The sequence below is a fragment of the Paraburkholderia monticola genome, from assembly GCF_001580545.1.
Taxonomy (GTDB): domain Bacteria; phylum Pseudomonadota; class Gammaproteobacteria; order Burkholderiales; family Burkholderiaceae; genus Paraburkholderia; species Paraburkholderia monticola.
Genome location: NZ_LRBG01000038.1, coordinates 57,672 through 115,342 on the forward strand (window position 1 = coordinate 57,672; position 57,671 = coordinate 115,342).

Consider the following 57,671-nt stretch of genomic DNA (forward strand, 5'->3'; position numbering starts at 1 on the left):
CAGCCCGACCGCGGTGCTGCAATACGGCGACGAGGGCGGCGCGATGGGCGAGCTGATCGGCGAGGAAAATCGTGGGCTCGAATACATGTTCGTCATGATGGTGTCGGCGCGCTACGCGGTGGGCATGCAGGGCATTGCAGTAGCCGAGCGCGCGTACCAGAAGGCGCGTGACTATGCGAAGGAACGTGTGCAAAGCCGGCCGGTGGACGGCTCCGTGCAGCAGTCGGTGACGATCGTCCATCATCCGGACGTGCGCCGCATGCTCGGCACCATGCGCGCGCTGATCGAGGCGTCGCGCGCGGTGGCCTACGTCGCGGCGGCGCACGCCGACCATGCGCGTCATCATCCCGACGCGTCCGCGCGTGCCGAACATCACGCGCTCTATGAGTTCATGGTGCCGATCGTGAAGGGCTGGAGCACGGAGATGTCGGTGGAGGTCGCGAGCCTCGGGGTGCAGGTTCACGGCGGCATGGGCTTCATCGAGGAGACCGGCGCCGCGCAGTTCTATCGTGATGCGCGCATCCTGCCGATCTACGAGGGCACGACGGCGATCCAGGGCAACGACCTGATCGGCCGCAAGACCGTGCGCGACGGCGGCGCGGTCGCGAAGCGGCTCGTCGGCGAGATCGGCCAGATCGTGCAGGCGCTGGCGGCACATCCAGCGTTCGTGGACAGCCCGGCATTCATGGCGATGCACCGGCATCTGGCGGCGGCGAATCAGTCGTTCGCCAATGCCGTGGCGTTCATGCTCGAGAACGCCAAACAGGATCCGAATGCCGCGTATATGGGCGGCGTGCCGTATCTGAAGCTCGTCGGCATCGTGCTGGGCGGCTGGCAGATGGCGCGGGCGCTGCTCGCTTCGCAGCGTTTGATGCAGGAGGATCCGGCGTTCCACGGCGCGAAGATTGCCACGGCGCATCATTACGCGACGCATCTGCTGCCGCAGGCCGGCGCGCTCGAAGCCACGATCCTCGGTGCGCGCGACGGCGAAGGCGTGCTCGCGTTGAGCGAGGACCAGTTCTGATCCGCAAGTGAGCGACTGTGCCAACGAAAACGGGGCCGCGCGGCCCCGTTTTTTTCGTCAGTCGTTCGCGCGGTGAGTACACCTGTGCGCGAGCAAACGGTCAAAGCACCTCGAAGAGCGCCGCCGCCCCCTGTCCGCCACCGATGCACATCGTCACCACCACGTGTCTGACTCCGCGCCGCTTGCCTTCGATCAGCGCGTGCCCGACGAGTCGCGCGCCCGACACGCCGAACGGATGCCCGACCGCAATCGCGCCGCCGTCCACGTTCAGACGGTCCAGCGGAATGCCGAGCTTGTCCGCGCAATAAAGCACCTGAACCGCGAAGGCCTCGTTCAATTCCCACAAGCCGATGTCCTCGACCGTGAGTCCCGCCTTCTTCAGCAGTTTCGGGATCGCGAAGACGGGGCCGATGCCCATTTCGTCGGGCTCGCAACCGGTGACGCTGAAGCCGATGAATCTGCCGAGCGGCTCGAGCCCCTTTGCGGCGGCCACGCGCGCGCTCATCACGACCGAGGCCGAGGCGCCATCCGAAAACTGCGAGGCGTTGCCCGCCGTGATGACACCGCCCGGCAGCGCCGTGCGAATCTTCGCGACGCCTTCGAGCGTGGTGTCGCCGCGGATGCCTTCGTCGGCGGTGACGGTGACGCGCTTCGTCACGATCTGTCCGCTCGCGCTATCGGTCAAGCCCGCGAGCACGGTGATCGGCACGATCTCCTTGTCGAAGCGTCCCGCCGCCTGTGCGGCCGCCGCGCGTTGCTGACTGCGAGCGCCATACTCGTCCTGGCGCTCGCGTGAAATGTCGTAGCGCCGTGCGACGTTCTCGGCGGTCTGCAGCATGCTCCAGTAGATCTCGGGCTTGTGCTCGACGAGCCACGGGTCGTTTGCGAACTGCTGGTTCATCTGCCGCTGCGTCCACGAGATGCTCTCGACACCGCCCGCCACGAAGATGTCGCCCTCACCGGCGATCACCCGCTGAGCCGCCATCGCAATCGTCTGGAGTCCGGAAGAGCAGAACCGGTTGACGGTGGCGCCGGGCACCGTGACCGGGCAGCCCGCGCGCAGCGCGATCTGGCGCGCGATGTTGCCGCCGGTGGCGCCTTCGGGATTCGCGCAGCCGATCAGCACGTCCTCGACTTCGCCGGGTTCGATACCCGCGCGCGCGATGGCGTGCTCGACCACGTGGCCGCCGAGCGTCGCGCCGTGGGTCATGTTGAAGGCGCCTTTCCAGCTCTTCGCGAGACCGGTGCGCGCCGTGGAGACGATGACTGCTTCATTCATGATGTGTCGTTCCTTCGTTGTTGTACCGTGCGGCGCGCGCTCAGTCGTTGAAACCGTTGCCTTCTTCGGCGAGCTGGGCGAGGCGCGGCGCGATCTGCCATGCGTGACCCTGATAGCTGTGCGCGTAGCGGCGCATCGCGCGTGCGACGTTGTAGAGGCCTAGCTGGTCCGCATAGAGCATCGGGCCGCCGCGAAAACGCGGAAAGCCGTAGCCGCTCAGATAGACCATGTCGATGTCCGACGCCTTCGACGCGATGCCCTCGTCGAGAATCAACGCGCCTTCGTTGACGAGCGCGAATACGAGCCGCTCGACGATCTCCTCGTCGGAGATCTTGCGGCGCGTGATGCCGAGATCCTTCGAGTGCTGCACGATCATCTCGTTGACCCACGGGCTCGGGTAAGCGTTGCGGTCGCCCGGCTTGTAGTCGTACCAGCCCGCGCCGCTTTTCTGTCCGAAGCGGCCGTTCTCGCAGAGCAGGTCGCCGGTCTTCGAGTAGTTGAACTCCGGTCGCTCGACGGCGCGGCGCTTGCGGATCGCCCAGGCGATGTCGTTGCCCGCCATGTCGATCATGCGGAACGGCCCCATCGCGAAGCCGAACTTCTCGATGGCGCGGTCGACCTGTCCCGGCAGCGCGCCTTCGTCGAGCAGGAACCCCGCCTGGCGGCTGTACTGTTCGATCATGCGGTTGCCGATGAAGCCGTCGCACACGCCCGAGACCACCGCCGTCTTGCGGATCTTTTTCGCGAGCAGCATCACCGTGGCGAGCACGTCCTTGCCGGTCTTCGCGCCTCGTACCACTTCGAGCAGCTTCATGACGTTGGCCGGGCTGAAGAAGTGCATGCCGATCACATCTTCGGGGCGCCGCGTGAAAGCGGCGATGCGGTCGACATCGAGCGTCGAGGTGTTGGAGGCGAGGATCGCACCGGGCTTCATCACCTCGTCGAGCGTGCGGAACACGGTTTCCTTGACGCCGAGGTCTTCGAATACGGCCTCGACGACGAGGTCGGCGTCTCTGATCTCGTGATAAGAGAGCGTGGCCGAAAGCAGCGTCATGCGTTGCTCGACGTCTGCCTGCGTGAGCTTGCCCTTCTTCGCGCTGTTCTCGTAGTTGCGGCAGATCGTGGCGACGCCGCGATCCAGCGCCTGCGCTCCCGTTTCCAGCAGCGTGACGGCAATTCCGGCGGACAGGAAATTCATCGCGATGCCGCAGCCCATCGTGCCCGCGCCGATGACCGCGACGCGCTCGATCTTGCGCGTCGCGGTGTCGGCCGGGACGTCGGGGATGCGGCTTGCCGCGCGCTCGCCGAGGAACGCGTGACGCAGCGCGCGGGCTTCCGGCGTGCCGAGCAGATACACGAAGTGATCGCGTTCGACGACTGCGCCCCGATCGAATGATTCCAGCGAGGCGGCCACGGCCTCGACGCAGCGCAGCGGCGCGGGGAACGGACCGGCCCCCGCCGCGACCGTCTGGCGCGCGACGCCGAGAAAGCCTTCGGCATTCTCGTGGCGCACCTTCAGGTCGCGCAGACGCGGGTGCGGGCAGGGCGCCGTGGCGGCCACCCTGGCGAAGTCGATCGCCTTGCGCAGCACGTCCTGATCGACGATTTCGTCGACCAGCCGGGTGCCCGCGAACTTGCCGGCGAGCACCGGCGTGCCGGAGAGGATCAGGTTCAGCGCGGGTTCGAGGCCGATCGCACGGGGCAGACGTTGTGTGCCGCCCGCGCCCGGCAGCAGGCCGAGGTTGACTTCGGGCAGCGCGATCTGCGCCGTGGACGAAGCGAGGCGATAGTGGCAGCCGAGCGCCAGTTCGAGTCCGCCGCCCATCGCCGTGGCGTGAAGCGCCGCGACCACGGGTTTGGCCGATGCCTCGATCGTCGCGATCACCGTGTGCAGGCTCGGCTCCTGCAAGGCCCTCGGCGTGCCGAATTCGCGAATGTCCGCGCCACCCGAGAACGCGTTGCCCGCGCCGGTGATGACGATTGCCTTCACGGCATCGTCCGCGAGGGCGCGCGTCAAGCCTTCGATCACGCCGATGCGCGTGGCGAGGCCGAGGCCGTTCACGGGGGGATTGTCGAGGGTGATGACGGCGACGCCGTCATGGTCCTGATACTGCGCCGTCATTGCTGGTTTCCTTTGAGTCTTGAAGCCATCCGCCCGTGCTGCCGGCAAAGGCGCGCCTACGCGCGGAGGGTCGCTTTCCGGCGTGCCCGAGCGGTTGAGCGCGCAAGGCGCCGGCCTGTTTCGAGGATGAGTGCCGGCCATCATGGCGCGCGCGACTTGCGTTCGCCCCTCTCTTTATAGGGAGGCGACCCGACCTGCCTGGTTACCCCAACAACGTTTACCCCTCCCCTCTTTTTTACAGGGGAGGGAGGGGCGGCAGTGCTGGCAACTTACGCCATGGCTAACCGGTGTGAGCCACGCGGCGCAGTGCGTGCCGGTGTCCGTGAGATTGCGCGCGGGCGCGGCGGTGGAGGCTGGCGTTCAGGTAAATCGCAGATGAAGAAGTCGAAGACAAAAGGAGACCCATCGATGTACCGCAAGAGTCACAAAGACCGCAGGGCCATGACCCTGCCGCGCCTCACCCTGCTGGCCAGCCTGATCGCGGCCGTGATGCCGCTGCATGCTTACGCGTTCAAGATCGACACCGGCTCGACCGACTGGGACGTGAGCTGGGACAACACCTTCAGCTACAACCTCGGCATGCGCACTCAGGGCGTCGACCCGCTGATCGGCAACAACCCGAACTTCGACGACGGCGACTACAAGTTCGGGCACGCCGGCGATACCGTCACCAACCGCGTCTCGATCCTCTCGGAGTTCACGGCGGCCTACCAGGGCTACGTGGGCTTCCGGCTCTCCGGCTCCGCGTGGAAAGACTTCGCGTATGGCAGCGGCGACAACACGAATCCGGGCATCTACGCGCCGGGCATTACCTACCAATCGATTCGCGCCTATCCGAACGGCGTGTACGGCTCCTTTACGAACCGCTACTACGTGCAGGGCGCGCAACTGCTCGACGGCTTCGCGTTCTACAACTCGCAGGTCGGGGGGCACGCCATCTATCTGAAGGGCGGTCAGTTCACCGAGTATTGGGGCAACTCGCTGCTGTCGCCGACGCAGGGCATCTCGTATGCGCAGGGCGCCACCGACGGCATCAAGGCGTACAACTCGCCCGGCACGCAGACGAAGGAACTGTTGCTGCCACGGCCGCAGATCAGCATGACGGCCCAGGTTACGCCCGAGGTGTCCGTATCCGGCCAGTATCAACTCGGCTGGACCTATAACCGTCTGCCGACTGGCGGCACCTATATCCAGGCAGCCGACTTCATCGCCCAGGGGCCGTCCGGGCTGTTCCTGACGGCGCTGCCGGGCGCGGTGCGTCCGCTTTTCGGGCTGCCCCCCAGCAGCGCGCCGTTCGCCTACCAGGTGCCACAGGGCAATGCCATCACACCGCCGCAGGTCGACAACAACTTCGGCCTCAAGCTCGGGTGGACGCCGCAATTCATCGATGGCGCGATGGGCTTCTATTTCCGGCGCCTCGACGAGACCCAGCCCTGGATACTTGCCAACTGGAAGGCGGTTCCCGCACTCAAGACCTCGTTGCCGACCGACTATCACCTCGCCTATAACCGCGGTGCGCAACTGTTGGGCTACAGCTTCGACACGACGATCGGCAGCGTGGCCACGGGTTTCGAAGCTTCGTATCGTCACAACACCGCGCTGAATACCGCGCTCAGCCCGGCCGTCATGAACCAGACCGAGGGCGCGAAGGGCAACATCATCAACCTCGTCGCTAACGCGATCGTGCCGCTGTCGCGCTCGCCGATCTGGGACACGGGCAGCCTCACGGCGGAAATCGGCTATACGCACCTGCTCTCCGTCACGCAGAACGCACAGCTATTCAATGGTGTGGGCTATCCCGGATGCCCGAGCAACAACAAGTGGAACGGCTGCTCGACGAAAGACTATGTGGGCTTCGGCGTCGTGTTTCAGCCGCAATGGCTGCAGGTATTTCCCGGCGTCGACCTGAGCATGCCGACCTCGGTAACGGGCGGCATCTGGGGCACCAATCCGATCAATCCTGGTCCGGCAGCCGGCGCTCAAGGCGCCTTCACGTACTCGATCGGCGTGCAGGCGCTGATCCGGCAGCGCGCCACCCTCACGCTTTCCTATATCGGCTATCACGCGCACGTGAATGCGACGTCGACGACGCCGAGCGGCCTGCCCTTTGCAAGCGCCGGCAACGGCCTATACGACCTGAACGACCGTCCGTGGGTCTCGCTGACCTTGCAGTCATCGTTCTGAAACACCCAAGACATACAGGAGACAAGCGTATGAAAACCCTGATTCATCTGGCCGCCGCAGGCCTCGTGACGCTGCACGCCGCCGGCGCATGGGCAGCCGTGTCGGCGGACGAGGCCAAACAGCTCGGCACGACGTTGACGGCCTTCGGTGCCGAAAAAGCCGGCAGTGCCGATGGCGCCATTCCGGCCTACACGGGCGGGCTCACCACGCCGCCGGCGGACTACGTGCCCAATAGCGGCAAGTGGCCCGACCCGTTCAAGGACGAAAAGCCGCTCTTCAGCGTGACGGCCGCCAACATGGGCCAGTACGCGGATCAGCTGACGCCCGGCGTGCAGGCGCTGCTCAAGCGCTTTCCTGACTATCGCGTGGACGTCTATCCGACCCACCGTTCGGTGTCGTACCCGCAGTGGGTGCTCGACAACACGGTGAAGAATGCGACCAGCGCGCAGCTCGTCGGGAAGATCGAAGGCGACGGCGTGGGCGGGGCGTTCGGAGGCATTCCATTCCCGATCCCGAAGAACGGCTACGAGGTGATGTGGAACGCGCTGCTGAATTACCAGCGCACGGAGTACTCGGCGACGAACGTCGGCGCTTATCTCGTCGACACATCGGGCGGACGCACGGCGCTGCCGGTGCTGAACTTCGTCGAATACCGGCCGTTCTACGACCCGAAGAACGCGGGCACGAAAGCGGACTGGCCCTATGACCGTCTGTGGGTGCAGATCCAGACGCCGCCGACTGCGGCGGGCCAGAGCGTGCTGGTCGACTACTCGATCAACTACTCGGAAGCCGATCAGGCGAGCTGGGCGTACTTCCCGGCTCAACGGCGCACCCGCATGGCGCCCGACTACAAGTACGACACGCCCGCCGCGAGCTATGGCGGCGTGACGTTCTGGGACGAGGCCTCCATCTTCCGCGGACGCATGGACCGGTTCGACTTCAAGCTCATCGGCAAGAAGGAGATGCTGGTCCCGTACAACAACTATCGTCTCTCGCAACTGCCAGTGGACGACGTGTTCGGGCCGAAGCATGTCAAGTCGGATGCGGTGCGCTGGGAGCGCCATCGCGTGTGGGTTGTCGAGGCGACGGTCAAGGCGGATGCGCGTCATGCGTATTCGAAGCGCACGTTCTACATCGACGAGGATAGCTGGAACTTCGTCGAGACCGATGGCTTTGGCCACGATGGCAAGTTGTGGCGTGTGGGTCTCGACTACCACTTCCCGCTCTATGACGGCGGCGGCGTGTATGCGGTGACGCTCGGCTTCTACGACCTCGAGAAAGGCAACTACTTCCTCTCCTATACGACCGGAGAAAACGGTGCGCCGCTGCTGCGCGTGTCCGACAAGCTCGACAAGCCCAATCTCTTCACGCCGGCGGGCATTGCGGGCACCGGCTTGCGCTGAGGGCGAGCCGCACGAGTAGAGCAGAGCGCGGGTCGGTCGTTGCGACCCGCGTGTATGGAACTGGTGCGGGGCCGCATTGGCGGCCTGGCACCGGACGTTCGACGAAGAAGAGGTTGCAAATGAATCATGCAAGCACCGCGCGCGTGGGGCTCATGCTGGCGGCGCTGCTCGCCGCCGGCTGGTCAGTGCACGCAGTCGCGCAACCGGATGTGCCCGCCGCGGCCGTGGTGAGCAAAGATCCTTTCGTCGATCCGCTGGACGCGCCCGCCATCATGCACACGCAGGTGGCGGGGCGCCCGATGATGACGGTCGCGCGTGCCGGAACCCGTCTCGTCGCGGTCGGCATGCGAGGCTTGATCGCCGTTTCGGATGACCAGGGGAAAAGCTGGTCGCAGGTGGCCGCGCCGGTTCGCAGCGACCTCGTCGCGCTGAGCTTTCCGACCTCGCGCGACGGCTGGGCGGTCGGACACGACGGCGTGGTTTTGCATACCGCCGACGGCGGCCGGAACTGGGTCCACCAGTTCGACGGCCGGATGGCCGCGGCATCGCTCGTCAATACCTACAAGGCAAGAATCGCGGCCGGCGATACGGCATTGCAGCCGTACGCCGACCAGTTGCTGCTCAACTACAAGGCCGGGCCGTCCTTGCCGCTGCTGAGCGTATGGTTCGCCGACGCCCAGCATGGCATGGCAGTCGGCCCGTTCGGCACCGCCATCGCGACGGACGACGGCGGCAAGTCCTGGCAGCCGATCCTCGAACGCATCGACAATCCGCAATTCCTGCATCTGAATGCGGTGTGCGGCGTGGCGGGCGACGTGTTCATCGCGGGCGAGAAAGGTACGGTGTTCCGCCTCGACAAGGTGAGCGGGAAGTTTGCGCCGGTCGAAACCGGCTATGCCGGCAGCTTCTTCGGCATGACCGGCGACGCGCGCGCGTTGTTCGCCTATGGTCTACGCGGCACGATCTATCGCAGCACGGATCGGGGCGCGAGCTGGGTTCCTTTGAAGAGTCCGCTGCACGGCGCGGTCACGAGCGCGGCGCCGATCGAATCGCGTCATCTCGTGATGTTCGTCACGTCGAGCGGCGAGGCGACGCTTTACGACGAAACGACCGACACCTTCCGCCCATTGAAGACCAGCCGTCCCGCTGCGTTCACAGGTGTTCTTGCGCCGAACGACGACGCACTGGTGTTGACCTCGCTGGAAGGCGCGAGCCTCGTGTCCGCGCGATAACGATTGCTGGATCTGCCAAAAGAGTATCGATATGAATCCCCATACTGAACGTGGCGAAGCGGCGCCAGTCGTGCGAGCGAAAGCGGAGTTCGACGCGAACTCCGGATCGCGGCTGGAGCGTTTGATCTTCAACAACCGGCTGTGGATCGTGGCCGTGTGTGTCTTGTTGACCGCGCTGCTCGGCATGCAGGCGGTGAAGTCGAACGTGAGCGCATCGTACGAGCGCATGATGCCGCAGTCGAGTCCCTTCATCCGCAATTACCTCGACAATGTCGACTCGCTGCGCTCGCTCGGCAATTCGCTGCGCGTGGTCGTCGAGAACCGCAATGGCAACATCTACGACCCGAAGTACCTCAAGGTGCTGCGCGAGATCAACGACCGGATCTTCCTGTTACCAGGCGTCGACCGCGCCTTCGTCAAGTCGTTGTGGATGCCGGTGGTGCGCTGGACCGAGGTCACGGAGGCAGGTTTCCAGGGCGGCCCTGTCATGCCCGACGACTACGACGGTTCGGCCGCGAGCATAGCGAAGCTGCGCCAGAACGTGGCACGCGCCGGTATCGTGGGATCGCTCGTCGGCGACGATCTGCGTTCGAGCACGATCTTCGTGCCGCTGCTCGATCGCTATGCGGACACGGGCAAGCCACTCGACGCGCGCGCGCTGCACGATTCGCTCGAGCAGATTCGCCTCGACTACGCGCGCGACGGCATCGACATTCACGTGATCGGCTTCGCCGAGCTGGTCGGCGAACTGATCCATGGACTGCTACAGGTCGCGTTGTATTTCGCCGCGGCGAGCGCGATCGCGACCGCCGTGATCTACGGCTACACCCGTTGCGTGCGCAGCACCGCGCTGGTGATCGGCTGCTCGCTCGCCGCCGTCGTCTGGCAACTCGGCATCGTTCATTTGCTGGGCGTCGATCTCGATCCGTACTCGATCCTCGTGCCATTCCTGATCTTCGCGATCGGTGTCTCGCACGGCGCGCAAAAGATGAACGGCATCATGCAGGACATCGGTCGCGGCACCGACCGCTACGTCGCGGCGCGCTATACGTTCCGCCGTCTTTTTCTCGCCGGATTGACGGCGCTGCTGGCGGATGCCGTCGGCTTCGCGGTGCTGATGCTGATCGACATTCCGGTGATTCGCGGGTTGGCCGTGGCGGCGAGCGTCGGCGTAGCGGTGCTGATCTTCACGAACCTCGTGTTCCTGCCGGTCATGCTTTCGTATACGGGCGTGAGCGCGGCAGCGGCGGCGCGCAGCCTGCGGGCGGCCGAGCGGCATCCGCTTGCCACGCTGCTCGTGCCGTTCACGCGGCGCGTGCCCGCGACTATCGCCGTACTGGTGGCGGGAGCGTTGGCGGCGGGCGGCCTGCTGGTCGGTCAGCATCTCAAGATCGGCGATCTCGATCCGGGCGCACCCGAGCTGCGTGCCAACTCGCGATACAACCGCGATAACGCGTACGTCACGGGGCACTACCGCTTGTCGACGGATCAGTTCGCCGTGATCGTGAAAACCCCGCCGGGAGGGTTGAACGACTACAGGACGTTGATGGAGATGGACAACCTCGAGCAGCTCTTGCGCGACGTGAAGGGCGTGCAGACCACGATGTCGATCAGCGGTGTGAGCCGTCGCAACACGGCGGCCGGTTTCGAAGGCGATCCGCGCTGGATGACGATCAGCCGCGACCCGTTCGTCTCCACGGACGCGGTGAACAACACGTACGTCGCGAATCCGGAACTCGTGAATGGCGCGCGCTCGGTGGCACCGGTGATCGCGTTCCTCGCCGACCACAAGGCGAAGACGCTCGAGCAGGTGGTGAACGCGGTCGAAGGCTTCGCCGCGCAGCACGACACCGCGAAGCTGCAATTCCTGCCTGCGGCGGGCAGCGCGGGCATCGAGGCGGCGACGAACATCGCGGTCGAACAGGCCAACCGGACGATGCTGTTGCTCGTCTACGCCGCCGTGGTGGCGCTTTGCTTCGTGACGTTCCGCAACTGGCGGGCGGTTGTCGTGGCGGTGGTGCCGCTCGTCATCACGTCGATTCTCTGCGAAGCGCTGATGGTGGCGCTCGGCATCGGCGTGAAGGTGGCGACGCTGCCGGTGACGGCGCTCGGTGTGGGCATCGGCGTGGATTACGCGCTCTATCTGGTGAGCGTGCAACTCACGCTGCAAAGGCAAGGCGCGACGCTCGAAGCCGCCTATCGCGAGGCGCTGGGATTCACCGGCAAGGTGATCGCGCTGATCGGCGTGACGCTCGCCGCCGCCGTCGTGACCTGGGCCTGGTCGCCGATCAAGTTCCAGGCCGACATGGGCATCCTGCTGACCTTCATGTTCGTCTGGAACATGGTGGGAGCGCTCGTGCTCATTCCCGCGCTTTCGCACTTCCTCCTGCAACCTGGGAGAGCCAAACGGACCTGTGCTCACGCCATGGCGAAATGAGGCATGCCGCGCGCTGCGCGGCTTCCCAACCCGGCGCCGGCCACTGCCTCGCGAGGTGTGTCCGGCGCCGTTTCTTTTGCTCACACGGGTGCCAACATCCATCCGCCACCCCCCAATTTGGGCGGGGCGGATTCCTTGCCGATTCCCCTATTCTGGATCCATGCCACTCCCTGGCGATGTCGTGCACAGCGGATCTGGGAATGTCCCGATGAATGCTGTTCCCGCGCCGCATCGACAGGGCTGATGGGTTCGCGGCGCTCGTGCAGCACGCGATCGGCAATGCGTATCTGAACGTGCCCACACTCGATATCGATTGCGGTACGCGCCAGGCGCTCAACAACATGAAGCGGGCAAGGAGGTAGCGGTGAAGATTCTGGTGGCAGTCAAGCGCGTCGTGGATGCGAATGTGAAGGTTGGCGTCAAGTCCGACGGGACGGGCGCCGATATCGCCAACGTGAAGATGTCGATGAATCCGTTCGATGAGATCGCGGTGGAAGAGGCCGTGCGTCTGAGGGAAGCGGGCGTCGCGACCGAAGTGATCGCCGTGTCGGCGGGTGTGGCGCAGGCGCAGGAAACGCTGCGCACCGCGCTGGCAATTGGTGCGGATCGCGCGATCCTGATCGAATCGGGTGAAGACCTGCAGCCACTGGCGGTCGCGAAGCTGTTGAAAGCGCTGGTCGACAAGGAGCAGCCGCAACTGGTGATCCTCGGCAAGCAGGCCATCGACGACGACTCCAATCAGACCGGCCAGATGCTCGCTGCGCTCGCGAATCTGCCGCAGGCGACGTTTGCGTCGAAGGTCGTTGTTGCTGACGGCAAGGCAACGGTATCGCGTGAAGTGGATGGCGGCGCGGAAACGCTGTCGTTGACGCTGCCGGCTGTGGTTACGACCGATCTGCGTCTGAACGAGCCGCGCTACGTGACGCTGCCGAACATCATGAAGGCGAAGAAAAAGCCGCTGGAAACGATCAAGCCTGAAGACCTCGGCGTCGATGTCACGCCGCGTCTGAAGACGCTGAAAGTGGTCGAGCCGCCGAAGCGCTCCGCCGGTGTGAAGGTGCCGGACGTGAAGACGCTGGTCGAGAAGCTGAAGACCGAAGCCAAGGTGCTGTGAGGAGACACAACAAATGACGAACCTGGTTAATCTGGTATTGGCAGAACACGATAGCGCCTCGATCAAGGCCGCGACGCTGAATACGATCGCAGCGGCGCAGAAGATCGGCGGTGACATTCACGTGCTGGTCGCGGGTCACAACGCGCAAGCCGCGGCCGATGCGGCAGCGAAGATTGCTGGCGTTTCGAAGGTCCTGCTGGCCGACGCGCCGCAACTCGAAGCGGGCCTCGCGGAAAACGTCGAAGCAACCGTACTTAACATCGCGAAGGATTACACGCACATCCTTGCGCCCTCGACGGCGGCGGGCAAGAACATCGCGCCGCGTATCGCCGCGAAGCTCGATGTCGCGCAGATCAGCGATATCACCGCCGTGCAGAGCGCGGACACGTTCGAGCGTCCGATCTATGCGGGCAACGTGATCGCGACCGTGCAATCGGCCGATCCGATCAAGGTCATCACGGTACGTTCGACCGGTTTCGACGCGGTTGCAGCCGTTGGCGGTAGCGCAACAGTCGAAAAGATCGAAGCGGCAGCCGATACGGGCCTCTCCCAGTTCGTGAGCCGTGAAGTAACGAAGCTCGACCGCCCGGAGCTGACGTCGGCGAAGATCATCGTCTCGGGAGGCCGTGGCCTTGGCAGCGGCGAGAACTACACGAAAGTGCTGGAACCACTCGCGGACAAGCTGAACGCCGCACTCGGCGCCTCGCGCGCGGCGGTCGATGCGGGCTATGTGCCGAACGACTATCAGGTCGGCCAGACCGGCAAGATCGTCGCACCGCAACTATATGTCGCGGTCGGTATCTCGGGCGCGATCCAGCACCTTGCCGGCATGAAGGACTCGAAGGTCATCGTCGCGATCAATAAAGACGAGGAAGCACCGATTTTCAGCGTGGCCGACTACGGCCTCGTCGGCGATCTGTTCACGGTCGTGCCGGAGCTCGCGGGCTCCGTTTGAGGGAATGCCGGTGCGCCGGCAATGAGAGTGCAGATTGGCAGGAGAGGTCGATGAGTGTCCGGGAAAGATCGCTGCGCAAGGTCGTCGAATCGTGGCTCGGTGCGGAGGCCGGGAACGGTTTTCGGATCACACGTGTGAGCCGCTCGCGCCGCAAGTTGTGGCGCTATGTCTGCGTCGAGTCGGTTCGTCAGGATGGCGCGATGGCGCTCGTCTTCTTTCGCCACGACGACGGATCGTGGTGTGTCTTTCCGCCGGCACCAAGGCGTCCGGTGATGGGCGCGCTTTACGATCCCGCTGGGTCGCAGCGGCGCGCATCGGTGCCGGCCTGAGAACAGCAAGGCGTCGCTTCGGACGGCGCTCGATTGGAAGGATGGAGACGCAGGGTAATGTGCATTTCGACTGTGACTGAAGATGACTTCGCGCCCGTGCGCGAGTCGATGGAATACGACGTGGTGATCGTGGGCGGCGGCCCGGCAGGGCTGTCCGCCGCGATCCGTCTGAAGCAGCTAGCGGCTGACAAAGGCGTCGAGCTTGGCGTATGCGTACTGGAGAAAGGCTCGGAAATCGGCGCGCATATTCTCTCGGGCGCGGTCATGGATCCGCGCGCGCTCGGCGAACTGATCCCCGACTGGAAGGAAGCGGGCGCGCCGCTGAACGTGCCCGTCACCGAAGACCGCTTTCTCTTTCTTTCGGAAACGGGCGCGAAAGCAGTGCCAAACTGGGCGCTGCCCAACAACTTCAAGAACCACGGCAACTACGTCATCAGTCTCGCCAACGTTACGCGGTGGCTTGGGGCGAGGGCCGAGGCGCTGGGCGTCGAAATTTTTCCCGGCTTCGCGGCCGCGGAAATTCTCTACAACGAAGACGGCTCGGTCAAGGGCGTCGCCACCGGCAACATGGGTGTCGGCAAGGATGGCGAGCCGACTGGGAACTTCCAGCTCGGCATGGAGCTGCGCGCGAAGTACACGCTGTTTTGCGAGGGTGCGCGTGGGCATCTGGGCCGGCAACTGAACGAGAGGTTCGAGCTCGACAAGGATTCGAACCCGCAGGTCTATGGCATTGGCATCAAGGAACTCTGGGAGATCGATCCGGCGAAGCATCAGAGCGGTCTCGTGATCCATACCGCGGGATGGCCGCTCGATTCGCAGACCTACGGCGGCTCGTATCTTTACCACACCGACAACAACCAGGTGATGGTGGGCTTCGTCGTGGGGCTCGGCTACACGAATCCGTATCTGTCGCCGTTCGAGGAGTTCCAGCGTTACAAGACGCACCCGGAAATCCGCAAGTTTCTCGAAGGCGGCAAGCGCATTTCCTATGGCGCACGCGCGATCACGGCGGGCGGTCTGACGTCGCTGCCGAAGCTGACGTTCCCCGGCGGCGCGCTCGTTGGTGACAATGCTGGCTTTCTGAACGCCTCGCGCATCAAGGGCAGCCACGCGGCGATCAAGACCGGCATGCTTGCCGCCGAGGCGGCGTTCGACGCGGTGCAGGAAGGCCGCCAGCACGACGAACTGACGGCCTACCCGGAAGCGTTCAGGAAGTCGTGGCTCTACGAGGAACTGTACAAGGCGCGCAACTTCAAGCAGTGGATGAGCAAGGGCCTGTACCTGGGCACGCTGATGGTAGGCATCGAGCAGAAACTGCTGGGCGGCAGGGTGCCCTGGACACTGCGTCACCAGCATCGCGATCACGAGATGCTGAAGCCGGCGGCGCAGTGTGAGTCGATCGAGTATCCGAAGCCCGACGGCAAGCTCACGTTCGACCGCCTCTCGTCGGTGTTCATTTCGAATACGAATCACGAGGAAAACCAGCCCGTGCATCTGACGTTGAAGGACGCGAGCGTGCCGGTCGGCATCAACCTCGAGAGGTACGCGGGGCCTGAAGCGCGGTTTTGCCCGGCGGCCGTCTATGAATTCGTGAAGGACGAGCACGACGAGGATCGTCTGCAAATCAACGCGCAGAATTGTCTGCACTGCAAGACCTGCGACATCAAGGACCCGACGCAGAACATCGTGTGGGTTGCACCCGAAGGCGGCGGCGGCCCGAACTATCCGAACATGTAGCCGGTGATCGCCGGCGTTTCCGTCGATTCGAAAAAAAGACCATGTCTACATTCCAGTTCGCGACCGTGCCGGCTGTTCTCGTCGAGTATGGTGCGGCTCGTCGCTTGGGAGCGGTGCTGCGCGAGCGCTATCCGGGCCTCGAGCGTCTGTGCGTGGTGACCGACCGCTTTCTCCATCAAGGCGGCCTGCTCGATCCGGCGCTGGATGACCTGCACCGGCACGGATGGAACGTAACGGTCATCGACGACGTCGTGGCCGATCCGCCCGAACAGGTCGTTCTCGCAGCGACGGAGCGCGCGAAGGCGAGCGGCGTGCAGGTCGTGCTCGGGCTCGGCGGCGGCTCGTCGATGGACGTCGCCAAGCTGATCGCCGTGCTCGCCACGGGCCAGCAGGCGCTCACCGATATTTACGGCGTGCGCAAAGTGACCGGCCACAGGCTGCCGCTCGTCCAGATCCCGACGACGGCCGGCACCGGCTCGGAGGTAACCGCCGTGTCGATCGTCACCACCGGCGAGACGACCAAGACCGGAGTCGTGGCGCCCCAGTTGTTCGCCGACATGGCGATCCTCGATGCCGAACTGACGCTCGGCCTGCCGCCTCATGCGACGGCCGCAACCGGCATCGACGCAATGGTTCATGCGATCGAGGCTTATACGTCGATTCACGCGAAGAACCCGCTCTCGGACATGCTCGCCGAGCACGCCCTGGCGTTGCTGTCACGTCATCTGCTGCGCGCCTGCGACGACGGCAACGACCGCGCCGCGCGCGAGGCGATGCTGCTCGGCGCGATGCTGGCGGGACAGGCGTTCGCGAATGCGCCCGTTGCAGCGGTGCATGCGCTGGCCTATCCCGTCGGAGGGATCTTTCATGTTCCGCATGGATTGTCGAACGCGCTCGTGCTGCCGCATGTCCTGCGCTTCAACAGTCTCGCCGCCTCGCACTGGTATGCGCGGCTCGCGTCCATCGTGGCGCCGGATGCGCATGGCAGCGACGTCGAAAAGACCGATGCGCTGATCGAGCGGATCGAACGGATGATCGAGGCGACCGGCATTGCACGGACTCTGCGCGCGGTTGGCGTGCGCGAGGAGGATCTTCCCCGCATGGCGAGCGATGCGATGCTGCAGACACGTCTACTCGTCAACAACCCGCGCCGGGTCACCGAGGAAGACGCGCTTGCAATCTACAGCGCCGCGTATTGACGCGGCGCTGTACGCACTGTGCGCTTGGCCGTTCAGCCCTGCACGCGGTTGAGGAAGTCCATCGCTTCGCGGTGCGAGCTTTCGGAGGCCGCACAGGTGATCTTGTCGTCGCCGCCGTGTTTTTCGCTGTAGCGCTGGATCGGTCCCACGACATACGCGCCCGGTTGACCACAAGGACAGGGCTCATCCCAGTGCACGGTGATCTCGTCGCCCGTGATGAAGCCGCCCCAGCGCGAGTCGGCGCCGAGATCGAAGAACGCCGCGCGGCCTGTGACGCGCCCGGTGCGCGGCAGCGGACGGCTCGTTTGCGGATCGAGCACGAACGGGATGGCGGTGGGACTGAAGTGGTAGTGGCCGTGTTCGCAGCGCGGGTGGGAGGCGATCACCTCGGACATCGAGTAGGTCTCGTTCAGGCGCGTCGCCCCCGTGAAGCGCAGGACGTCATCACGCCAGCCTTCGGGCTGCACGATGCCCTTGGCGCCGCCGGACGTGTTGAGGAAGGAGCCCGAGTCGAACACGCCTTCGAGACCCTTCGAGAGCCCGGCTTTCGCCATGTTGTGCAGCAGGTTCCAGGTCGCGGACATGTACACGCGCTTGCCTTTGAGTTCGCTTGCGATGCGCTCGAAGAAAGCGGCCAGGTGGCGCGGCATCTCCGCTTGCAACTGGTCGAAGGCCATCTTCCTGGCGGCCATCTCCGGGCGGATTTCGAAGCGGTCCAGCGTGCCTTTGGCGTGCGCGACGCGCGCCTTGGCGGCGAGGTGCACCACGTCGGAGCTGAGCGTCTCCGGGTAAGCCGCATGGAAATGGTTTGCGTCAGGCAGCAGTGTGTTGATGAGGTACCGGTTGGAGCGCAGATAGCTGTAGAAGCCAGCGCGGAAATACGGGTACACCGCATGCAGTTCGGGCTGAGGTGTGTCGGGGCCGTTCGTGTTCCAGACGGCCATGCGGCGGATTTGCAGCAGCTTTTCCCACTCGCGCGTGCCTTGCGGCAGGAACGAGAACGTGCCGGACGTACCCGAGGTGTGGCTGATGCAAAGGTGCGGGACAGCCGCGTCCATCGTGGCGAGCCAATCATCGATACCCCGGCACTGACTGACGTCGGCGGCGAGGATGGCATCGGCGACTTCGGGGGTGACGAGTTTCGCGATCCATCGGTTGATCTGCGTGAAGTTGCACTTGTCGAGCAGCGACGGCGGATACGACTTGTACACGGTGTGTTCGAACAGGAGCGGCACGACGTCGTCCAGTTCGTCGATGTGGTCGATGCCTTCTGCGTCCGCGAGTTTCTTGAGCACGGGGATGCGCTCGCGCAACGCGGCGAAGCGCGCTTTCAGGCCCACCAGTTGCATCGCCTCGACATCGGCGCGCGGCAGATGTTGCCACCGGTGCCACGAATGGTTTGCCAGCGTGGCGGGATCGTCGAGCAGAAGTCCGGTTTGTTCGTCAATGGACAGCGGTATCGTTGACATAAGGGATCCTGAAATGAATGGGAACGAACGCGCACGTTTCGCCGTTTGGTGGGTGGCTTTGCGTCTGGCGCGAATGCGCGTTTGAAGGAGGAATCAGTATATGAACGGCCCCCCGGCTTTGCGCTCCGCGTTCCGCCTTCTCGTGTCGAAGCGCAAGTCGTTGATTGGAAGAAAAAATCCGCTGATGAGGCAAGCGTCTCACGGGCAAATTCTCCATACCTGCACGGTCGTTGCAGCGGAGCGGCGGGCATAGATTGGGGCGCAACGCCGCCCGACGTTTGGCAGGAGCGTAAAGAGATGAGCAAACAGGACGACGCCCGCGCGGCAGACCCGTCAGTGATCCGGCTGGCCATACCGTCGGGACTGCGCAAGCATCCGACCCAGGCGCGCTCGGTCAAGCTATTGGGAACGCTCAAGCGCGCAGCTCGCGAGATACTGGAGCAGGAAGGCCGTGCGGCGCTCTCCGTGAGTGCGCTCGCGCAACGCGCGGGCATTGCGCCGAGTTCGATCTACAAATACTTCCCGACGATGGATGACCTGATCGCCGCCATCTTCGACGACCATCGCACGGAGTACCGGCAGCGCTTGCTGCACAGCATCGCCGCATTACCGCCCGAGAGTACGCTTCATGACGGGTTCGTACTCGTGCTTGAAATCGGCATCGAGCTGTTGCGGAAATGGTCTTGCATCGACCCCGTCTTCAACGTGAAGGCCGCGCATTACGACGAGCTGGTGCGCCTGAACCTCGTCAAGCCCGACGCGTTCTGGACGCTCGAAGTCACGCCTGCGCTGCTCGCGCGCTTCGCACCTGAAATTCGCGTGCAGGACCCGAATAAGGCGCAGTTTCTCGTCTATCAGACGTTGATGGCCCTGCCACGGGCAATGGTGCTCGACAGGCCGGAAAGTCTCGCCGATCCGCAGACACCCCATCGGGTGGCGCGAATGCTGTGCGCACTCCTGGGCGGCGGCGCGCAGGATGGCGAGCCCCGTTGAATCAGTCGATCAGCTTCTGGGTGCGGGCCCAGACCATCGCGTCGTAGCGGCGCGAAACCCCGAGCTTGGCGAAGACGTTGCGCAAGTTCCACTTCACTGTTTCGACGGTGATGCTGAGCGCGAGCGCGATGCGCTTGTTCGGCATCGCCTGCGCGACGAGGCTGAGGATTTCGATTTCGCGCTGGGTGAGCGCGGTCTTTGCGCTGCGCGCGCCGCTGTCCTGGCGCGGGAGCGCCGCGCTTTCCGCTTCCGCCACGCGCGGCCATGTCGAGAGCAGGTCTTGTGCGAACGCGAGCGCGGGGCCTTGCAGCGGCTGCGCCTGCACTAGCAGGGCGAGTTCATCGCGAGCCAGGGTGCCTTCGTCGAGAAACGTTCGCACGAGCCCATAGCGGCATCCGTACTGAACGGCGCGACTGCGCGATGCCATCGCGTCCTCGGCGCGTCCGAGACTCGCGAGCGCGCGAGCGGCGAGCAGATCGACGAGCGTCAGCAGCCGGCCACGTCCGATCGCGAGTGCGCGCCGGCGCGCCTCCTCCAATGCCAGCAGCGCGCGGGCAGGATCGCTTCCGAGTGCCACGCGGGCGTGGGCGAGTGCAGCCGCAATCGGGATCTCGGCCAGAAAGCCCCGGCTGTCGGCGTGAGATTTCGCTAACGCGTCGAGCGATTGCAGCAGGGCCTCTGCCGCCGCGCTATGACCGTTGCGTACGTGGATGCGTACCTGCTCCGCGAGCATGAGCGCGAGAGGCCGTTCATAGCCGAGACTGCGAAAACGTGCTGCCTGCTGGCGCAGGAACGCGAGCGCGGTTTCCGCGTCTTCCTGCAACAGATCGAGCCGCGCGCGGCACAGCGACGCGAGCACGGTGACCTCCATCCCCGACGATTCCAGCAGCCCGTGACGGTTCGCCAGCGTTTCGCGCGCGTCGTCGATCCGGTTCAGTTCATAGTGCGCGTCCGCGAGAAAGGCCGAGCAGACATTGGCGCACGCCGAATGCTGGCCGAACGTGTGCAGCGCACGAGCGTACAGGCTCGAGGCGAGCGCCGCCGCTTCGCGCGCATCGCCTTCGAGCAGTAGCGAGAGTGCGACCGTGCTTTGTGCCATGAGCATCATGTCGTTGTTGCGGTCCGCCTCCGGGATGGGCTCGGTTTCCAGCAGCTTGCGCGCATCGGCATGGCGTCCGGCGCCCGCATACGCCATCGTGAGCGCGGAGAGCCTCAGATAGCGCAGAAAAGGGTTGCCGGCGATGTCCGCATCATGCGATTCGAGCAGATCGATCGTCCGTTGGGTATCGTCGCGCTGCAACGCGATGACCGCGCGAACGAGCGGCAGACTGCGCACGAGCGAGGCACGGGCGGTTCCCTCGACGACGCCCAATTGGGCAAGCCCGGCCTCGGCGCGCGCCGGCCGAAGCCTGAGGGCGATCGCGAGACAGGCGAGTTGCGCGAGGCGCGGCCGCTCGAATAGCGTCTCGCGGGGCAGCCGCTCCAGCAGGTTCAGCGCGGGCGCAAGATAGGAGAGCGTCCACGTGGCCGGTGCCGCGCGTTCGATGAACTGCGCCGCCAGCGTCACGTCTCCAGCGAGGTTCGCGTGGCGCACAGCCTCGGCCAGCAGATCGTTCTGGGCGAACCAATGGCTCGCGCGCCGGTGCAGCTCGGCGAGCGCGGCAGCGCCGCGCCGCTCGACCCGCGTGATGAGGAATTCCGCAAAGAGACGATGAAAGCGGAACCACGAGACGTGCTCGTCGAGCTCGACGTGTTGAAGCGGCAGATTCTCGCGCTCCATGCGCGCGAGCAGCGCTGGCGCAGCCGGGTTGCCGCTCACGAATGCGGCGAGCGGCGCGTTGAAGCGCCGGAAGATCGACAGGGTCTCGGCCAGTGCGACGAGATCGGGCGGCAGCGTGGCGATCACCTCCTCGCTCAGCCAGGTCTGCAAATCGTTCGAGCGGCAGACGAGGTCGCGCAGGCGCGTGCGCGCGCCCGGCCGGTTGCGCAACATGATGACGATCAGTTGCAGGCAGGACGGCCAGCCGCCCGTCAGTTCGTGGACGAGGCTGGTATCGTCGGCGCTGACGTTGCCGATGCCGAGATTGCCTTCGAGAAAGCTGCGTGTTTCGGGGGATAGGAACGGCAGCTGCGCGCTGCCGATTTCGACGAGCCGGTCCATCACGCGCAGACGGCCGAGGCTCAGCGGTGGCGTGACGCGCGAGGCGATCAGCAGGTGCAGATTCGGCGTGCAGCGTTCGACGAGACGCTGCACGAGTCGATGTGCGCCGGGGTCCTCGACATGGTGATAGTCGTCGAGGATCAGATACAGCTCGCCGGTCTGTCGGGCAAGCGCGGCGAGGAGTGCCGAGGCCGCTTCGTCAACCGACGCGGCGCTGGCCTGCTCCACCGGCACATCCAGATCGACGGCAACACCGAGCTTTTGCAGCGCGGCGAACAGGACCAGACAAAAGTCCCCGAAGCCCTTGTCATCGCTGGTGAGCGAGAGCCACGCCACTTTCGCGTGATCCTGAAGGCAGCGTTGACGCCACTGGGCAAGCAGCGTCGTCTTGCCATAGCCTGCGCCTCCGGTGATCAGCGCGAGCGCACGCTGGCGCACCTGCGCCAGCGCATCGAGCAGGTCGGTGCGCGCGACGTGGTGTGCGCCGATGCGCGGCGGCGCGAACCGGGTCTCGATCAGCAGTTTCGTGAATTGCATCGTTGCAGCATCGCCCCAAACAGATGGCACCAGGCACGGGCGAGGATCGCCGTGCGTTGGCGCACGCGTATCCGGCCTTGGGCGACTATAGGGCGAACGGGCTGGCGGAATCTCCCCTCGTTTGGAGGGGGATGGGCGGTGGGCCCCCTCCATTGTGGAGGCGCGGGCGCGCCTCGCCATTCCTATACTGCGTAGGCCAATTCGGATGTCGCCTCCTCGCGCGACGAATCATTCGCTGAAACAGTATGAAAAACCCTCTCGCCCGGGGGCGCGACGCGTACCCCTATTTGCTGCCTATCCAGACGCGCTGGATGGACAACGACGTGTACGGACACGTGAACAACGTCGTCTATTACAGCTACTTCGATACGGTGGTGAACGAGTATCTGCTGCGCGAGCGCGTGCTGGATTTCGAATCCAGTGATGCGATCGGGCTCGTGGTGCAGACGCAGTGTGAATACTTTTCCTCGGTGGCGTTTCCCGACCGTCTGACCGTGGGGCTGTGCGCGGTGCGGATCGGCACGTCGAGTGTGCGCTACGAGATCGGTTTGTTCCGCGAGTGCGACGCGATCCCCGCCGCGCAGGGGCATTTCGTGCATGTCTACGTGGATCGCGTCACGCGTAAGCCCAAGCCGTTGAGCGATGCGCTGCGCGCCGCGCTCATGCCGCTTCTCCTGATCGAACAACCCGACTGAAGCGGCTGGCGAGGTCCGCGCGCCGCGCCCCGTCGTCGTCCTGCGCACCTCGACGCGCTTCAGCGCGCCGTCGGTTCCCGCAGCGTCGCCATGTCGATGACAAAGCGATACTTGACGTCGTTCTTCTTCATCCGGCTGAAGGCCTCGTTGATGTCGCCCATTTCGATCAGCTCGCACTCGGGCAGCACCTGATGTTCGGCGCAAAAGTCGAGCAGCGCCTGTGTGGCGCGAACGCCGCCGATCAGCGAGCCCGCCAGCGTGCGGTTGTTGCGGATCAGGAGGCCGCCGTGGACCGGTTCGAGCAGGTCGATCGCGCCCACCACGACGAGCTTGCCGTCGCGACCCAGCAGCATCAGATACGGATTCGTGTCGTGACGCTGTGGAATCGTGTCGAGAATGAAGTCGAACGAGTTGGCGGCGCCCTGCATGGCCTGCGCACCGCTCGACAGCAACACCCGGTGCGCGCCGAGCTTGAGCGCGTCGTCGACCTTGCCCGGCGAACTCGTGATGACGGTCACCTCCGCGCCGAGCGCGACACCTAGCTTCACGGCAAGATGGCCGAGCCCACCCAGGCCGACCACCGCCATTTTCGTGCCGGCGCCCACGCCGTACTTGCGCAGTGGATTCCAAACCGTAATTCCCGCGCAGAGCAGCGGCGCGGCGAGGAACGGGTCAAGCGTGTCCGGCACGCGCAGCACGAAGTGTTCGCGCACGACGATGTGATCCGCGTAGCCGCCGAACGTGAGTGTGCCTGTCTGACGATCGCGGCCGTTGTAGGTTGCTGTCGGCCCTTGCACGCAGAGCTGCTCTTCGTCAGCCGCGCAGGAGTCGCATTGCAGGCAGCTATCGACGAGGCAGCCTACCGCCACGCGGTCGCCGACCTTGAAACGCGTGACTTCCGGACCGACCGCCGTCACGTGGCCGACGATTTCATGACCGGGGACGCAAGGGTAGACCGTGTTCTTCCAGTCGTTGTTGATCTGGTGGGCGTCCGAGTGGCACACCCCGCAAAAGGCGATATCGATCGCCACGTCGTCGGCGCGCAGTGCGCGCCGCTCCAGGTGCATGGGAGCGAGCGCGCCATAGGCCTCGCGGGCGCCATAGCCCAAACAGCTTGTCATGTCGTGTTCTCGTGGAAGGAGGAAAGGGGATCAGGCGAGCGGCGGCCGTTGCCACGGCCCCGGCGTGAGGTGCGGCGTGTTGATCTGATTGGAGATCCACTTGCCCATGCGGCGCAGCGGCTCGATCGCGTCCTGCGGCGCGGCCCATTTCATCGCCACCGCGTAGCCGAGCGAGACGATGCGCTGCGCGCCGTGCAGCGGCAGGCGGTTCTTGAGCTCGTCCTTGAGCGCTTCGGGGTAGATGCCGACGGTTTGCGTGTAAGCGTCGACGGCGTCCATCACCTCGTCGAGCGAATCGACGGGGACCAGGTTGACGGTGCGGTCGTCGAGCTGCGTCGAGAACGACACCGGCTCGGAGATCTTCGACACGATCACTGCGCCCTCGCCATCCTTGCCGCCTATCACCTCGTACCATTCGTCGTCGAGGCGCAATGCGTCGACGTGTGCCTTCAGACCCGCGTCGTAACGTTTGGCCGGCGTGCTCAAGCTATTGGGCAGGTTTTGCAGTGCTTCGTAGACCGCGCGTCCGAAGCCGTCCAGTTGTTTCAGGCCTGCCGCGTCGGTGCCGCACTGGACGTAGACGACCCGCGCGTTCACGCAACCCTTCTGGTTGAGCGCGCCGATATCGCTCGCCAGACGCGTGGCCGCCTCGCTCACGTTTGATTCGCTAGCGAAGGTGTCCGCGCCGATGATGCTTGCGCTGCGCTTGGGGTCGAGCGAAATCAGTTCGAGCCCGGGTTGGATATACCGGCTCACGTGTTTCATCGAAGCGAAGCCGCCCCATGCGACGATCTTCTCGAGATTGTGCGGCTGATACAGGCGTTCTTCGAAGGCCTCGTCGCCACCTTTCCAGTAGGCGACGCTCAGGTGTCGCGTGAGCGGATGGTCCGGCGCCATATCGACCATCGTGCGTGCGATGGCGAGCGCCGTGAACGGATCGTTCGACGGCGCCTTGATGATCGCGTCACTGCGCAGCACCATGTTGCGCAGGATGGTCAGGAGCGAAACCGCTGGTGAGTTGCCGGCGACGATATGCAGCGCGCGCGAACCGAAGCAGCGGATTTCGAGCTCCGTGCCATCGATGAGACGCTGGCTGACCCATCCCTCCAGATACTTGATGCCGACCGTGCTGTCCACTGCCTCGACGATGGCTTCGCGCGTGAGCATGTGACGCAGACCGAGATAGCTCGACTTGACGAGACTGGGCGTGGTCGGCGCGGTCCGGTACGACAGTTCGCAGGCCTGTTGCAGGTGTGCATTCGTCGTCAGATCGAGCCTCGCGCCGAGCGCGACGGCGAAGTCGAGGATGTCGTCGAACGATAGCTCGTAAAGATCGGCCAGCTTCGCGGGATTGCCAAGCGGCAGCGCATCGAGATAGCGATGGGCGTCGGGCGTGAGGAAGGCGAGATCGCCGCCTCGGCCACCCACTTCGATCAGGTTGTCCGTGATGACCTCGCCGCGAATGATCATCGGTGCAATGGGCTTGTTCATGAAGTTGAGATGTCCTGTTAGAGAGCGTGCTGTCGATCGAACGAGGCCAGTATAGGTCTGCGAAACGCGCTGTCCGCTCCGGATTCGCGCTCTCCCGGGATGCACTGAATGCCCTGAAAACAAAGGGAAAATCGTTCGATGCGCGCGACCCTGGTCCGCGTAGTTTGCGTTTTGTTCGTCGACGGCCGGGGAGTTGCACTGCTCACAGGCTGCTATCCGCAAGAGGGGGGACACGCGCGGCAACGGCGGTTAGATTGCAGGAGGGCCAGACGTGCCGACAGCCTGACAATCATCGACTCATACGCCTTCGGAAAGCATGTCGCCATGCGGTGGAGGCGACGGAGAACGGACATGGACAGCCGCAGATCGCCGACATCGGCGCCCCCCGTGCAAAGGCTCTGGGGCGCGCATGGCGCGTTGGACCAGCATGATCCGGCCGACCTCCTCATCGAACTGGAAATGCCCTTGGCGCCGCGCAAGTCGCCGCGACAAGCCCGGTCGGTCGCGCTGGTCGACGCGCTGATGCAGGCGGCGCGGCAGATTCTCGATGAAGAAGGGCGCGAAGCCTTGACCGTACTGCATCTCGCCGACGTATCGGGCGTGGCGTCCAGTTCGATCTTCGAGTACTACCCGACGATGGACGCGCTGGTCGCGGCGATCTTCGACGCGTTTCGCGCCGACGTCTACGCGACGCTGCGCGCACGCATCGCGGCGTTGCCCGCGCAGGCCTCGCTGTTGGACGGCATTCTGCTGATCGTCAGGGCAGGGCTTGGCATCTATGCAGAGCGGATCCGGCTGGACCCGGATGTGTGCCTACGCATGACCCGTTATGACGAACTGGTTCGCCTTGACTTCGTGAAGTCCGAGGAGATCACGCACGCCCTTGTCGTTCCAGCGCTATTCGTGCGTTTTGCCGACGAAATCAGCGAGGACGACGTCGAGCAAGTCCAGTTCCTCGTCGTGCAAACGCTGATCGCGCTGGCACGCGCCATGTTGCTCGTGCGACCGGCTTACCTTGCCGAGCCCGATACGCCGGTTCTGATCGCGAGGATGATTCACGCGCTACTGGTGCCACGGTAGTTCTCTGGCTACTGTGCGCCAGTGGTCGCTCACGTGAGGCGCTCCTTCACATAGCGGCCGGGTGCCGGCTCGATGGCGCAATGCGCATCGTTGCCGGCACGTTTCGGCGCAGCGATATTTTTCCCCGCGTACTGCCGCAGCCAGTTGCTCCAGTGCGGCCACCAACTGCCGTCGTGTGGCGTGGCGTGGGCGAACCAGTCGTCGGCATCGGAGGCCTCATGCTCGCCGCCGGTCCAGTAGTTGCGCTTGTTCGCGGACGGCGCATTGATGACGCCAGCGATATGACCACTCGCGGCGAGCACGAACTGCGTCTCGCCGCCGAGCAGTTGCGTCGTCCGCCAGGCCGGGCGCCACGGTACGAGATGATCGCGTTCGGTGGCGAGCACGTAGGCGGGTGTGTTCGTCTTGCCCAGATCGAACGGCGCGCCGCAAACGCTCAGCTTGCCCGGCATGCACAGCTCGTTCTGGAGGTAGCCGTGACGCAGCAGCCACGTGTACATCGGGCCGGGCAGATTGGTCGCGTCGCTGTTCCAGTAGAGCAGGTCGAACGCAGGCGGCGTTTGCCCTTGCAGATAGTTGCCTGCGACGTAAGGCCAGATCAGTTCGTTCGCGCGCAGCGACTGGAAGACGAACGCCAGCGCCCTGCCGTCGAGGAGGCCGCCGCCGCCATGTATTTGCTCGACCTGCGCGACGACGCGTTCGTCGACGAACGTGCCGAGATCGCCGGGCTCCGCGAAGTCGAGCAACGTGGTGAGCAGCGTCATGCTCGCAGCGGGCCGTTGGTCGCGTGCAGCGAGCACCGCCAGCGCGGAGGCCAGCATCGTACCGCCGACGCACCAGCCGAGCGTATTGACCTGATCCGCGCCCGTGATCGCAAGCGTGACGCGGATCGCTTGCATCACGCCCTGCTCCAGGTAGTCGTCCCAGGTGGTGTGCCGCGACTCGTCGCGCGGATTGCGCCAGGAGATCAGGAAAACGCTATAGCCCTCTTCGAGGGCGAATCGTACGAACGAATTGCGTGGCTGCAGATCGAGGATATAGAACTTGTTCACGCACGGCGGCACGATCAGCAGCGGCCGACGCGCGACCTTCGCAGTGAGTGGCGCGTACTGGATCAATTGCATCAGTTCGTTTTCGAAGACCACCGTGCCGACGGACGTGGCCACGTTGCGGCCCACTTCGAAGGCGTCCTCGTCGGTGATGTGCATCTGGCCGCGCTGCGTGTCGGTGAGCCAGTTCGCGAGACCGGTGCACAGCGTAGCGCCGGCCGATTCGAGCGCGAGGCGCGCGGCCTCCGGATTCGTGAGCGCGAAGTTGGCGGGGCTCGCTGCGTCGATCAGCTGGCGGGTCATGAAGCGCAGGCGTTGCCGTGTTTTCGCATCGGCTTCCACGCTGCCGACCATGCCCGCGAGCAGGTCCGCGTTGGCCAGATACGACTGCATCAGTGCGGCGTACCACGGATGCGAGCGCCATTCCGGCGCATCGAAGCGGCGGTCGGCCGCGGCGGGCTCGATGTGCTTCGACGAATTCTCCGCGCCAGGGCTAGCGCCGGCGAGCGTTTGCCACACCCTCCATTGCTGATCCCAGTACTGCCGCGCGAGTGCGGCGAGAGGATCGGGTGCAGCCGGGCCGTCATTTCCGGCCGCGGAGAGAGCGTTGTCCGGGGCGTTTCGATTCACGTCGTTTCCTCTCAAGCGATGAACTGATCAGGCGGTGGTGAAGCGTCTTACTGCTCAGGTGATTTGCCGTGTATGCAGGGGCTGACACCGGATGTAGGGCTCTTTCATGTGAGGCTGCCGGTGACGTTGGACTCATGCGGGAAGGCGCGTGACGCACCTCGCGGCCCGGAAGCGAAGGTCACAGGATGAGAGGGATGGTGAGGCAGCGTCCCCTCTCCGATCGAGGGGGAGCCGGGCCGCCGTAGCAGGTGTACCCGAAACGACATGAAGCGCGAAGGCCGCGTTGTCGAACCTCCCAAAAAAGGAGGGGGCGTATGCGTTCAGGCCGCTCATATCATGCAACGTAACCAGTTCGCCATGACGGCGTACACAACGGAAAAAGGAGCAAGTATGACGCGCAAAGTAGTGGTGGCCGGCGTGGGCATGGTCCCGTTCACCAAGCCCGGTGCCAGCGAGACGTACGATCTGATGGGCGCGCAAGCGGCGCGTCTCGCGCTCGCTGACGCGCGGGTCGAGTATCAGGCGATTCAGCAAGCCTACGCGGGCTTCGTCTACGGCGATTCCACGGCGGGCCAGCGCGCGCTGTATCACGTCGGCATGACGGGGCTGCCGATCATCAACGTCAACAACAACTGTTCGACGGGTTCGAGCGCGCTTTACCTTGCGCGTCAGGCGATCGAAGCGGGCGCGCTCGACGTCGCGCTGGTGGTCGGTTTCGAACAGATGAACGCGGGCGCGCTCGGCAGCTACTTCACCGACCGGCCGTTGCCGCTCGATCTGTTCTTCGCGCAATGCGACCGCCTTGGCGTGCCACCCGAAGTAGCGCCGGCGCTGCGCATCTTCGGCGGCGCGGGTCTCGAACACATGAAGCGTTTCGGCACGACGATCGAGTCGTTCGCGAAGGTCCGCGCAAAGGCGAGCCGTCACGCGGCGAACAACCCGCTCGCTGTGTTCCGCCAGGTCGTCACTCCCGAAGAAGTTCTTGCCGACAAGGTGATGTGGCCTGGCGTGATGACGCGCCTGATGGCTTGCCCGCCGACTTGCGGCGCGGCCGCCGCCGTGCTGTGCAGCGAAGACTACGCGAAGAAGCATGGGCTGGACTCGCGTGTGTGGATCGCCGCGCAGGCGCTGACGACCGACCGTCCGGCCGCCCTCGAAGGCGACGACCTGCGCTACACGGCCGGCTTCGGCCTGGCGCAGGAAGCGGTGAGCAAGGTGTACGAACAGGCGGGCGTGGGTGCGGACGATGTGGATGTGGTCGAGTTGCACGACTGCTTCGCGCATAACGAACTGATCATGTACGAGGCGCTTGGCCTCTGCCCGGAAGGCGAAGCGGCGAAGTTTATCGACGACGGCGACAACACGTACGGCGGCCGCTACGTCGTCAACCCGTCGGGCGGGCTGCTTTCGAAGGGGCACCCGATTGGCGCGACGGGTCTCGCGCAATGCACGGAGCTGGTTCAGCAGTTGCGCGGCAACGCCGACAAGCGTCAGGTCGAAGGCGCGCGCGTGGCGTTGCAGCACAACGTGGGCCTCGGCGGTGCGTGCGTCGTGACGATGTACCGCATCTGAGGCGGAGCGCCAGATGGACTTCCAATCCGATCCGGGGCTGGACTCATTTCGCGAGGAAGTGCGCGCGTTCCTGCGCGAGTGCTTCCCCGCCGATCTGCCCGGCAATCCCGTGGGCAGCGTGCGCTCGGCGCGCGAGGATCTCGTGCGCTGGCAGCGCATCCTCAACGAGCGGGGCTGGGGGGCGCCGTACTGGGCGAAGGAGCACGGCGGCACCGGTTGGACGGTGCTGCAACGGCTCGCCTTCGATGAGGAATGTGTGGCCGCTGGCGCGCCGACGCAGGATTTCCTCGGGCAGAAGCTGCTGGCGCCCGTGGTCAATGAATTTGGCACGCCTGAGCAAAAGGCCGAGCACATCCCGCGTATCCTGAATGGCGAGCGGCTGTGGTGCCAGGGTTTCTCGGAGCCCGGCTCCGGTTCCGATCTTGCCTCGTTGCGCACGCGCGCTGAGCTGGAGGGCGACCACTACGTCGTGAACGGTCAGAAGATCTGGACGAGTTACGCGCACGAAGCCGACTGGATCTTCCTGCTCGTTCGCACGAACGCCGAGGTGAAGAAGCAGGCGGGCATCACATTCCTGCTCGTGGACATGAAGACGCCGGGTATCACGGTACGTCCGATTCGCAGCATCGACGATTGCCATCATCTGAACGAGACGTTCTTCGACAACGTGCGCGTGCCGGTGAGTCATCGGATCGGTGCCGACGGCGATGGCTGGACGATCACCAAATTCCTGCTCAACAACGAGCATGCCGGCGCCGCCGATCTGCCGTTCCTGCGCAGATGCCTCGGCAGGCTCAAGCAGATTGCGTCGAGCGAACAGGTGGAAGGCGCGCCGCTCGTCGAGGAGCACGGCTTCATGTCGAGGCTCGCGCGTCTGGAGGCCGAGATCGACGCGATGGCGATGATGGTCAAGCGCGTGGCGGCGCTGGAGCAGGATCACAGCCTCGCCGCGCACGCGATGGGCTCGATTCTCAAGGTACGCGGCACCGAATTGCAGCAGAAGCTCACCGAGTGCATGGTCGAGGCTTTAGGCGACTACGGCGCCGTGGCCTATCCCGAGCCTCACGACGCCATGCGCGAAGAGGCGTTGCCTCGCGAGCAAGTGGGTCGCGGCGTCGCCACCGAAATGTTCTTCCGTCGTGCTTCGACCATTTATGGCGGCACGAGCGAAGTCCAGCGCGGCATCATCGCGAAGATGCTGTTTCAACTCTGAGTCGCCGAACCCATCATGAATTTCAATCTGAACTCAGAGCAGCAGATGCTGCAGGATAGCGTGCAGCGCTTCGTCGAACGGGACTACGGTTTCGAGGCACGTCGGGCGTTGATTGCATCGGGCTCGAAGTGCGGCACGCCACACTGGAACACGTTCGCGGAGAACGGCTGGCTTGCCGCCGCGCTGCCTGAAGCGTATGGCGGCCTCGGCGGCACGGTGATCGAGACGGCGCTGATTGCGCAGGTGTTGGGGCGCGCGCTCGTGATCGAGCCGTATATGGGTTGCGCCGTGCTCGGCGCGCAGACCATCGCGGCGGCGGGTACGTCCGAACAATGCGAACGCCTTTTGCCGGCGCTCGCGGAAGGCACGCGACGTATTGCGCTGGCCTATAGCGAGGCGCACTCGCGCGGTTTGCCGGAGCATCTTCGCACCCGTGCGGAGAGCACGGGCAATGGCTACCGGTTGAGCGGGCGCAAGACACTCGTCGCGGGCGGCGCGCACGCCGATGCGTTCGTCGTGTCGGCCATGACGCAGGATGGCGGCCTGACGCTCTTCGTTGTCGACGCCGACGCGCCGGGACTCACACGCCGGGCGTTGCCGTTGCATGACGGCAGTTGGGCGGCGGAGTTGACGCTGGACGGCGTGACGCTACCTGTCGGTGCGCTGCTCGGCGAGCCTGGACGCGGGCTGCCCGCGTTGCAGCAGGCGCTCGCGCATGCCACGGCCACGCTGTGCGCGGAACTGGTCGGTGGCATGGAGCGGGCCATCGAGTTGACGGCGGACTACCTGAAAGTGCGCAAGCAGTTCGGCGTGCCGCTTGGCAGCTTCCAGGCGTTGCAGCACCGTCTCGCCGACATGGCGGCGGAGCTGGAAATCGCGCGTTCGATGCTGTATGCACTGCTCGCGTCGATCATGAACGACGAGGCCGCACGGCGCGACTATGTCGTCTCGCAGACGAAATCGCTGGTCGTCCGTGCTGCGAAGTTCGTCTGCGGGCAGGCGATCCAGTTGCATGGCGGGATCGGCGTGACCGACGAATATCAGATTGGCCACTACTTCAAGCGCGCGATCGTCGCGGACGCCATGCTCGGCGGCAGCGATCGTCACGACGCCCGTTGCGTCGACTACTTGCGGCGCGCACTAACTCAAGGAGACGTATCACAATGAGAGAGTTCGACAAGATCGCCGATCTCGCGCCGCTGGTCGGCGAGCAGATCGGCACGAGCGACTGGCTGCTGATCGACCAGGCCCGTGTGAACCAGTTCGCGGATGCCACGGGCGATCATCAATGGATTCACGTCGACGTGGAGCGCGCAAAGGACGGTCCGTTCGGCGGCACGATCGCGCATGGCTTTCTGACGCTTAGTCTGTTGCCCGCGTTCTTCGCCACCGCGTTCAAGGTCAACGACGTGCGCAGCGGCCTGAACTACGGCCTCGACAAAGTGCGCTTCATCGCCCCTGTGCCGGTGGGTCGTCGCCTTCGTGCGCATTTCCGTCTCGCCGGCTTCGATGCGCTCGACAACAGCGGCGCTCAGGTCAAGTTCGAGATGACGGTCGAGTGCGAGGGCGCGGGCAAGCCGGCCTGCATCGCCGAATCGATCATGCGTCTCTTTCCTTGATGCCGCTGCTGTCCGTGTATTGACGCGCGTGTGGCGGACGGGCGTGGCGCGATGGCCGCGTTCGTTCGCTGCTTTGCAGGGCTGCCCCCGCGATCGTCTATTCGATCAGCCCGTTCTTGCGGGCCCAAAGCATGGCGTCGTAGCGACTCGACACGCCGAGCTTCGCGAATACGTTGCGCAGATTCCACTTCACTGTTTCGAGCGTGATGTTCAGCGCGAGTGCGATGCGCTTGTTCGACATGGCTTGCGCGACCAGTGCGAGAATTTCCAGCTCGCGTGGGGTCAGTGCTGAGTCCCCCTTGCGGCCGACGGCGCGCCGCGAGACGCCTCCAGAGCCGTCCTTGTCCAACTCTCTGGGGAATCGATCGAGTAGGCCGACGACATAGTCGTGAGCGGCCCCGTCGATCCACGCCTCCTCCACCGCGCGATTGAGCAGCGTGGCAGCGGTTGCGCCTTCGTCAATGAAAGTGCGCACGAGACCGAATCGCGTGCCCGTCCCGATTGCTTGCAGGAAGGAATCGCGCGCCTGGGCAATGAGTTCGAGATCGACGAGCGTAGCCGCCAGAAGAAAATCCGCCAACGCGGCTAATCGGCGCCGCCCCAACGCACTGGCTCGCGCATGCGCATCGCGCAGCGATGCCAGCGCGGCCTCCGGTTGCGCCGCGCGCAGCACGCGCGCATGCGCCAATGCGCCGATAGCCGCAATTTCGGCCCGAATCCCACGGTCGTCGCGATGGGCTTGCGCCAGTTCGTCCAGCAGGACATCGAGTTGGGCGGCACGCGCGTGGCGATTCTTTTGCAGGAGGATCCTGATCTGCTCGGCCAGCATATACGCCACGGGGCGGGGCTGCTGGTGATCGCGCAGGTGCGCAGTCTGCTGCTCGAGGAAGGTGAGCGCGACGTCGGCGCTGACTTGAAGACAGTCTAGCCGCGCGCGGCACAACGACGCACGGATGGTCAGGTCCGGCCCCGACGATTGCAGCAGGCCCCGACGGTTCGCGATGGTTTCGCGAGCGTCGTCGATGCGATCGAGTTCGTAGTAGGCATCGACCAGCACGCTCGCGCAGATGTTTGAGCTGATCGAGTGACGGCCGACGGCCTTCACCGAGCGCGCAAGCAGCGGTGTACCGAGGCGCTCGGCCTCGCGCGCGTCGCCCTCGGCCAGGATGGCCGCGACGTGAGCCGCTTCGACCACGAGCGCCATCTCGTCGTCGCGGTCCGTGGACGGGATGGGGCGCAGATCGAGCAGGCGCGTCACGTCCGCGTAGCGGCCGGTGCCCGCATAAGAGACGCACAGCTCAGCGACGAAGAAATAGCGCAAGAAACGGTTCTCGACGATGACGTCGCGCATCGGCTCGAGCAGTTCGACCATGCGCTGCGTATCGTCGTGCTGGAAGGCGATGGCCGCGTGGATCATCGGAACGCAAGCGGCCAGCTCCGGGTCGTCGGGCAGCGCGCCCGATTGCAGATGCGCCAGCCAGGCGCTCGCCTTGTCGGGCCGCGTAGTGAGCGCGATCGTGAGGCAGGCGATGAAGAGTAGACGCTGATGCCGGAACAGCGTCGCCTCGGGCAACTGTTCGAGCAGATGCAGCATCGGGCTGAGGTATTCGAGGCTCCAGGCCGTGGGCTCGGCGCGCTCGATGACTGTCGCCGCGAATTCAACGTCGCCGCCCGTGCTCGCGTGCCGGACCGCCTCGGCGAGGTAGCCGTGCTCAGCGAACCAGCGGCTGGCCCGCAGGTGCAGCTCTTTGACTGCCGCGTCATCCCTTGCCACGAGCCGTGTAGCCAGATATTCGCCGAACAGCGGATGAAGGCAGTACCACGCGAGGCGGTCGTCCGAATCGACGCGGCTCACCAGCAGGTTCTCGTCCTCCATCCGCTTGAGCAGGTCGGCAGCCTGTGGGTCGCCGGTAACAGCGCGCGCGAGCGGCGCGTTAAAGCGCCGGAAGATCGACATCACCTCGGCGAAGGAAGCCAGTTGCGCGGGCAGATCGGCCATGACCTCTTCGCTGAGCCAGGTCTGCAGGTCGCTCGAGCGCCAGACCAGATCCCTCAACGTCGCGAGCGTGTCGGGCCGGTTCTTCAGCATGATGACGATGAGCTGAATGCATGAGGGCCAGCCGCTAGTCAACTCGTGGATCAGCCCCGCCGCATCCGCGTCGAGCCTGCCAGCACCGAGATTCTCGTCGATGAACGCGCGCGTTTCGGCCAGACTGAACGGCAGCTCCGCGCTGTCGAGTTCGACGATCTGGTTCATCATGCGCAGCCGGCTAAGGCTCAATGGCGGGGCGACACGCGAGGCGATCACAACATGCAGGTTGCCAGGCGCCTGATCGAGCAGCTTCTGCACGAGACGATGCGCGAGTGGTGCCTCGACGTAATGGTAGTCGTCGACAAAGAGGTACAGCTCCTTCGGCCAGTCGAGCGCGCTTTCGACGATTGCTGCAATGGCGGCATCCATTGCGCTGGTGCTGGCATCGTCGATCGGGAAGTCCGTCTCCGCGCATAGGCCGACGCGCCGCAGCGAGGCGACGAGCGTGGCGCAGAAGTCGGCGTACCCCTTTTCTTCGGCGGTCAGCGTAAGCCATGCGACATCCGCGCCGGCCTTGACACAGGCCTGGCGCCATTGGGCCAGCAAGGTGGTCTTGCCATAGCCGGCGCTACCCGTGACGAGAGCGAGCACGGCGTGCTGCATCAGGTGCAACTGGGCGAGCAGATCGGTGCGAGGTACATGCTTCGCACCAATGCGCGGCGGCGTGAAACGCGTGGCAGCCACGTGTTTGATGAAAGGCGTTGTCAAATTGTCACCTGGTCGATGCCGTGCCTCGCGGCTTTTCTCTACCCCCTCCGAAGGAGGGGCGAAAAAACAAATCGCGGAAACTAACTTAACACAAGTGCAACGTCAAGGAAGCGCGTGAGCTACGCGCAAAGTCCGTTTGCTGCGTCGACCAATGGCGTTATGCGGACCGGGCACGCGAAGTCCTGACTATTCCCGAACCGGGGGCGCGACGCTGCGTGCCTCGCCAATGCAACGGGTGTTGAACGCCCTATCGAGTCGCGGGGACGCGCAAGGTGATCCATGAGCTATCGAGTTCCCACGGAAGAGCAGGCGTTGGCGGTCGAGAGCTTCCGCAAGTTCCTGCTGGCCGAGGTCAGGCCGGTTGCGCGCACGTACCGCGACCGCTTCATTCCGAAGGTCACGATGCGCGAGTTGACCCAACGCATTGCCGAGTTTGGGCTACCGGGCTGCACGGTGCCGGTCGAGCACGGCGGTATGGGTTGGTCGTACGCGACGCAGGCCATGCTGTTCGAGGAACTGGCTGCCTGCTCGTTCGACATTGCGCTGTGCGTCATGTCGAACATGGGACTCGCGGCGACGCTGCTCGACGCGGCCGCCGAACTACGCGAGCGGTATTTGCCCGAGACGCTGGCGGGTCGACTCTTCGGTGCAAACGGCCTGGGCGAACGGCGACTCGGCTCGCACGGCACGGAGATCGCCGCCGCGCGTGACCGTGATCACTTGATGGTGAACGGGGCGATGACGGGAATTATCAATGGCGTCTATTCAGATGTGTTCGTCTGCGCGGTGCGTACAGAAAGCGGCTTATCGCACCTGTTGATCGATCGTGAGGCGCACGGCTACGAGGCGTACCGCGTCGATAGGGTTGCGCTCGATGCGCAATCGACCACACAAATTCTGATCGCCGACGCACGCGTTCCGACAACGAATCTCATTGGCGAAGAGGGCGAGGGCCTGCGGGATATGGCGGGACTCAGCGCGCGGGCGAGTATGCATGTCGGCGTATTGGCAGTTGGCCTGATGCGCGTCGCGCTCGACGAATCGATCGCCTGCGCCACGAAGAACATCGGGTTCGGCAAAGTCATCGCGTCGCATCAATTGATGGCGGCGAAGCTCGCAGACATGGCGATCTCAACGGACGCGGCACGGCTGATGTGTCAACGCGCGTTCAGCATGAGGGATGCGGGTGTGTGCTGCGACCTGCAGGCGTCGATGGCCCTGGCCTTCGCGGCCGACGCCGCAGTGCGGGTATGCGGTGACGCCGCGCGATTGCACGGCGCGAGCGGCATGGCGCACGACTTCGACGTCGAACGACTGGTGCGCGATGCCATGACCATTTCAATTATGGGCGGCGCTCCAGAGATGCTGCAACTTGGAATCGCGCGCGCATTGACCGGCGTGGCCGTGTTCGAATGACTGTGCCGCCTGTGCTGAGTGGGCACAGGCGTATTCGGGTCCTTCGCACCGTTGCGGAGGACCCTTTTTTTGTGCCCCCGTGGCGCGTGGCGACGAAGAGGTAGAAGCCAAGGCATTGGAAATGAAGCAGGGCCGTGATTGAAAAAGTAGAGACACGAGACGTATCGGAGGAGAGGGCATGTGCATCATCAGGCAGAGTATTGGCGGAGCGGTGTTGTTGCTGGCCGCGCAAGGAGCATGGGCGCAGTCGACGCTCACGCTTTACGGTGTCGTCGACAGCTTCGTGCAATATCTCGACAACGGTTCGGCGCATTCGTATTCACTGCGTAGTGGGGGCGGAAGTGGATCGAGTCTGGGTCTGAAGGGAGACGAGGATCTGGGGGGCGGCTTGACGGCGAAGTTCGTGCTCGAAAGCGGCTACAACGTCAACAACGGGTCTTTCTTCGTCGACAGTTCCACGTTGTTCTATCGTCAGGCCTGGGTCGGACTCGCGCACGCCGACTACGGATCGCTGACATTCGGCCGCCAGTATCAGCCGACGTTCTGGGCCATCTACTACACCGACCCGTTTCGCGGAAATGAAGTGCTTTCACCGGTGGCTGCCGCAGCGGTCGCGGTCGATCGCAACACCCTCGCCACGCAGGCCGCATCCGGTCGCTCCAGCAATTCGATCGAGTATCAGTCGCCGGTCGTCGGTGGCCTGAAGCTTTACACGATGTATGCGTTCAGTTCGACGACGACGCTTCCAGTTGTGCAGGCGGTCGGCAATCTGTTCGATATCGCGCTGACGTACAACGGATTTGACCTGTTCGCTGGACTCGCCTATCAGAATCAGCACGCGGGATCGGAGAACCTGCCTGGCTTGCCTGCTGCGCTAAACCTGCTCGGCACGGAGCGCTTTACCGCCGCCGTTGCGTATCGGATCGGCATCGTGAACCTGCAGGCGAACTACACCTATAACCGTTCAAACGACGCTCCCTCGGGTTCGCTGGCAGCGCGTCTGGGTGCGGCTCATTCGTACAGCTTCACGGAGATTGGCGCGACGATCCAGGCGAGTGCCGCGGACGCCGTTGTGATCGCCGGAATCGAACGCAACGCGCGCGGCGTGAACGATAGCGCGAAGGGTATCCAGATCGGCATCGATCACAGCATTTCGAAGCGCACGCAGATTTATGCTCGCGCCGGCTACATCAAGAACCATGGCACTTCGATGATGAGCTGGCCAGCGGTGTCGGTAACGGAGCTCGGGTCATCGCAGAGCATGGTGGCTCTGGGGATCACGCACCGTTTCTGATGCGTTGCACGGGCCGTCGCAGATCTCCAGTGAGATTCGCAATCAGGCGCCGAATCAGCCCCCCGTTTCGATAGGGGCATGTGAGGGCTTATAGCCGCTAATCTGCCGGACGCCTGTGTGCCCGTTCACGGGTCACGATCATCACGAGTCTGCGCACCGTCGTTACAGACACATCGGCAGATGTGTCGTCAAACAGGAAGTCGAGGAGAACCAACGATGCACATCGGAGTGCCAGCCGAGACGCGCGCGCATGAAACCCGCGTTGCCGCGACGCCCGAGACGGTCAAGAAGTACGCGGCGCAAGGCCACCGTGTCACGCTCCAGAGCGGCGCCGGCGCCGGCGCGAGCTTTCCCGATGAAGCCTATACGGCCGTGGGCGCGGAAATCGTCGATGCCGCCACCGCGTTCGGTGCCGATCTCGTCCTCAAAGTCCAATCCCCCACCGATTCCGAATTGCCGCTCCTGAAGCGCGGCGCGACCCTGGTCGGCATGCTCGATCCGTTCAACGCCGAGAACGCGGGCAAGCTCGCCGCGGCCGGCGTGACCGCCTTCGCGCTCGAAGCCGCGCCGCGCACGACGCGCGCGCAAAGCCTCGACGTGCTGTCGTCGCAGGCCAATATCGCCGGCTACAAGGCGGTGCTGCTCGCGGCGACGCTCTATCCCCGCTTCATGCCGATGCTGATGACCGCGGCCGGCACCGTGAAGGCCGCGCGCGTGCTGATTCTCGGCGCGGGCGTGGCCGGCCTGCAGGCGATCGCGACCGCCAAGCGCCTGGGCGCCGTGCTCGAAGCGTCCGACGTGCGTCCGGCCGTGAAAGAGCAGATCGAATCGCTCGGCGCGAAGTTTCTCGACGTGCCCTATGAGACCGACGAAGAGCGCGAGGCCGCGCAGGGCGTCGGCGGTTATGCGCGGCCGATGCCGCCGTCGTGGCTCACGCGCCAGTCGGCGTTGGTCCACGAGCGCGCGAAGCAGGCCGACATCGTGATCTCGACCGCGCTGATTCCGGGCCGCGCCGCGCCGACGCTGATCTCGGTCGACATGGTGCAGGCGATGAAGCCGGGCTCGGTGATCGTCGATCTCGCGGCCGGCCGCGGCGCCGAATATGAAGGCAGGCGCGGCGGCAACTGTCCGCTGACCGAGGCCGATCAGGTGGTGGTGCGCTATGGCGTGCAGATCGTCGGCTATACGAATCTCGCCGCGATGGTGCCCGCCGACGCTTCAGCGCTGTACGCGCGCAACCTGTTCGACTTCCTGAAGCTGATCGTCACGAAGGAAGGCCTGCTTAACATCGATCTCGCGGACGACATCGTCGCGGCCACGCTGCTGGCTCGCGACGGTCAGGTCACGCGCCAGGCATAGGAGAGGCCGAAGATGGAAGTCATCAATCACACAGTGATCAATCTGATCATCTTCGTGCTGGCGATCTACGTCGGCTATCACGTGGTCTGGAACGTCACGCCCGCGCTGCACACGCCACTGATGGCCGTGACCAATGCGATCTCGGCGATCGTGATCGTCGGGGCGATGCTCGCGGCGGGTCTGACGGTCGGCAGCGCGGGCAAGTTCTTCGGCACGATTGCCGTGGCGCTCGCGGCCGTCAACGTGTTCGGCGGCTTCCTCGTCACGAGGCGAATGCTGGAGATGTTCAGGAAGAAGGAACCGAAGAAGCTTCCGGCGGCTGGCAAGGAGGGTACGTAAATGAGCCTGAACGTCGTCACGCTGCTATATCTGATCGCCTCGGTCTGCTTCATCCAGGCGCTCAAGGGGCTGTCGAATCCGAAGACGGCACGCGTCGGCAATACCTTCGGCATGGTCGGCATGGCGATCGCGATCCTGACGACCATCGCGCTGATCTCGCGGCAGGCCGAAGCGCTCGGCTCCAATCTCGGCCTCGGGCTCGGCTTGCTGCTGTTCGGGCTCGTGATCGGCGGCTCGGTCGGCGCGTTCGTCGCCGCGCGCGTCGAGATGACGAAGATGCCCGAGCTCGTCGCGGCGATGCACTCGCTGATCGGTCTCGCGGCCGTGTGCATCGCGTACGCGGTCGTGTCGGAGCCGGCCGCGTTCGGTCTCGTCGATCCCGACGTGCCGATCGAGGGCTTCCTGCCGTACGGCAACCGTATCGAACTGTTCATCGGCACGTTCGTCGGTGCGATCACGTTCTCCGGTTCGGTGATCGCGTTCGGCAAGCTGTCGGGCAAGTACAAGTTCCGGCTGTTTCAGGGCGCCCCGGTGGTGTATGGCGGCCAGCATCTGATCAACCTGATGCTCGCGCTCGCGATGCTCGGCTTCGGCATCCTGTTCTTCCTCACGCAGTCGTGGTTGCCGTTCATCATCATGACGATCATCGCGTTCGTGCTCGGCGTGCTGATCATCATTCCGATCGGCGGCGCGGACATGCCGGTCGTCGTGTCGATGCTGAACTCGTACTCGGGCTGGGCGGCCGCGGGCATCGGCTTCTCTCTGAACAACGCGATGCTGATCATCGCGGGCTCGCTGGTGGGTTCCTCGGGTGCGATCCTGTCGTACATCATGTGCAAGGCCATGAACCGCTCGTTCTTCAACGTGATCCTCGGCGGTTTCGGCAACGAGCCGGGCGCGGCCGCGGCGGGTTCGGCGGAGCAGCGTCCGGTGAAATCCGGTTCGGCCGATGACGCATCGTTCATGCTCGGCAACGCCGAGACCGTCGTGATCGTGCCGGGCTACGGGCTCGCCGTGGCGCGGGCGCAGCATGCGCTGAAGGAGCTGACCGACAAGCTGGTCGAGAAGGGCATCGAGGTGAAGTATGCGATTCACCCGGTGGCCGGCCGCATGCCGGGTCATATGAACGTGCTGCTCGCGGAAGCCGAAGTGCCGTACGACATGGTCTTCGAGATGGACGACATCAACGGCGAGTTCGGACAGGTCGACGTGGTGCTGGTGCTCGGCGCCAACGACGTGGTGAATCCCGCCGCGAAGAACGATCCGAAATCGCCGATCGCGGGCATGCCGATCATCGAGGCGTACAAGGCGCGCACGGTGATCGTGAACAAGCGCTCGATGGCGGCGGGTTACGCCGGACTCGACAACGACCTGTTCTACATGGACAAGACGATGATGGTGTTCGGCGACGCGAAGAAGGTGATCGAGGATATGGTGAAGGGGATTTGAATGAATTGGACAGAAACGCTTGGAAATGTGAGTGAAACGGACACGGCCTTGATCCACTTTGCGGTTGGCACTCGATGAGGATTATCAGCTCCCTTCAGGAATTGCGCGATCAGTTGCGTGGCCAGAACCGCACGGCCTTCGTGCCGACGATGGGCAACCTGCACGAAGGCCATCTGTCGCTGATGCGCCTCGCGCGTCAGCACGGCGACCCGGTGGTCGCGAGCATCTTCGTGAACAGATTGCAGTTCGGCCCGAACGAGGATTTCGACAAGTACCCGCGCACGCTCGAAGCCGACATCGAGAAGCTGCAAAAAGAAGGCGTCTACGTGCTGTTCGCGCCGACCGAGCGGGATTTGTATCCGGAGCCGCAGGAGTACCGCGTGCATCCTCCGCACGATCTCGGCGACATCCTCGAAGGCGAATTCCGTCCGGGTTTCTTTCAAGGCGTGTGCACGGTCGTGCTGAAGCTGATGTCGTGCGTACAGCCGCGCGTCGCGGTGTTCGGCAAGAAGGATTACCAGCAACTGATGATCGTGCGCAGCATGTGCCATCAGTTCGCGCTGCCGACTGACATTGTCGCAGCCGAAACCGTGCGCGATATCGACGGTCTCGCGCTCAGCTCGCGCAACCGCTATCTGTCGGCCGCCGAGCGCGACGAGGCGCCGATACTGGCTGTCGAGTTGAATCGGGTGCGCGACGCGGTGCTCGCGGGCGAGCGTGACTTCGCGAAGCTCGAACAGGCAGCGAAAACGACACTGGCCGCGCGCGGCTGGCATCCCGATTACATCGCGATCCGCAAGCGCTCGAACCTGATCGCCCCGGGCGCGCAGGACGCCGACGCGAAACTCGTCGTGCTCGCGGCGGCCAGGCTCGGCGCGACGCGTCTGATCGACAACCTGGAAATCTGACGCCGTAACGAAGCCACACAGGATGGGTCATGCAACGCAACATGCTGAAGTCGAAGATTCACCGCGTCACTGTCACTCACTGCGAGCTGCATTACGAGGGCTCGTGCGCGATCGACGAAGACCTGCTCGAAGCGGCGAACATCGTCGAAAACGAACGCATCGACATCTGGAACATCAACAACGGCGAGCGCTTCTCGACCTACGCGATCAAGGGCGAACGCGGCAGCGGGATGATTTCGCTGAACGGTTCGGCTGCGCGTCGCGCGCAACTCGGGGATCTGATCATCATCGCGGCGTTCGCGGTGGTCGACGAGGCGGAACTGAAGGCGGGCTGGAAGCCGGACCTCGTGTTCGTCGACGAAAACAACAGGATCAAGGGCAGCCGCGATCACGTTCCGACGCAGAACTGGACCTGAGGATCAGGGTGAAGCCGTCAAGCACGTCGAACGCGCCGTTGATGATGTTCTGCTCGATGTTGCCCGTGTGCGCCACACTGAGATCGGCGTCTTAGTCGACGGCGATCACGAGGCTTGCCTGAGATCGCCACAAAAGACTTCGGCGGATCCATCAACGGGGGCGCTCCGCACGACCAACGCGTAATCGTTGGAGCGAAGTTTCTGCATCGAGATCGGCACGCGCTTCCACATCATCATCGGTGTGAACTCGCCGAGCCTCACGCGCTGGTTCATGTCGAACGACGGTCGCGCGCCGAGGTGGCCGCAAGTGCCGGGGTACAGGTAGGTGTAGAGCTGCGCCGGCAGCGCGGTGTGAGATGGCAATCCGCTCACGAAGAGTGCGATTTCTGTCGCGTCACCGACCGGTACGAGGGTCGCTTGTCCGCTCTGACCAGAATTTTGCTGTGTCGCGGCAAGAGGTATGTTGGCGATGTCGCCGGGCCCGCTGGCCAATACGGTCTCACATCCGATAGCCAATCCCGCTACTGCCGCCCATTTGAACCATGTCCCGTTGCTCATCGCTCGTCTCCTGCGTCAAGCTGCTGCTACTGAGAGTCGCTGTCATTCAATATAGTCCATTTCGACGGACTCAAAGTTGTCGGAGGGCTGCTGCTGGGGCTCGTGGCCGCTGTGGCAAAGCGCTGCCCAGTCGGCCGTGCTGAAAGTTCCGATGATTGAAGCAATGCCCGTCGAAGATCGTTTCGACGAAGAACGAGTACGACGAAGCTTCATCGCCACGAATCTCGACGTGCAAGTGCGCGACGCCTATAGCCGTCTCGTCTGGAGTCTTGCCGATTCCCGCTTCTTGGGCGACTCTCAGGTCCGGGCGGCCATAGCGCTCTCTGAAGGACGTTCGCCGATCAATTCCAGCTCTGCTGGCCGCTCGATTCGTCGAACGCTGACGCTGACATCCATGCCGATGAAGTCCTGCGCGGCACCGAACCAGGAACCGGACACCGGTGCGGCCTGTTCGGGCTTGCGCGTGTAGGCCACCCGGATCAGGTCAGTACCGCCGACGAGCGAGTTGGTCGGGTCGTACGGTACCCAGCCCGCGCCCGGCAAGAAGACATGCAGCCATGCGTGGGTCGCGCCGGCCCCCACTATGAGCGGCTCGTCGTGGCTTTCGACCTGTCTCGCGCCCTGTTGCAGTGCCGTGTTGCGTACCGCCGGCGGAGTCGGCGTGTCGAGCGCCTGGTCGTACAGATACCCTGACACGAAGCGCGCGGCCAGTCCCAGCCCCCGTACCACTTCCATCATCAGCAGCGCGAAATCCCGGCAGGTACCGCTGCGCCGGTTCAGCGTTTCAGACGGAAGTTGAGTGCCCATGGCGTCACGCGACTGGTACTGGAAGTCGCTGCGAATAGCGGCGTTGATATTGGTCAGGATGTCGCGCGTGTGCGCCGTACCGCGCCGGGGCAGAAACTGCGCCGCCCAGTCGCGCAGCAGGGGCTGATCCTCAGGATATTGCGGCGGCAGGAAGGGTGTCAGGTCGAGCTGATCGTCGTCGGTGTAGTGAAACGGGTAGTGCTCGGCTTCGGGCGCCAGCGGCAACTCCAGATTCTTGACGCCGAAATGCTCGATCACGAAGTGCGCGCGAAGCGCGAGCTCGTCGGCCGGCACCCGCGGTTCGACGATCGCCACGGAATTCGAAAACACGTCCTGCATCCAGTGCTGCGTGCTATGCGGCGACACCGTCAGCGTGGCCGACAACACGCGGATGTCGTGCCCGGCACGCGGCCGGAACATCACGCGGTGCGGCGAGAGCTCCACAGGTTTGTTGTAGCGATAGGTTGTGACGTGCTCGACTTCGAGAAAGACGGACATGTACGATCTCCGGGCCGGTGCAGCAAGGACGAGTTGTCACGCACGGACGCGTTGGTGCGCGCCGTCGAGCCGTCGAGCGGCAGTCGGGCAACTGCGATGCCGAACTTGCACGCCGACACCCCAATGATGCCACTGACCGCTTCACCCGGATTTGCGGTTCGATCGCGTGCGGGTGCTTTTTCGTCGCGGCGGTGTCGGGCGCGGGCCATGCGCGCCTCACTCAGCGTGCCGCCACCCGTATCAACCCTGCCGCTGGATCCGGCTTCGCCAGCGCATCCGTTTGGTCAACGGCGACGCGCCACTTCGGAAACTTCCCGGAGCCGTCGACCGTCCACTGCTCGCCCATTTCGTCGACATACAGCGCATTCGCGCTTCGCCCGGCCGTCGACGCGCGTCGCAGCGCGTCCGGCGCGGCGCGTTCGAACGACCGGCTGCCCTGTTCGTTGAACACTGTCGCAAGCGGCCGACGCGCCTGGCCCGACCGGCTGAGCGGCGTGGTAAGCGGTCCCGCGGGCGCGCGCAGCACCGCATCGGCGGGCTCGCGGCCGGCGAGGATCGCGCCGAGCAGCGCGGACGGCCCGATCGAAGCCGATGCCTGGTTGGCGGTATCGTCGGCGCGCTTCGCGTTCGGTGAATCGAGTGCGAGGGGTTCGCTCGCGGCGTCGATCTGCACGACGAGGATGACGTGCCAGTCGTCCGGTGTGTTGTTGTAGCGCGGTGCGAGCGACACGAGACGCAGCCGCGCGATATCGAAACCCGCGTCGCGCAGCAACAGGTATTTGGCAACGGCGAAATCCTTGCACACCCCGCTTTCGGCGAAGAAACGCGCCGGCGCGTAGTAAGTGCCGTCGGTTCCGTCGCGATAGCGGACCTCGTTGATGAGCGCGTCGGCGAGCAGCACGGCTGACGCATCGCCGGCCTTTACGCGCGCTGCCCGCACCTGCGTAACGAGGCGCGTCCAGCCGGCGGGTTCGCGCGTCAGATGACTGCGCAGCGCTTCGCGCAGGCGCTGCACGCGGCCGATCGCATCCGATGATGGTTCGAGGTTCCTGTCGGCAAGCGGCAGGAGGAACATCAGGTCGCCGACTTGCGCGAGTTCCGGGCGGATCTTGCGATTGGCTTCCCACCACGTTCCGGTGCGCAGGCGCTCGATACCCGCTTTCAGTGCGTGAGGCGTGACCGAATCGCTGGGACCCGCGTCGGGCGTGCCGGACGCATAGCGTTGCGATTCGACCGGCAGGTTTGCGGCGCCCGCGACGACGGGCAAAAGCACCGCGGCCGCGAACGAGCACTGGAGAAAGCAGAGGAGCAATCGAGCGAGCGGCATGTATGAACTCCCGGAAGCCGCACCGGGCGCCGATGCGCCTGGTGTTTCGAAGCCTCCCGATGCCGTTTGCGCCATTCGGCGCACCGCAACGCTGGCTTGAAACCAACATTGCATGCGACGTGCCAATTCGTCGTATCGCTCTACGCCATTGATTAAGCGAGAAATTGTCTATGCGGGCGGGGTGTTGCAAGCGCTCCCGTGACGCTTATCGCCCAACAGACTCGCGGAACCTGTTGGTATTGCCCGCACACGTTGACCTGAGTGATCACCTAAGGAACATACCAGTCCGGAAACCGTGCGCGCCGTCGACGAAGGCAGTGCTGATCTCGGCATCATCGTAGGGCTCGTGAACACGAGGAAACTCGCAGTGATGCCGTTTCGCGACGACAGATTTGTCGTCATCGTGCCGAATGCTCATGCGCTGGCGCGTGAGCGTGCGATTCGTTTTCATCAGGTTTTGGAGTGGAATTACATCGGACTGAACTAGCGCTCATCCATCAGCAATACGTATCGAAGACGGCGCTGCTGCTGGGCCAGAGTATCCAACTGCGCGCACAGGTCGAAAGCTTCGAGGTGGTCTGTCATATGGTAACGGCGGGCGTCGGCGTATCGATCGTGCCCGAATCGACAACGTGCCGGCTGCGAGTTGCGCTGCCTTTCTCCGTCGTCGCGCTCGACGAGCAATGCTCGAGCCATGAATTGAAACTCGTCTCGCGCCTGCGGGAAACCTTGGCCGCGCCTGTGCATCAGTTGCTCGATGCTCTGGCGCGCATGCGCGGTAGTACTTGAATGGGGTATTTCGGCGCTTCGACGATACGGCGGCGTTCATCGCCGAGCTTGAATTTGCGATCCGGTTACGATCGCGACCTGCGTAAGCGCGCCAAAGGCCCTTCGGCAATGAGCCGGCGAAATCTCTCGTACCAACGTTGGAGTGTAAGTGCAACGAATGCCGATCGCCCCCAATGGCTCGTTGCAATCCGGATATCGGCGCAGGTATAGCCAAGTCCCCCTGTCCAATTCAGCTTGAATTTGCTGTCGCCGGGGCCGAAGTCGAGGTCCCGCTCGTTTTCGAATGCCCATTTCAGCACGTATTCCTGCAGTACAGAACCGGGCGACCATTTCGCCTGTGTCGGATCGTACGCGCTCTGCATACCGATCACCACCCGCTCGGCGAGCGCAATGAGGTTCATGGCAATCGGCTTTCCATCCAGGGAGAGAACGAACAGACGAAAGTATTGGTTGAGGGACGGGTCGGTCAATATCTCCCGCAGAAACTTTTGATATGACTCTTTGAAAAAATCTCCGGTTACGCCTGCGCGTGCAGACCACTCGCGCTTCCATTCCAGCATCGTATCGACGCAAGCCAGGCTTCGCGGATCGCTTAATTCGGGGATGAAGAACGAGGTTTCACCGGCTCTATGCAAACGACGCTGATCGTAATCCAGTCTCTTTCTAAAAGACTCAGCCAGATTGGCGCGAAAATGCCCCCACGTTCCGAATTGCAGCAAAGGCGCGTTGCCGACTACGCGCCATTCTCCTTGCGACAGCCACCTGGACTTCGACGCAAATTGGTAAAGCGCGGAATCCGTGCGCAGCATTGGAAGGTTGACGACATCGCTGCTGGAAGACGAGAGCAGCGTGCGCCACGCAGCCTGAATGAGAGACTCCGCGTCCTCTTCGTGCGCGACGAGTAAATGGGACGGTTCGGGTACGTCGTGGGTCAACGGGCGCACCGTGTTCCACAAATATTCGCGATATCGAATTAGAGGCCACACGAACACCATCTGATCAGCTTTTCTACCGACGATGCAATGTGGACTTGCACAGGACGGAATGGCCACTTCGCGGAGCGCGTGAAGGCAATAGAGGAACGACTGAAAGGGATTTCCACGAACGGCATGCCAGAGATTTTCCCATTCTTTCTGCAGCAGTAGGAACGTCTCCAGGTCATTAACGACGGCAAACTCGACACTGGATTGAGTCGACGTTTGCATTGATCGTGGTAGATACGGCGGCATATCCGATGAGTAAATAATTCCGTGTGCGTTAGTGTTCATTCCTTTGGGGGATGGGAGTCGCGTCAAAAATGCCGGGCTGCTTTTTACCTCGATACGATACTTGATGACTCCGAGTCGTTATAAGGTCTTGCGCACATTCGCCACGTATATTCAATGCCTGAGATCGGAATTCGCAAAGTGCAAACCCAATGCGCAGCAAAACCAACCGTGGAAGCGACGGGGATTTTGTCTGGACGAAAGTGGGGAATATCGTGTCAGTGACACCAGGTGGTCTATTGGTGACGATTCTGGACGCTTCCCGCATCAATATGCGATTTCCCACATATCGGTATATTGGCTAACACGCGCTCGTTTAGAAACCTGAGCGATACGACGGGCGCCGCGATTGCATACAAGCCGCATAGCGATCAATACCCGCATAAGTAATGCTGATGAGACGCCAACAAAGCGTGCTGGAGGGTTGTCACATTTTCTGTAATACGTACGAGCCGCCAGCGAATGTGGTCTATCGCGCCATCGACGGCAGCGCGTATTCGGCTACTGGCGCAGCCGTACGCTCGTTTTCGCCAGCGGAATCGGACGCCACATGGGCTAGCTTCATCAATCGCGGCTGAAGCAGTAGCGCGACAAGACCACTCCAGCCCGTTTGATGCGAAGCGCCGACACCACGTCCGTCGTCGCCGTGAAAGTACTCGTGGAAAAGCACGAGATCCGACGAGCGCGGGTCGGCCTGCAACTGCGGATAAGCCGCCATCACCGGCCGTCTGCCGTGCTCGTCCTTGAGGAAGAGGGTAGTGACTCGGCGCGCGAGACCGTCGGCGATCTCGCTGAGCGAGCAACGGTCGCCCGAACCTGTCGGGTATTCGATGCGGAACTCGTCGCCGTAGTAGCGATGGAATTCATACAGCGATTCGATCAGTAGATAGTTCACGGGCATCCACACCGGCCCGCGCCAGTTCGAATTGCCGCCGAATACGCGCGAATCCGATTCGGCCGGCTGATACTCGATGCAGACATGCACGCCATCATGATCGAAAACGTACGGTGTATCGCAATGCACTCGCGACAGCGCGCGCACGCCGTGATCGGACAGAAATTCGTCTTCGTCGAGCGCGCGGCGCAGCAGCGCCGTCATCCGGTATCCGCGCAACAGCGAGAGCAGCGTGGTGTTGCCCTTGCCGGGTTCCGTCCAGCGTGACACGAGTTTGGCCAGATTCGGCCGGTGATCGAGAAACCATGCGAGCCGCTCTCGCAGGCCTGGCAGGTGCCCGTATATCCGTTCTTCGAGCACATGCACGGCGAACAGCGGAATCAGGCCGACGATCGAGCGAACACGCATCGGCACTCGGGTTCCGTCCGGAAGATGCAGTACGTCATAGAAGAATTCGTCGTGGCCGTCCCATAGCCCGGTTCTGCAACCCTCGCTGCAACTGACGGCTTCCGCGATATACAGGAAGTGCTCGAAGAACTTCACTGCGATTTCGACGTACGCGTCGTTCTTCATCGCGAGTTCGAGTCCGATCTGCATCAGGTCGAGCGCATACGAGGCCATCCAGGCGGTGCCATCGGCCTGGTCGATGCGGCCGCCCGTCGGCAGCGGGGAAGAGCGGTCGAAGATCCCGACGTTGTCGAGCCCGAGAAAGCCGCCCTGGAAGATGTTGCGGTCTTCTGCGTCCTTGCGGTTGACCCACCACGAGAAGTTGAGCAGCAACTTGTGGAACATCACTTCGAGAAACGCGTGGTCGCCGACGCCTGTCACTTCGCGGTCGAGTTCGTACACGCGCCAGGTCGCCCATGCGTGAACGGGCGGATTCGCGTCGCCGAATGCCCATTCGTAGGCGGGTAATTGCCCGTTCGGATGCATGTACCGCTCCTTCACGAGCAGCAGCAACTGCTTCTTCGCGAAGTCGGGATCCATCATCGCAAACGCGGCGGCATGAAACGCGAGATCCCACGACGCGTACCACGGATACTCCCACTTGTCGGGCATCGATACGATGTCGCCGTTGCACATATGCCTCCAGTCCGCGTTGCGGCCGTGCCGGCGTCCTTTCGGCGGCTTCGGCTGGCCGGGGTCGCCGTCGTGCCAGCGCGTCACGTCGAACTGGTAGTACTGCTTCGTCCACAGCATGCCGGCGAGCGCCTGGCGCTGCACGAGCCGCGCATCGGCGTCGGTGATGTCATGCTGCAGCGCGGCGTAGAACTCATCGGCCTCGGCGATCCGGCGCGCGAACAGCGCTTCGAAGTCAAGCGGAGCGTCCTCGCGCGGGACACCCGGCAGTGGCGCCGGACGCCAGCGCAGATACAGCACCGCGCGCTCGTGCGGCGCGAACGACAGGGCCACGTGCGCGGCGGCGCGGGTACCCATGTCGCGGCGTATCGCCTGTTCGTTGCCGTCGACGAGGTAATCGTTGAAGCCATCCTTGAACGGTCCATTGCCGGCGATGCCGAAAATGCGGCGCACATTGGTCTCGTTTTCGCAGAAAAGCCATTCGACTGGCTGCGGCGCCGAGGCTGTAACGATCATCGTGCCCAGCGCGGGATTGTGCGCGATCACACGCGCGCCTTCGGCTGAGTCCGGCTCGAGCGTGAGCGACGGCTTGCCGGACTTGCTCGACCACGCCCAGCGGTTGCGCGCCCAGAAGAGCGGCAACGCATGCAACGTCGCGTGCTGATCCGCGCGATTTTCGATGCTCACGCGCATTACTACGTCATCGGGTGTGTGCTTGGCGTACTCCACCCAGACGTCGAAATAGCGGTCGTTGTCGAACACGCCCGTATCGAGGATTTCGTATTCCGGCTGATCGGCTCCGCGCCGGCCGTTTTCATCGATCAGATCCTGATAGGGGTACGCATCGTGCGGGTATTTGTACAGCATCTTCATGTACGAATGCGTCGGCGTACCATCGACATAGAAGTAAAGCTCCTTCACGTCCTCGCCGTGATTGCCTTGCTCATTGGTCAAGCCGAACAGCCGCTCCTTCAGGATGGGGTCGCGCCCATTCCACAGCGCGAGCGACACGCACCAGTCGAGCGGGTCGTTGCCGAATCCGGCGATGCCGTCCTCGCCCCAGCGGTACATGCGGCTGCGCGCGTGATCGTGGGGGAAATAGTCCCATGCGGTTCCGTACTCGCTGTAGTCCTCGCGAACCGTGCCCCACTGGCGGTCGCTCAGATAGGGCCCCCAGCGGCGCCAGCAATCCAGGTCCGGACCATGCAGACGGGATCCCTCCTGCGAGCGGAGCAGATCGTTTGCGCGTAGCGGTGCCATGTGACCTCCCGATCCGGGATTCGACCATTGAACGCAATCAGTGCGTGAGCCTCCGCCCATCCGGTCACGCGTCCGTCGCCGGGCGGTATCTTGATGATAGGCGTCGTTTGGCCTCGTTGCGGTCGGGCGCTCGGGTTGGTCGAGGCGCACTCTCTAGCGATCGCGGGGGCAAGATGTCATCCGACAAATTTCGTGCCTGACTTTCTTCATATGCTTCTTGCCGCCAACCGACGCCTACGTTCCTTCCATCCGACGGTAGACCCGTTTATAGCGACTGCACCTGCACCGGAGTCCCTGGTTTGCCTGACGCCTGCGGGGCGATCACGAGGTAGCGCCGTCTGTCACCGGAGACGCTCATGCCAGGCGTGACCAGCTGACGAATCTGGCCGAGCGCGTTGACGATCGCGGAACCCGCCGGATTGGTCATGAAGTTGGCGAGAACTTGCACGTTGCCAGTGCCGTCGGAATTGTCGGCAAGGCCCAGCACGTAGGGTTGCTTCGGTTGCAAGCCGGTGACGGCGGCCTGGAGGACCTGCACGAGACCCTGATCGAACAACGCGACGGTCGTAGGCGCAATGGCGACGTCGGCCGGTTTGCTCGATCCCACCGGCACCAGCGCAATGTGGGCACTCTGACCAGCCAGGCCGAGCGGCTGCAGGTTTTGCGAGCCATCACCCTCCGGCACCGCGTTCGGCACATAGGTGACCGCTTGCGGCGCCTGCCCGATCGGTATGGTTGCGATGACCTTGTTGGTCAAGGTATCGATCGCAGTCATCGCATCGGCGTTCTCGAGACCGACATAGATACGGCTACCATCGCCCGAAGGCCAGAGCCCATGCGGCAGGTCACCGACCGGAACTGTCGCGACCTGCGAGAAGTCGTCCGTTCGGAACACCTTGACAACATTGAGGCCGCCGACCGTCACGTACGCGAACATGCCGTTGGCGTTATGCACGATGTTGACGTGGTTGGTAATCGGGCCCGTATCGAGTGTCCTGATCAGCGCGAATGGCGGCCTCGCATCGAACACCTGGACCTTACCCACGTCCTTGAGCGTGAACCAGACCTGCTTGCCGTCCGGGGTCGCGGCGATGTCCGGACAGAACGGGCTGGTCTGCCTGAGCGCGCCGACGATCTTGTGGTCAGCCACGGAAACGACCTCAGTCTCCGGATTGAAGGATGAGCAGACGTAACCATACTTACCGTCCGGTGAGAAGATCTGCATGCCAGGGCCAGCTGGGACAGTGATGCGGGTTCTTTCTTCGAACGTCGTCCCGTCGAGTACCGCGACGTAGTTTTCGCCGCGCACGGTCACCCAGACTTCCTTTCCGTCCGGCGTAAAGAAGGCCTCGTGAGGCGAGCGGCCAACGTAGGTCACATGCTTGACGGCGTTCGTCTGCGTATCGATGAACGAAACCGAGTTGGATCCGATGGAGACGACCGCTATCGTGCGATGGTCCGGCGAATAACCCATGCCGTGCACGAGCAACTGGCCTTTGTACAACGGACTGAAATTGCCCGGAGACGGGTCGCCGAGGCGAATCAGGCCGACTAGCTTGTTGTCGGCCGGGTCGATCACCGACACCGTGTTCGAAAACTGCTCGGCAGCGTAAACCCGATCATGGTGGCTTACCGGAATGTCTGGATCGGCGAGCGATCCGGGGGCCTGCCCTGCCCAGGCGAGCTGCGCCGCGGCCAGCGCGGCCACCGACAATGCGATAGCGACATTCGACGTGGTTTTCATCACTGCTCCTCTGGCGGATTGTTCGGCACATTCATTTGCATGCCGCGGTGGGACGTCGGGTGGGCGTGGGCGGCCGGCGTAGAAGCCGGCTCTTGCTGGTCTGGCGCCGGTGCCGATGGCGGCAAGGGTTGCCCGAGCGCGACGCGCATGGCGATGATTTCCTGCTGCTGCTCGACGACGATCTCTTGCGCGATGCGGCGTAATTGCTCGTTGTGTCCATAGCGCAGCTCGGCCTGTGCCATGTCGATGGCGCCTTGATGGTGAGGCACCATCATTGCGACGAAATCACGATCGACGTCACCTGTCGGCTTCACGGACATGCCGTCCATCATCCTTGTCATGGCGCTGTCGTTCTCCGCCAGAAAGGGCGCTTCGTCAGAAGCTGCGGTCTGCAAACCGGCAGCAAATGCAGGCGGATCACAAAGAGCTGCGATCGCAAGGGCGATGACCACGGTCAGGGTCTTTCGCGCGGTACGAGGAATGGTAGTGCGCACGATGATTCTCCTATTGCGATGGGCACGTGTCTCATTGGAGTTAACCCGCCAGATACGATGGTATTCCGTGTGCCTGGCACGTTGTTCGCGTGAGGAACATGCAAGCCTTGCAAACCGCAAAATTCATGCACTTGCTGAATCCACCCGAAGTACGCTATCGATCAGGCACCCTCCCTATCCCGAGGCTTGATCGATGCACTCCGAAGAAACTGCATCAACGCATCCGGGCATACCCGTGTTCCAGACGAATGGTGACCGGCATTCTTTCGGTAACGCGGCGATCACCCTGAACTGGACCGTCATACACCAGCGCCTTGCCGATTTCGCGCTGACCGACGGCATGCATAGGCGTACGCTGCGGGTCACCGCGCCGTTTGCGCTATCGCTGGCCGACGGCCGCACACTAGGCCTTGCCGACCTGAAGCTGCTTGCGCCACTGCGCGAAGACGCGCTGACGCCAAATCCAAAGGCGTCCCGACTGGCCGAACGGATCGCGGGCAGACGCGTGCGTGCCATCCTCGGTGACGAACCGGGTTGCCTGCGGGTGGAGTGGAGCGTGGAGCAACGCGAAGGATCGCAGTACTTGCGCCTGCAGGTGGCGATCACCGCGATCAGCAAGGACGAGCACCTTGCCACCGTTTCGCTGTTGGAGACGCAGGTGCGCGGTGCGCAAACCGCCGGCGAGTTCAAGGGAACACCTGTGGTCGCGGGCAACGTCTACCTCGGATTCGAGCATCCATTATCGGAAAGCCAGGTGCACGGGGACACCGTCAGCTTCACCCTGTCGCGGGTGCTGCCGCTGGAAAAGGGCAAGACCGGTGTCTTCCAGGGGGTGGCTGGCGTGGCGCGCGACGGCCAGCTACGCCGCGATTTCGCGGCCTATCTCGAACGCGAGCGAGCCCATCCGTACCGCCCGTTCCTGCATTACAACTGCTGGTACGACATCGGTTACCTCACGCCTTACACGCAGCAGCAAGCGCTCGAACGCATCGACGATGTCGGCCGCGAGTTGCACGACAAGCGCGGCGTACAACTCGACTCCTTCCTGTTCGATGACGGCTGGGACGACTACAGCGGCAGTTGGCATTTCGGCAAGGACTTCCCGCATGGATTCGTGCCGTTGCGCGACGCCGCCGCCCGCTACGGGGCGTCGCCCGGCGTGTGGCTGTCGCCGTGGGGCGGCTATGGCTCGACGCGGCAGGAACGGGTGAGGCGAGGCCACACCGCGGGATACGAAATCATCGATGGTTGCTTCGCGCTGTCAGGGCCGAAATACTACCGACGCTTCCATGAGGCCGTGATGGCACTGCTGACACAGCACGGCATCAATCATTTCAAGTTCGATGGCACCGGCAGTGCCGACCGGGTGGTCCCGGGCAGTTGTTTCAGCAGCGACTGGGACGCGGCGATTCAGTTGATCGAGGACATCCGCGAGGCCAGGCCCGACACCTTCATCAACCTGACGGTCGGCACCTATCCATCGCCGTTCTGGTTACGCTATGCCGATTCGATCTGGCGCGGCGGCAAGGATGACGACCTGGCCGGCGTAGGCAGCAATCGCGAACGCTGGATCACCTATCGCGACGCACAGACTTACCGCAATGTCGTCGTCAGGAGTCCGCTGTTTCCGCTCAACTCGCTGATGCTCCACGGCATCATTTGCGCGCAGTTCAATGATCGGTTGAACAACGCCCAAGGCGAAGACTTCGCACATGAAGTGCATTCGTACTTCGGCAGCGGCGCGCACCTGCAGGAGCTGTACATCACGCCGTCGCTGCTGGGCGACGGCGACTGGGACGTTCTCGCCGCATCCGCCCGATGGGCCCGGGCAAACGCCGACGTGCTGCGCGACAGCCATTGGATTGGCGGTGCGCCGGATGAGCTCGAAGTGTACGGCTGGGCGGCATGGTCGCCGGTCAAGGCGATCATCACGCTGCGCAATCCCGACAGCCAACCGAAGCGCTTCGCGCTCGATTTGCAGCGGCAACTGGAGTTGCCAGACGGCGCGGCGGGACGATTTCAGACGCGCAGCTTATGGCACGACAATGGCTCGCGTGTTCCACCGGTGCTCGACGCGGACCGGCCGCAAACCATCCCACTCGCGCCTTTCGAAGTGCTCACTTTGGAGCTGGTCCCGGCCGGTGGCGAAGGGTAATGGCTTGCGGTGCCGTCTTTACGATAGCGTGCGCGCCAGTTCTACCGGTTTCGCTTCCATCTGATGCAGATCGAAGATGATGATCTCGTTGTCACCCAGTCTCAGCCACGGAGCAGGACAATACAGCCGCTTTTGTGGACCGATATTCCAGTAGCGACCCAGATTGTTCCCGTTGACCCAGACCACACCTTTGGTCCAGCGATGCATGTCGAGATAGGTATCGCCGAGTGTATCCAGCGACAGAGTCGCCTTGAAGAATAGTCCTGCTTTACGAGGGTTCGCGCAGACGGCGCGCAGGTTAGCGATAAACGCGGCATCCATCGGCAACAGGAAGACTTCCCATCCAGTGAGCGTGTCGCTCGAATCTCCCGCCTCCGTGAGCGTGACCGGTTCGAGAAGGCCTTTCCGGTCGAGCATCGCGTGGCCGTAGTTGACGCGCCCCATGCCTTCGACGAGGATTTCCATTGATACTTCGCGCTCCTGCGACGACGACACAGGCGGCAGCACGAGCGGCGCGTGGTGCATGACATTCAGCGGCTGCGCGTGATGCTCGGGCATCCAGGCTCTCGATACACCGCCCACGTATTGCTCGCCGATGAAAACGGTTGCGTAATCGTGAACCTCCTTGATATCCAGCACACCACCTCGGTAGCCTTGCAGCGTCTTGCGATACAGCGCGAAACCAAACGCCTGGCCGTACATCTCGAACGGCTGTGGGTCGACGGTTTGTGCGGCCGGGAGCGCGGCAGGCAGGTTGTCCCAAACGGACGCGTAAAGTTCCGGCATCAAGGCGCGGCTTCCTTTGCGGCTGATCGTGGGAACGGGTTGGGGTATCTCGGGCAGCGGTGTCGAAAGATAGCGGCCGATGACGCCGCGGTACTTCATGTACTTCGAGGTCGCCACGCCTTGCTCGCTGATGGGTGCCGCGTAATCGTAGCTGGTAATGTCGGGTTGATATTCGCCTGAATCAGCATCGACATTGGCGCCGGCATAGAAGCCGAAGCTGGTGCCGCCGTGAATGACATAGAGGTTGAATGACAGCTTCCGTTGCATGAACGCGTCGAGCGTGGCGGAAATATCCGCGGCCGTACCATTGAAAGTCTCGTCGCCCCAATGGGTGAGCCACCCTGGATACACTTCACCGGCCATCGCCGGGACGGCCGGAAATTGCTGCCGGACCGCTGCGATCTGCTCTGCGTCGCCATTACTCAACGCGATCGCGCCGCCGCTGACGTTCGTGCGATTCTGTTCAAGCTGCCTGATGCCATCTTCGGTATAGAAGGGCCCTTGTATTCCTTCCTGAAGCCAGAGCTGCCGTATCTCTTCGAGGTAAGCCGGGTTGGCGGCGTACGAGCCGAATTCATTTTCGATCTGAATCATCAGGATCGGTCCGCCGCGATTCACCAACAGCGGTTCGATGCACGGACTCAGTTCCCTGATGTAACGAGCCACCGCCGACATGTAGCGAGGATCGTGAGCGGAGTCGGTCCTGAGCTGGATGTCCGGGTCACTCAACAGATACCACGGAATGCCGCCCAGGTCCCATTCGCCGCAAATATAGGGGCCCGGCCGCAGCAACACCCACATCCCCTCCTGCTGACACAGCCGAATGAACGCTTCGATGTCGCGGTTCCCTGTGCGGAAATCGAAAGTGCCTGGACTCGTCTCGTGGTAGTTCCACATGACGTAGAGGGCGATGCAGTTCATCCCCATCGCCTTGGCCATCAGGATGCGATGCTGCCAGTAGTCGGCGGGGATGCGGGCGGGATGCATCTCCCCGCTGCGGATCTGAAAAGGCTCGCCGTCGAGCAGGAAGCTTTCGCCGTCCTGGCTGAAGGAAACGGTATGTGTGGCTTTGCCTGTTGAGGCTGGGGTGTTTGTGTCCATTGATTGCATCTCCCTCGATGCTACCGAGACAGTCCACTTTAACAGCGTGAGCCGGAACAAATGTTCCGTCAGCTTGAACCTGCAATGTCGCGATGATGCCGAGCTGGCGCGACCATTGGCGGGCGAATGGTCGCTAGCATCCGTCGTGCTTCGCTCGCCGTGATGTACTCTGATGTACCGTGGCGCGCGTCCAGTTCGCAAAACGTAGTCGAGGCGCGGCGCCGAATGCGTGCACTTTTTCGGGAGCTTCGTGCTCGAGCGGCAACAACTCACCAAGGAAAGCAAC

At 63.6% G+C, this 57,671-nt stretch carries 44 protein-coding genes (1 of these 44 only partly in view); 28 read left to right on the forward strand and 16 right to left on the reverse strand.

From position 1 onward, the window contains the following. Positions 1-1,024, forward strand: partial view of an acyl-CoA dehydrogenase gene (locus CI15_RS27795; RefSeq protein ID WP_062134388.1) — the 3' portion only. It extends 779 nt beyond the left edge of the window; 1,024 of the gene's 1,803 nt are visible here — the last part of the coding sequence; the start codon falls outside the window, past its left edge; the stop codon is at positions 1,022-1,024. A 100-nt stretch (positions 1,025-1,124) separates the two neighbouring features. Here the strand turns inward: CI15_RS27795 and CI15_RS27800 are convergent, their stop codons facing one another. Next, the gene (locus tag CI15_RS27800) at positions 1,125-2,303 is read right to left on the reverse strand and encodes an acetyl-CoA C-acyltransferase (protein ID WP_062134391.1); all 1,179 of its coding nucleotides are present in this window, start codon (positions 2,301-2,303) and stop codon (positions 1,125-1,127) included. Between the two features lie 40 nt (positions 2,304-2,343). Further along, a complete protein-coding gene (locus tag CI15_RS27805; protein WP_062134393.1) occupies positions 2,344-4,425 on the reverse strand; it encodes a 3-hydroxyacyl-CoA dehydrogenase NAD-binding domain-containing protein in 2,082 nt (693 codons plus the stop codon). Positions 4,426-4,866: 441 nt separating this feature from the next. Between CI15_RS27805 and CI15_RS27810 the strand changes: the two genes are divergently transcribed. The 10 genes from CI15_RS27810 to CI15_RS27850 all read left to right on the forward strand — a co-directional run bounded on the left by CI15_RS27810 (position 4,867) and on the right by CI15_RS27850 (position 17,015). Then, positions 4,867-6,609, forward strand: coding sequence for a DUF1302 domain-containing protein (locus CI15_RS27810; RefSeq protein WP_161950071.1), 1,743 nt, complete (start codon positions 4,867-4,869; stop codon positions 6,607-6,609). 29 nt (positions 6,610-6,638) lie between these two features. Next, positions 6,639-8,012, forward strand: coding sequence for a DUF1329 domain-containing protein (locus tag CI15_RS27815; protein ID WP_062134399.1), 1,374 nt, complete (start codon positions 6,639-6,641; stop codon positions 8,010-8,012). A gap of 119 nt (positions 8,013-8,131) precedes the next feature. After that, entirely contained in the window at positions 8,132-9,244 is a 1,113-nt protein-coding gene (locus tag CI15_RS27820; RefSeq protein ID WP_062134402.1) for a YCF48-related protein, read from the forward strand. A gap of 31 nt (positions 9,245-9,275) precedes the next feature. Beyond that, positions 9,276-11,681, forward strand: a complete 2,406-nt coding sequence (locus CI15_RS27825; RefSeq protein ID WP_062134405.1) for an efflux RND transporter permease subunit — start codon at positions 9,276-9,278, stop codon at positions 11,679-11,681. A gap of 212 nt (positions 11,682-11,893) precedes the next feature. Beyond that, positions 11,894-12,043, forward strand: a complete 150-nt coding sequence (locus CI15_RS37405) for a hypothetical protein (protein ID WP_174543271.1) — start codon at positions 11,894-11,896, stop codon at positions 12,041-12,043. Between the two features lie 2 nt (positions 12,044-12,045). Next, on the forward strand, positions 12,046-12,795 hold the full coding sequence (locus CI15_RS27830; protein ID WP_062134408.1) for an electron transfer flavoprotein subunit beta/FixA family protein: 750 nt from the start codon (positions 12,046-12,048) through the stop codon (positions 12,793-12,795). A 22-nt stretch (positions 12,796-12,817) separates the two neighbouring features. After that, the gene (locus CI15_RS27835; protein WP_153041232.1) at positions 12,818-13,750 is read left to right on the forward strand and encodes an electron transfer flavoprotein subunit alpha/FixB family protein; all 933 of its coding nucleotides are present in this window, start codon (positions 12,818-12,820) and stop codon (positions 13,748-13,750) included. Positions 13,751-13,800: 50 nt separating this feature from the next. Further along, the gene (locus tag CI15_RS27840) at positions 13,801-14,079 is read left to right on the forward strand and encodes a hypothetical protein (RefSeq protein WP_062134413.1); all 279 of its coding nucleotides are present in this window, start codon (positions 13,801-13,803) and stop codon (positions 14,077-14,079) included. A 57-nt stretch (positions 14,080-14,136) separates the two neighbouring features. Beyond that, positions 14,137-15,816: an electron transfer flavoprotein-ubiquinone oxidoreductase gene (locus CI15_RS27845; RefSeq protein ID WP_062134416.1), complete on the forward strand. Its 1,680-nt coding sequence runs from the start codon at positions 14,137-14,139 to the stop codon at positions 15,814-15,816. 41 nt (positions 15,817-15,857) lie between these two features. Continuing rightward, positions 15,858-17,015, forward strand: coding sequence for an iron-containing alcohol dehydrogenase (locus tag CI15_RS27850; protein ID WP_062134419.1), 1,158 nt, complete (start codon positions 15,858-15,860; stop codon positions 17,013-17,015). Positions 17,016-17,047: 32 nt separating this feature from the next. Here CI15_RS27850 and CI15_RS27855 read toward each other — a convergent pair whose 3' ends face one another. Further along, complete coding sequence (locus tag CI15_RS27855; protein WP_062134422.1) at positions 17,048-18,484, reverse strand: hypothetical protein; 1,437 nt, start codon at positions 18,482-18,484, stop codon at positions 17,048-17,050. Between the two features lie 81 nt (positions 18,485-18,565). Here CI15_RS27855 and CI15_RS27860 point away from each other — a divergent pair, with 81 nt between their 5' ends. Further along, positions 18,566-19,477, forward strand: a complete 912-nt coding sequence (locus CI15_RS27860; protein WP_241495961.1) for a TetR/AcrR family transcriptional regulator — start codon at positions 18,566-18,568, stop codon at positions 19,475-19,477. Position 19,478: 1 nt separating this feature from the next. Here CI15_RS27860 and CI15_RS27865 read toward each other — a convergent pair whose 3' ends face one another. Beyond that, complete coding sequence (locus CI15_RS27865; protein ID WP_062134429.1) at positions 19,479-22,175, reverse strand: winged helix-turn-helix domain-containing protein; 2,697 nt, start codon at positions 22,173-22,175, stop codon at positions 19,479-19,481. Positions 22,176-22,420: 245 nt separating this feature from the next. Here CI15_RS27865 and CI15_RS27870 point away from each other — a divergent pair, with 245 nt between their 5' ends. Beyond that, complete coding sequence (locus CI15_RS27870; protein WP_062134431.1) at positions 22,421-22,870, forward strand: acyl-CoA thioesterase; 450 nt, start codon at positions 22,421-22,423, stop codon at positions 22,868-22,870. A 59-nt stretch (positions 22,871-22,929) separates the two neighbouring features. On the opposite strand, the gene CI15_RS27875 is transcribed toward CI15_RS27870, so the two are convergent. Both CI15_RS27875 and CI15_RS27880 read right to left on the reverse strand, forming a co-directional pair. After that, a complete protein-coding gene (locus CI15_RS27875) occupies positions 22,930-23,991 on the reverse strand; it encodes an NAD(P)-dependent alcohol dehydrogenase (RefSeq protein ID WP_062134434.1) in 1,062 nt (353 codons plus the stop codon). A 30-nt stretch (positions 23,992-24,021) separates the two neighbouring features. Then, entirely contained in the window at positions 24,022-25,482 is a 1,461-nt protein-coding gene (locus CI15_RS27880) for an acyl-CoA reductase (protein ID WP_062134436.1), read from the reverse strand. Positions 25,483-25,833: 351 nt separating this feature from the next. Here CI15_RS27880 and CI15_RS27885 point away from each other — a divergent pair, with 351 nt between their 5' ends. After that, positions 25,834-26,562 carry a TetR/AcrR family transcriptional regulator gene (locus CI15_RS27885; protein WP_082814321.1) on the forward strand — a complete coding sequence of 243 codons (729 nt, stop codon included), beginning with the start codon at positions 25,834-25,836 and terminating at the stop codon, positions 26,560-26,562. Positions 26,563-26,591: 29 nt separating this feature from the next. Here CI15_RS27885 and phaC read toward each other — a convergent pair whose 3' ends face one another. Next, positions 26,592-28,241, reverse strand: coding sequence for a class I poly(R)-hydroxyalkanoic acid synthase (gene phaC / locus CI15_RS27890; RefSeq protein WP_075643796.1), 1,650 nt, complete (start codon positions 28,239-28,241; stop codon positions 26,592-26,594). A gap of 390 nt (positions 28,242-28,631) precedes the next feature. Between phaC and CI15_RS27895 the strand changes: the two genes are divergently transcribed. From CI15_RS27895 to CI15_RS27910, 4 genes are read left to right on the forward strand one after another with little or no spacing between them, the layout of a single operon-like run. Further along, complete coding sequence (locus tag CI15_RS27895; RefSeq protein WP_062134442.1) at positions 28,632-29,813, forward strand: lipid-transfer protein; 1,182 nt, start codon at positions 28,632-28,634, stop codon at positions 29,811-29,813. 13 nt (positions 29,814-29,826) lie between these two features. Next, entirely contained in the window at positions 29,827-31,026 is a 1,200-nt protein-coding gene (locus CI15_RS27900; RefSeq protein WP_062134445.1) for an acyl-CoA dehydrogenase family protein, read from the forward strand. A gap of 15 nt (positions 31,027-31,041) precedes the next feature. After that, a complete protein-coding gene (locus CI15_RS27905; RefSeq protein ID WP_062134448.1) occupies positions 31,042-32,193 on the forward strand; it encodes an acyl-CoA dehydrogenase family protein in 1,152 nt (383 codons plus the stop codon). Next, positions 32,190-32,645 carry a MaoC family dehydratase gene (locus CI15_RS27910; RefSeq protein WP_062134450.1) on the forward strand — a complete coding sequence of 152 codons (456 nt, stop codon included), beginning with the start codon at positions 32,190-32,192 and terminating at the stop codon, positions 32,643-32,645. Before CI15_RS27905 ends, CI15_RS27910 begins: the two co-directional genes overlap by 4 nt. Positions 32,646-32,742: 97 nt before the next feature. Here the strand turns inward: CI15_RS27910 and CI15_RS27915 are convergent, their stop codons facing one another. Further along, complete coding sequence (locus CI15_RS27915) at positions 32,743-35,445, reverse strand: helix-turn-helix transcriptional regulator (RefSeq protein WP_062134453.1); 2,703 nt, start codon at positions 35,443-35,445, stop codon at positions 32,743-32,745. A gap of 279 nt (positions 35,446-35,724) precedes the next feature. Between CI15_RS27915 and CI15_RS27920 the strand changes: the two genes are divergently transcribed. The 7 genes from CI15_RS27920 (at position 35,725) to panD (ending at position 42,626) form a co-directional block, all read left to right on the forward strand. After that, positions 35,725-36,861 (forward strand): acyl-CoA dehydrogenase family protein, encoded by a 1,137-nt coding sequence (locus tag CI15_RS27920; protein WP_062134456.1) that lies wholly within the window; start codon positions 35,725-35,727, stop codon positions 36,859-36,861. Positions 36,862-37,039: 178 nt separating this feature from the next. Further along, positions 37,040-38,155 carry a porin gene (locus CI15_RS27925; RefSeq protein WP_062134459.1) on the forward strand — a complete coding sequence of 372 codons (1,116 nt, stop codon included), beginning with the start codon at positions 37,040-37,042 and terminating at the stop codon, positions 38,153-38,155. Positions 38,156-38,371: 216 nt separating this feature from the next. Next, positions 38,372-39,514 (forward strand): Re/Si-specific NAD(P)(+) transhydrogenase subunit alpha, encoded by a 1,143-nt coding sequence (locus CI15_RS27930; protein ID WP_062134462.1) that lies wholly within the window; start codon positions 38,372-38,374, stop codon positions 39,512-39,514. A gap of 12 nt (positions 39,515-39,526) precedes the next feature. Beyond that, entirely contained in the window at positions 39,527-39,853 is a 327-nt protein-coding gene (locus CI15_RS27935; RefSeq protein WP_062134465.1) for an NAD(P) transhydrogenase subunit alpha part 2, read from the forward strand. Continuing rightward, positions 39,854-41,302: an NAD(P)(+) transhydrogenase (Re/Si-specific) subunit beta gene (locus CI15_RS27940; RefSeq protein ID WP_062134468.1), complete on the forward strand. Its 1,449-nt coding sequence runs from the start codon at positions 39,854-39,856 to the stop codon at positions 41,300-41,302. It abuts the gene before it with no gap. A gap of 74 nt (positions 41,303-41,376) precedes the next feature. Further along, positions 41,377-42,210: a pantoate--beta-alanine ligase gene (panC, locus tag CI15_RS27945; protein ID WP_062134471.1), complete on the forward strand. Its 834-nt coding sequence runs from the start codon at positions 41,377-41,379 to the stop codon at positions 42,208-42,210. Between the two features lie 29 nt (positions 42,211-42,239). Then, complete coding sequence (gene panD / locus CI15_RS27950) at positions 42,240-42,626, forward strand: aspartate 1-decarboxylase (RefSeq protein WP_062134474.1); 387 nt, start codon at positions 42,240-42,242, stop codon at positions 42,624-42,626. Between the two features lie 105 nt (positions 42,627-42,731). Here the strand turns inward: panD and CI15_RS27955 are convergent, their stop codons facing one another. The 3 genes from CI15_RS27955 to CI15_RS27965 all read right to left on the reverse strand — a co-directional run bounded on the left by CI15_RS27955 (position 42,732) and on the right by CI15_RS27965 (position 45,816). Then, positions 42,732-43,184, reverse strand: a complete 453-nt coding sequence (locus tag CI15_RS27955) for a hypothetical protein (RefSeq protein ID WP_062134477.1) — start codon at positions 43,182-43,184, stop codon at positions 42,732-42,734. Between the two features lie 297 nt (positions 43,185-43,481). Continuing rightward, positions 43,482-44,489, reverse strand: coding sequence for a transglutaminase family protein (locus tag CI15_RS27960; protein WP_062134480.1), 1,008 nt, complete (start codon positions 44,487-44,489; stop codon positions 43,482-43,484). A gap of 220 nt (positions 44,490-44,709) precedes the next feature. After that, positions 44,710-45,816 (reverse strand): transglutaminase-like domain-containing protein, encoded by a 1,107-nt coding sequence (locus CI15_RS27965; protein WP_062134483.1) that lies wholly within the window; start codon positions 45,814-45,816, stop codon positions 44,710-44,712. A 295-nt stretch (positions 45,817-46,111) separates the two neighbouring features. Here CI15_RS27965 and CI15_RS38120 point away from each other — a divergent pair, with 295 nt between their 5' ends. Beyond that, on the forward strand, positions 46,112-46,303 hold the full coding sequence (locus tag CI15_RS38120) for a LysR substrate-binding domain-containing protein (protein ID WP_062134492.1): 192 nt from the start codon (positions 46,112-46,114) through the stop codon (positions 46,301-46,303). Continuing rightward, positions 46,279-46,605 (forward strand): LysR substrate-binding domain-containing protein, encoded by a 327-nt coding sequence (locus CI15_RS27975; protein ID WP_082814336.1) that lies wholly within the window; start codon positions 46,279-46,281, stop codon positions 46,603-46,605. The genes CI15_RS38120 and CI15_RS27975 overlap by 25 nt, the downstream gene beginning before the upstream one ends. 65 nt (positions 46,606-46,670) lie before the next feature. On the opposite strand, the gene CI15_RS27980 is transcribed toward CI15_RS27975, so the two are convergent. From CI15_RS27980 to CI15_RS27995, 4 genes are all read right to left on the reverse strand, one after another. Beyond that, entirely contained in the window at positions 46,671-47,810 is a 1,140-nt protein-coding gene (locus CI15_RS27980; protein WP_062134496.1) for a GNAT family N-acetyltransferase, read from the reverse strand. A 529-nt stretch (positions 47,811-48,339) separates the two neighbouring features. Next, positions 48,340-51,105: an MGH1-like glycoside hydrolase domain-containing protein gene (locus CI15_RS27985; RefSeq protein ID WP_062134499.1), complete on the reverse strand. Its 2,766-nt coding sequence runs from the start codon at positions 51,103-51,105 to the stop codon at positions 48,340-48,342. 265 nt (positions 51,106-51,370) lie between these two features. Next, the gene (locus CI15_RS27990) at positions 51,371-52,849 is read right to left on the reverse strand and encodes a YncE family protein (protein WP_062134502.1); all 1,479 of its coding nucleotides are present in this window, start codon (positions 52,847-52,849) and stop codon (positions 51,371-51,373) included. Continuing rightward, positions 52,849-53,343 (reverse strand): DUF305 domain-containing protein, encoded by a 495-nt coding sequence (locus tag CI15_RS27995; RefSeq protein WP_062134505.1) that lies wholly within the window; start codon positions 53,341-53,343, stop codon positions 52,849-52,851. Before CI15_RS27995 ends, CI15_RS27990 begins: the two co-directional genes overlap by 1 nt. Before the next feature lie 193 nt (positions 53,344-53,536). On the opposite strand from CI15_RS27995, the gene CI15_RS28000 reads away from it, so the two are divergent. Next, positions 53,537-55,498, forward strand: coding sequence for an alpha-galactosidase (locus CI15_RS28000; RefSeq protein WP_062134508.1), 1,962 nt, complete (start codon positions 53,537-53,539; stop codon positions 55,496-55,498). A gap of 18 nt (positions 55,499-55,516) precedes the next feature. Here CI15_RS28000 and CI15_RS28005 read toward each other — a convergent pair whose 3' ends face one another. After that, a complete protein-coding gene (locus CI15_RS28005) occupies positions 55,517-57,385 on the reverse strand; it encodes a beta-galactosidase (RefSeq protein ID WP_174543272.1) in 1,869 nt (622 codons plus the stop codon). Positions 57,386-57,671 lie beyond the last annotated feature (286 nt).

What these genes read in the sequence shown, in the direction of transcription:
- CI15_RS27800 (WP_062134391.1), bottom strand. Translation starts at nt 2,303, where the DNA reads ATGAATGAAGCAGTCATCGTCTCCACGGCGCGCACCGGTCTCGCGAAG.
- CI15_RS27805 (WP_062134393.1), bottom strand. Translation starts at nt 4,425, where the DNA reads ATGACGGCGCAGTATCAGGACCATGACGGCGTCGCCGTCATCACCCTC.
- CI15_RS27810 (WP_161950071.1), top strand. Translation starts at nt 4,867, where the DNA reads ATGACCCTGCCGCGCCTCACCCTGCTGGCCAGCCTGATCGCGGCCGTG.
- CI15_RS27815 (WP_062134399.1), top strand. Translation starts at nt 6,639, where the DNA reads ATGAAAACCCTGATTCATCTGGCCGCCGCAGGCCTCGTGACGCTGCAC.
- CI15_RS27820 (WP_062134402.1), top strand. Translation starts at nt 8,132, where the DNA reads ATGAATCATGCAAGCACCGCGCGCGTGGGGCTCATGCTGGCGGCGCTG.
- CI15_RS27825 (WP_062134405.1), top strand. Translation starts at nt 9,276, where the DNA reads ATGAATCCCCATACTGAACGTGGCGAAGCGGCGCCAGTCGTGCGAGCG.
- CI15_RS37405 (WP_174543271.1), top strand. Translation starts at nt 11,894, where the DNA reads ATGCTGTTCCCGCGCCGCATCGACAGGGCTGATGGGTTCGCGGCGCTC.
- CI15_RS27840 (WP_062134413.1), top strand. Translation starts at nt 13,801, where the DNA reads ATGAGTGTCCGGGAAAGATCGCTGCGCAAGGTCGTCGAATCGTGGCTC.
- CI15_RS27845 (WP_062134416.1), top strand. Translation starts at nt 14,137, where the DNA reads ATGTGCATTTCGACTGTGACTGAAGATGACTTCGCGCCCGTGCGCGAG.
- CI15_RS27850 (WP_062134419.1), top strand. Translation starts at nt 15,858, where the DNA reads ATGTCTACATTCCAGTTCGCGACCGTGCCGGCTGTTCTCGTCGAGTAT.
- CI15_RS27855 (WP_062134422.1), bottom strand. Translation starts at nt 18,484, where the DNA reads ATGTCAACGATACCGCTGTCCATTGACGAACAAACCGGACTTCTGCTC.
- CI15_RS27865 (WP_062134429.1), bottom strand. Translation starts at nt 22,175, where the DNA reads ATGCAATTCACGAAACTGCTGATCGAGACCCGGTTCGCGCCGCCGCGC.
- CI15_RS27870 (WP_062134431.1), top strand. Translation starts at nt 22,421, where the DNA reads ATGAAAAACCCTCTCGCCCGGGGGCGCGACGCGTACCCCTATTTGCTG.
- CI15_RS27875 (WP_062134434.1), bottom strand. Translation starts at nt 23,991, where the DNA reads ATGACAAGCTGTTTGGGCTATGGCGCCCGCGAGGCCTATGGCGCGCTC.
- CI15_RS27880 (WP_062134436.1), bottom strand. Translation starts at nt 25,482, where the DNA reads ATGAACAAGCCCATTGCACCGATGATCATTCGCGGCGAGGTCATCACG.
- CI15_RS27885 (WP_082814321.1), top strand. Translation starts at nt 25,834, where the DNA reads ATGGACAGCCGCAGATCGCCGACATCGGCGCCCCCCGTGCAAAGGCTC.
- CI15_RS27895 (WP_062134442.1), top strand. Translation starts at nt 28,632, where the DNA reads ATGACGCGCAAAGTAGTGGTGGCCGGCGTGGGCATGGTCCCGTTCACC.
- CI15_RS27900 (WP_062134445.1), top strand. Translation starts at nt 29,827, where the DNA reads ATGGACTTCCAATCCGATCCGGGGCTGGACTCATTTCGCGAGGAAGTG.
- CI15_RS27905 (WP_062134448.1), top strand. Translation starts at nt 31,042, where the DNA reads ATGAATTTCAATCTGAACTCAGAGCAGCAGATGCTGCAGGATAGCGTG.
- CI15_RS27910 (WP_062134450.1), top strand. Translation starts at nt 32,190, where the DNA reads ATGAGAGAGTTCGACAAGATCGCCGATCTCGCGCCGCTGGTCGGCGAG.
- CI15_RS27920 (WP_062134456.1), top strand. Translation starts at nt 35,725, where the DNA reads ATGAGCTATCGAGTTCCCACGGAAGAGCAGGCGTTGGCGGTCGAGAGC.
- CI15_RS27925 (WP_062134459.1), top strand. Translation starts at nt 37,040, where the DNA reads ATGTGCATCATCAGGCAGAGTATTGGCGGAGCGGTGTTGTTGCTGGCC.
- CI15_RS27930 (WP_062134462.1), top strand. Translation starts at nt 38,372, where the DNA reads ATGCACATCGGAGTGCCAGCCGAGACGCGCGCGCATGAAACCCGCGTT.
- CI15_RS27935 (WP_062134465.1), top strand. Translation starts at nt 39,527, where the DNA reads ATGGAAGTCATCAATCACACAGTGATCAATCTGATCATCTTCGTGCTG.
- CI15_RS27940 (WP_062134468.1), top strand. Translation starts at nt 39,854, where the DNA reads ATGAGCCTGAACGTCGTCACGCTGCTATATCTGATCGCCTCGGTCTGC.
- panC (WP_062134471.1), top strand. Translation starts at nt 41,377, where the DNA reads ATGAGGATTATCAGCTCCCTTCAGGAATTGCGCGATCAGTTGCGTGGC.
- panD (WP_062134474.1), top strand. Translation starts at nt 42,240, where the DNA reads ATGCAACGCAACATGCTGAAGTCGAAGATTCACCGCGTCACTGTCACT.
- CI15_RS27955 (WP_062134477.1), bottom strand. Translation starts at nt 43,184, where the DNA reads ATGAGCAACGGGACATGGTTCAAATGGGCGGCAGTAGCGGGATTGGCT.
- CI15_RS27960 (WP_062134480.1), bottom strand. Translation starts at nt 44,489, where the DNA reads ATGTCCGTCTTTCTCGAAGTCGAGCACGTCACAACCTATCGCTACAAC.
- CI15_RS27965 (WP_062134483.1), bottom strand. Translation starts at nt 45,816, where the DNA reads ATGCCGCTCGCTCGATTGCTCCTCTGCTTTCTCCAGTGCTCGTTCGCG.
- CI15_RS27980 (WP_062134496.1), bottom strand. Translation starts at nt 47,810, where the DNA reads ATGCAAACGTCGACTCAATCCAGTGTCGAGTTTGCCGTCGTTAATGAC.
- CI15_RS27985 (WP_062134499.1), bottom strand. Translation starts at nt 51,105, where the DNA reads ATGGCACCGCTACGCGCAAACGATCTGCTCCGCTCGCAGGAGGGATCC.
- CI15_RS27990 (WP_062134502.1), bottom strand. Translation starts at nt 52,849, where the DNA reads ATGAAAACCACGTCGAATGTCGCTATCGCATTGTCGGTGGCCGCGCTG.
- CI15_RS28000 (WP_062134508.1), top strand. Translation starts at nt 53,537, where the DNA reads ATGCACTCCGAAGAAACTGCATCAACGCATCCGGGCATACCCGTGTTC.
- CI15_RS28005 (WP_174543272.1), bottom strand. Translation starts at nt 57,385, where the DNA reads ATGGACACAAACACCCCAGCCTCAACAGGCAAAGCCACACATACCGTT.